At 67.7% G+C, this 57671-nt stretch carries 41 protein-coding genes and 3 pseudogenes (1 of these 44 running past the window's edge); 24 read left to right on the top strand and 20 right to left on the bottom strand.

Annotation, left to right across the window (positions count from 1 at the left end; genetic code table 11):
* Both ABT057_RS43480 and ABT057_RS43475 read right to left on the bottom strand, forming a co-directional pair.
* Positions 1–1067: the 5' portion of a GMC family oxidoreductase gene (locus ABT057_RS43480; RefSeq protein WP_352349864.1), read on the bottom strand. The gene continues 490 nt to the left of window position 1, outside the view; the window shows 1067 of its 1557 coding nt (coding positions 1–1067); it begins with the start codon at positions 1065–1067; the stop codon falls past the left edge of the window.
* An 82-nt stretch (positions 1068–1149) separates the two neighbouring features.
* Positions 1150–2250, bottom strand: coding sequence for an NAD(P)-dependent alcohol dehydrogenase (locus tag ABT057_RS43475; protein ID WP_352349862.1), 1101 nt, complete (start codon positions 2248–2250; stop codon positions 1150–1152).
* A gap of 111 nt (positions 2251–2361) precedes the next feature.
* Here ABT057_RS43475 and ABT057_RS43470 point away from each other — a divergent pair, with 111 nt between their 5' ends.
* Positions 2362–2880, top strand: coding sequence for a MarR family winged helix-turn-helix transcriptional regulator (locus ABT057_RS43470; protein ID WP_352349860.1), 519 nt, complete (start codon positions 2362–2364; stop codon positions 2878–2880).
* A gap of 67 nt (positions 2881–2947) precedes the next feature.
* The gene (locus ABT057_RS43465; protein WP_352349858.1) at positions 2948–3559 is read left to right on the top strand and encodes a helix-turn-helix domain-containing protein; all 612 of its coding nucleotides are present in this window, start codon (positions 2948–2950) and stop codon (positions 3557–3559) included.
* A 69-nt stretch (positions 3560–3628) separates the two neighbouring features.
* Here ABT057_RS43465 and ABT057_RS43460 read toward each other — a convergent pair whose 3' ends face one another.
* Together ABT057_RS43460 and ABT057_RS43455 are read right to left on the bottom strand one after the other, a co-directional pair.
* Positions 3629–4951 (bottom strand): MFS transporter, encoded by a 1323-nt coding sequence (locus tag ABT057_RS43460; RefSeq protein WP_352349856.1) that lies wholly within the window; start codon positions 4949–4951, stop codon positions 3629–3631.
* A 437-nt stretch (positions 4952–5388) separates the two neighbouring features.
* Positions 5389–6210 (bottom strand): IclR family transcriptional regulator, encoded by an 822-nt coding sequence (locus ABT057_RS43455; protein WP_352349854.1) that lies wholly within the window; start codon positions 6208–6210, stop codon positions 5389–5391.
* 240 nt (positions 6211–6450) lie between these two features.
* Here ABT057_RS43455 and ABT057_RS43450 point away from each other — a divergent pair, with 240 nt between their 5' ends.
* From ABT057_RS43450 to ABT057_RS43410, 9 genes are all read left to right on the top strand, one after another.
* On the top strand, positions 6451–6726 hold the full coding sequence (locus ABT057_RS43450) for a hypothetical protein (protein WP_352349852.1): 276 nt from the start codon (positions 6451–6453) through the stop codon (positions 6724–6726).
* Positions 6723–8057 carry an aromatic ring-hydroxylating dioxygenase subunit alpha gene (locus ABT057_RS43445; protein WP_352349850.1) on the top strand — a complete coding sequence of 445 codons (1335 nt, stop codon included), beginning with the start codon at positions 6723–6725 and terminating at the stop codon, positions 8055–8057. The genes ABT057_RS43450 and ABT057_RS43445 overlap by 4 nt, the downstream gene beginning before the upstream one ends.
* Entirely contained in the window at positions 8057–8404 is a 348-nt protein-coding gene (locus ABT057_RS43440) for a bifunctional 3-phenylpropionate/cinnamic acid dioxygenase ferredoxin subunit (RefSeq protein WP_352349848.1), read from the top strand. Before ABT057_RS43445 ends, ABT057_RS43440 begins: the two co-directional genes overlap by 1 nt.
* Positions 8401–9621, top strand: a complete 1221-nt coding sequence (locus ABT057_RS43435; protein WP_352349846.1) for an NAD(P)/FAD-dependent oxidoreductase — start codon at positions 8401–8403, stop codon at positions 9619–9621. The genes ABT057_RS43440 and ABT057_RS43435 overlap by 4 nt, the downstream gene beginning before the upstream one ends.
* Before the next feature lie 96 nt (positions 9622–9717).
* On the top strand, positions 9718–10302 hold the full coding sequence (locus tag ABT057_RS43430; protein ID WP_352349844.1) for a 3-phenylpropionate/cinnamic acid dioxygenase subunit beta: 585 nt from the start codon (positions 9718–9720) through the stop codon (positions 10300–10302).
* Positions 10303–10328: 26 nt separating this feature from the next.
* Complete coding sequence (locus ABT057_RS43425) at positions 10329–11195, top strand: alpha/beta fold hydrolase (RefSeq protein ID WP_352349842.1); 867 nt, start codon at positions 10329–10331, stop codon at positions 11193–11195.
* A gap of 2 nt (positions 11196–11197) precedes the next feature.
* Positions 11198–12037, top strand: a complete 840-nt coding sequence (hcaB, locus tag ABT057_RS43420) for a 3-(cis-5,6-dihydroxycyclohexa-1,3-dien-1-yl)propanoate dehydrogenase (RefSeq protein ID WP_352349840.1) — start codon at positions 11198–11200, stop codon at positions 12035–12037.
* A 63-nt stretch (positions 12038–12100) separates the two neighbouring features.
* Positions 12101–13681, top strand: coding sequence for an acyl-CoA synthetase (locus ABT057_RS43415; RefSeq protein WP_352349838.1), 1581 nt, complete (start codon positions 12101–12103; stop codon positions 13679–13681).
* Positions 13678–14169 carry a GNAT family N-acetyltransferase gene (locus tag ABT057_RS43410; protein ID WP_352349836.1) on the top strand — a complete coding sequence of 164 codons (492 nt, stop codon included), beginning with the start codon at positions 13678–13680 and terminating at the stop codon, positions 14167–14169. Before ABT057_RS43415 ends, ABT057_RS43410 begins: the two co-directional genes overlap by 4 nt.
* Positions 14170–14184: 15 nt before the next feature.
* On the opposite strand, the gene ABT057_RS43405 is transcribed toward ABT057_RS43410, so the two are convergent.
* Complete coding sequence (locus tag ABT057_RS43405) at positions 14185–15852, bottom strand: sigma-54-dependent Fis family transcriptional regulator (RefSeq protein ID WP_352349834.1); 1668 nt, start codon at positions 15850–15852, stop codon at positions 14185–14187.
* Positions 15853–15974: 122 nt separating this feature from the next.
* On the opposite strand from ABT057_RS43405, the gene ABT057_RS43400 reads away from it, so the two are divergent.
* From ABT057_RS43400 to ABT057_RS43365, 8 genes and pseudogenes are all read left to right on the top strand, one after another.
* On the top strand, positions 15975–16967 hold the full coding sequence (locus ABT057_RS43400; RefSeq protein ID WP_352349832.1) for a zinc-binding dehydrogenase: 993 nt from the start codon (positions 15975–15977) through the stop codon (positions 16965–16967).
* A 9-nt stretch (positions 16968–16976) separates the two neighbouring features.
* Positions 16977–17915, top strand: a complete 939-nt coding sequence (locus tag ABT057_RS43395; RefSeq protein ID WP_352349830.1) for a 3-carboxyethylcatechol 2,3-dioxygenase — start codon at positions 16977–16979, stop codon at positions 17913–17915.
* A gap of 2 nt (positions 17916–17917) precedes the next feature.
* Complete coding sequence (locus ABT057_RS43390; protein ID WP_352349828.1) at positions 17918–18754, top strand: 2-keto-4-pentenoate hydratase; 837 nt, start codon at positions 17918–17920, stop codon at positions 18752–18754.
* On the top strand, positions 18751–19707 hold the full coding sequence (locus ABT057_RS43385; protein ID WP_352349826.1) for an acetaldehyde dehydrogenase (acetylating): 957 nt from the start codon (positions 18751–18753) through the stop codon (positions 19705–19707). Before ABT057_RS43390 ends, ABT057_RS43385 begins: the two co-directional genes overlap by 4 nt.
* Entirely contained in the window at positions 19704–20750 is a 1047-nt protein-coding gene (gene dmpG, locus ABT057_RS43380) for a 4-hydroxy-2-oxovalerate aldolase (RefSeq protein ID WP_352349824.1), read from the top strand. Before ABT057_RS43385 ends, dmpG begins: the two co-directional genes overlap by 4 nt.
* A gap of 242 nt (positions 20751–20992) precedes the next feature.
* Positions 20993–21268 (top strand): annotated as a pseudogene (locus ABT057_RS43375) (ISAzo13 family transposase); the annotation flags it as partial.
* 304 nt (positions 21269–21572) lie between these two features.
* Entirely contained in the window at positions 21573–22808 is a 1236-nt protein-coding gene (locus tag ABT057_RS43370) for a DUF4238 domain-containing protein (protein ID WP_352349822.1), read from the top strand.
* Positions 22809–22886: 78 nt separating this feature from the next.
* Positions 22887–23018: pseudogene (locus ABT057_RS43365) on the top strand (IS110 family transposase); the annotation flags it as partial.
* 2 nt (positions 23019–23020) lie between these two features.
* On the opposite strand, the gene ABT057_RS43360 reads toward ABT057_RS43365, so the two are convergent.
* Both ABT057_RS43360 and ABT057_RS43355 read right to left on the bottom strand, forming a co-directional pair.
* Entirely contained in the window at positions 23021–26617 is a 3597-nt protein-coding gene (locus ABT057_RS43360) for an AAA family ATPase (RefSeq protein ID WP_352349820.1), read from the bottom strand.
* 365 nt (positions 26618–26982) lie between these two features.
* Positions 26983–27720 carry an SAVMC3_10250 family protein gene (locus ABT057_RS43355; RefSeq protein WP_351915339.1) on the bottom strand — a complete coding sequence of 246 codons (738 nt, stop codon included), beginning with the start codon at positions 27718–27720 and terminating at the stop codon, positions 26983–26985.
* A gap of 172 nt (positions 27721–27892) precedes the next feature.
* On the opposite strand from ABT057_RS43355, the gene ABT057_RS43350 reads away from it, so the two are divergent.
* Both ABT057_RS43350 and ABT057_RS43345 read left to right on the top strand, forming a co-directional pair.
* Positions 27893–29686, top strand: a complete 1794-nt coding sequence (locus tag ABT057_RS43350) for a hypothetical protein (RefSeq protein WP_352349818.1) — start codon at positions 27893–27895, stop codon at positions 29684–29686.
* Positions 29687–29730: 44 nt separating this feature from the next.
* Positions 29731–30900: a serine/threonine-protein kinase gene (locus tag ABT057_RS43345; protein ID WP_352349816.1), complete on the top strand. Its 1170-nt coding sequence runs from the start codon at positions 29731–29733 to the stop codon at positions 30898–30900.
* 254 nt (positions 30901–31154) lie between these two features.
* On the opposite strand, the gene ABT057_RS43340 is transcribed toward ABT057_RS43345, so the two are convergent.
* Together ABT057_RS43340 and ABT057_RS43335 are read right to left on the bottom strand one after the other, a co-directional pair.
* Positions 31155–33146: a serine/threonine-protein kinase gene (locus ABT057_RS43340; protein WP_352349886.1), complete on the bottom strand. Its 1992-nt coding sequence runs from the start codon at positions 33144–33146 to the stop codon at positions 31155–31157.
* 404 nt (positions 33147–33550) lie between these two features.
* The gene (locus ABT057_RS43335) at positions 33551–35068 is read right to left on the bottom strand and encodes a hypothetical protein (protein WP_352349814.1); all 1518 of its coding nucleotides are present in this window, start codon (positions 35066–35068) and stop codon (positions 33551–33553) included.
* 354 nt (positions 35069–35422) lie between these two features.
* Here ABT057_RS43335 and ABT057_RS43330 point away from each other — a divergent pair, with 354 nt between their 5' ends.
* From ABT057_RS43330 to ABT057_RS43320, 3 genes are all read left to right on the top strand, one after another.
* Positions 35423–37804: an ATP-binding protein gene (locus ABT057_RS43330; protein ID WP_352349812.1), complete on the top strand. Its 2382-nt coding sequence runs from the start codon at positions 35423–35425 to the stop codon at positions 37802–37804.
* Between the two features lie 203 nt (positions 37805–38007).
* Positions 38008–38232 carry a hypothetical protein gene (locus tag ABT057_RS43325; RefSeq protein ID WP_352349810.1) on the top strand — a complete coding sequence of 75 codons (225 nt, stop codon included), beginning with the start codon at positions 38008–38010 and terminating at the stop codon, positions 38230–38232.
* Positions 38233–38581: 349 nt separating this feature from the next.
* The gene (locus tag ABT057_RS43320; RefSeq protein WP_352349808.1) at positions 38582–39670 is read left to right on the top strand and encodes a hypothetical protein; all 1089 of its coding nucleotides are present in this window, start codon (positions 38582–38584) and stop codon (positions 39668–39670) included.
* A gap of 345 nt (positions 39671–40015) precedes the next feature.
* Here the strand turns inward: ABT057_RS43320 and ABT057_RS43315 are convergent, their stop codons facing one another.
* The 11 genes and pseudogenes from ABT057_RS43315 to ABT057_RS43265 all read right to left on the bottom strand — a co-directional run.
* The gene (locus ABT057_RS43315; RefSeq protein WP_352349806.1) at positions 40016–45199 is read right to left on the bottom strand and encodes an NACHT domain-containing protein; all 5184 of its coding nucleotides are present in this window, start codon (positions 45197–45199) and stop codon (positions 40016–40018) included.
* Between the two features lie 187 nt (positions 45200–45386).
* Positions 45387–46760 carry an AlbA family DNA-binding domain-containing protein gene (locus ABT057_RS43310; RefSeq protein WP_352349804.1) on the bottom strand — a complete coding sequence of 458 codons (1374 nt, stop codon included), beginning with the start codon at positions 46758–46760 and terminating at the stop codon, positions 45387–45389.
* 293 nt (positions 46761–47053) lie between these two features.
* Positions 47054–47452 carry a hypothetical protein gene (locus ABT057_RS43305; protein ID WP_352349802.1) on the bottom strand — a complete coding sequence of 133 codons (399 nt, stop codon included), beginning with the start codon at positions 47450–47452 and terminating at the stop codon, positions 47054–47056.
* Positions 47449–48303: an IS5 family transposase gene (locus tag ABT057_RS43300; protein WP_352349800.1), complete on the bottom strand. Its 855-nt coding sequence runs from the start codon at positions 48301–48303 to the stop codon at positions 47449–47451. The genes ABT057_RS43305 and ABT057_RS43300 overlap by 4 nt, the downstream gene beginning before the upstream one ends.
* A gap of 142 nt (positions 48304–48445) precedes the next feature.
* Complete coding sequence (locus tag ABT057_RS43295) at positions 48446–48742, bottom strand: hypothetical protein (RefSeq protein WP_352349798.1); 297 nt, start codon at positions 48740–48742, stop codon at positions 48446–48448.
* Between the two features lie 126 nt (positions 48743–48868).
* Positions 48869–49144 carry a hypothetical protein gene (locus tag ABT057_RS43290; RefSeq protein ID WP_352349796.1) on the bottom strand — a complete coding sequence of 92 codons (276 nt, stop codon included), beginning with the start codon at positions 49142–49144 and terminating at the stop codon, positions 48869–48871.
* A gap of 575 nt (positions 49145–49719) precedes the next feature.
* Positions 49720–50436: a ParA family protein gene (locus ABT057_RS43285; protein ID WP_352349794.1), complete on the bottom strand. Its 717-nt coding sequence runs from the start codon at positions 50434–50436 to the stop codon at positions 49720–49722.
* Between the two features lie 178 nt (positions 50437–50614).
* Positions 50615–51145, bottom strand: coding sequence for a helix-turn-helix domain-containing protein (locus ABT057_RS43280; protein ID WP_352349792.1), 531 nt, complete (start codon positions 51143–51145; stop codon positions 50615–50617).
* A gap of 41 nt (positions 51146–51186) precedes the next feature.
* Complete coding sequence (locus tag ABT057_RS43275) at positions 51187–52662, bottom strand: helix-turn-helix domain-containing protein (protein ID WP_352349790.1); 1476 nt, start codon at positions 52660–52662, stop codon at positions 51187–51189.
* A gap of 831 nt (positions 52663–53493) precedes the next feature.
* Positions 53494–54720 (bottom strand): ricin-type beta-trefoil lectin domain protein, encoded by a 1227-nt coding sequence (locus ABT057_RS43270; protein ID WP_352349788.1) that lies wholly within the window; start codon positions 54718–54720, stop codon positions 53494–53496.
* 83 nt (positions 54721–54803) lie between these two features.
* Positions 54804–57671 (bottom strand): annotated as a pseudogene (locus tag ABT057_RS43265) (hypothetical protein); the annotation flags it as partial.

The following is a 57671-nucleotide window of genomic DNA, read 5'->3' as shown; positions in this document are numbered from 1 at the left end:
AACAGCACCGGCGCTGCGTGGAACTGCACGTCGGGAGCAGAGAGGTCGTCCCTTGTGCGGAAGAAGCCGCCGGCCTCGCCGATGTTGGAGGTCAGGGGACCCTGCCCCTCGCCCTGCAACAGGGCCGCGTTCTCCGGGCTCGCCGCGCTGATCAGCGACTCGGCGGCGGTACGGAAGTTGAGCATGGTCATGTAGTGGTCCTGGAGACACTGGCCCACGGGCAGGTCCCGTACCACGTCGATCCCGAAGGCCGACAGCTCGGCGGCGGGTCCGATGCCGGACAGCATCAGCAGCTTCGGGGACTCGTAGGCGCCCGCGGACAGGATCACCTCGCGGTCGGCGCGGACCACCTCGACCGCACCGTTCCGGCCGATCTCCACGCCCGTCGCCCGGCCGTCCTCGATCACCACGCGGCGGGCCTGCGCCGAGGTCAGCACGGTGAGGTTCGGCCGTTCCAGAGCGGGGTGCAGATAGGCGACGGCCGTGCTGCACCGCATGCCGTCGCGCTGGGTCAGCTGATACCGCCCGACCCCGAACTGCGACTCGCCGTTGAAGTCCTCGTTGCGCTTGTGCCCGGCCTGCTCGGCGGCCTGGAGGAAGGCCGTGACCAGCGGATGGTTGGATCGGCTGTCGCTGACGGTCAGCGGCCCGCCCACTCCGTGGAACTCGTCCTCGCCGCGCTGGTTGTCCTCGGCCCGCCGGAAGTACGGCAGCACATCGTCGTAGGACCAGCCCGTTGCCCCGGCCGCCGCCCAGCCGTCGTAGTCGGCGCGGTTGCCCCGGATGTAGATCATCGCGTTGATCGAACTGCAGCCGCCGAGCACCTTGCCCCGGGGGAGGTAGGCACGGCGGTCGAAGATGCCCGGCTCCGGTTCGGAGTCGAGGTCCCAGTCGAGGTCGCTCTTGAAGGTCTGGGGGAACGCGGCCGGGATGTGGATCTCCTGGGCCGTGTCGGGGCCGCCCGCCTCGATCAGGGCCACCCTGACGCCGGGGTCCTCCGACAGCCGTGCGGCCAGCACACAGCCGGCCGACCCGGCCCCGACGATGACGTAGTCGTACGTACTCATTGGATCTCCTTTGATCTATGAGGACGCGGACCGGGCGAATGCGGTGTTCGCCGTCCGCGGTGGAGCCGTGCCGAACTACTGCTCAGCCGAAGGTGAGGACGGGCTTGAGGGTCGTGCCCTTCTCGGAGTCCTCGACGGCCTGGTTGATGTCCTCGAAGGCGTACGTCTTGATGAGCTTGTCGAAGGGGAAGCGGCCCTGCTGGTACAGGTCGACGAGCTTCGGGATGAACACCTGCGGGACGCTGTCGCCCTCGACGATGCCGCGCAGGCTGCGGCCGAACAGGAGCGCGGACATGTCGATGGAGGCCTCGGTGCCGGGTGCCGCGGCGCCGATCAGGCCGCAGGTGCCGCCCTGGTTGAGGGCGTCGACGGCCTGGCGCAGCACGGCCGGGACCGCTGTGGTCTCCAGGCTGTAGTCCACGCCCAGGCCGCCGGTGAGGTCGCGCAGACGTTCGACCGTGTCTCCCTCGGCACCGTTGATGACGTGGGTGGCGCCGACCTCCTTCGCCAGCTGAAGCCGCTGCTCGTTGAGGTCGACGGCGACGATGGTGGTGCAACCCGCGACGACGGCGGCCATGACGGCGCTGAGGCCGACCGAGCCGGCACCGAACACCGCGATGCTGCTGCCGGCCGGCGGACGGAGGGTGTTGAGGACGCCACCGGCGCCGGTCTGGACCCCGCAGCCGAGCGGGCCGAGCAGTTCCAGCGGAGCGCCCGGGTCCACCTTCACCACGTTGCCCTCGTTGGCGAGTGCGTGGGTGGCGAACGCCGACTGGCCGAAGAAGACGCCGTGCACGTCACCGGAGTCCCGGTGCAGGGGCGTACTGCCGTCGGTGCGGGTGCCCGCGAAGTTGCGGGCGAAGAACCGGTCGCAGTACGCGGTCCGTCCCTGGACGCACATACGGCACCGGCCGCAGGAGTTGAAGGTCAGGACGACGTGATCGCCGGGGGCGACGGAGGTGACGCCGTCGCCGACCGTCTCCACGACGCCCGCGCCCTCGTGGCCGAGCACGGCGGGCAGCGGCACCGGGTACCACTGGTCCCGGACGATCAGGTCGGTGTGGCACACGCCCGAACTGACCAGCCTCACGACGACCTCTCCGGGCCGTGGGTCGTCGAGTTCGAGCGGCGCGAGGGTGAAAGGGGCGCCCTTGGCCTCGGTCAGTGCGGCTGTGATGTGCATGGTGCGGCTCCTATGCGGTAAGTCCCTGACCGGCAACGTAGGGCCGCGCGCACGTGGCGAACTGTTCAATTCCTGGACATCAGGAGGGGCATCTGACGCCGCGTGCCATTCGTGTACGAACAGTTCGTGTACGGCGATATATCTGGCAGAATCGGGCCACACCCCGTTCATCGCAGGGAGCCAGTCATCACCGAGCAGGACCGTCCGCAGCCGCTGCTGGAGTCGCCGCTCCACCTGCTCCGACGTGCGCTGCAAAGCTATGCGGCGCAGTGGAACAGCGTCGTGGGCGATGTGACCCCGCCGCAGTACGCCGTGCTGCTCACCATCCACGAGCGGCCCGGCATCGACCAGTCCCGGCTCGGCGAGATCACCGGGATCGACTTCGCGACGCTGGCTCCCCTGGTGCATCGGTTGGAGCAGCGCGGGGTGCTGGACCGCCAGGTCGATCCCGCCAACCGTCGTCGCAAGCTGCTCACCCTCACCGAGGCGGGTGTGCGGTCCGTGGAGCGGATCCGGCCGCTGAGCGAATCCGTGGACGAGCATGTTTTCTCAGGGATTCCCGCCGACATGCGGGCCACGTTCGTCGAGGCCCTGCAGCGGATCAGTGCCGCGGAACGGCCCGGCGCGTGAGGGGCCGGCGATTGTCGCTTTCCGGGCCTCTGTGATCGTCAGGGCAACGGCCACATAGAGTGGTGGCGTGTCCTCAGGAAACACCGTGGTGGCGCGCAATGTGCGCCTTCTCAGAGAGCAGCGGGGGCTGTCCCTGGCCGAGTTGGCCCGCCAGGCGCGGCTGGCCAAGCAGACGCTGTCGAATTTGGAGCAGGGGACGGGCAATCCCACCGTCGACACGCTGTTCTCCATCGCGTCCGCCCTCGGCGTGCCCGTGACGCGGCTGGTCGCCGAACGGGAACAGGTGATGGCCGTGCAACGGGCCGACGAGGTGGTCTGGCAGCAGCACGAAGGGTACGAGTCCCGGTCGCTGGACCACGTGTACGGCTCCGGTGTCATCGAGAACTACCTGGTGCGCATCGGACGTGATCCACGGAGTCCGTACAAGTCGTCGGAGCCGCATCCGGTGGGCACTCTGGAGCACCTGTACGTCATCAGCGGCCGGGTGCGGGTGGGACCCGTCGACAGTCTGGTGGAGCTGTCGGCCGGGGACTTCGTGCGGTACCCGGGTGACAGGCCGCATGTCTACGAGTCACTCGACGGCGAGAGTCTGGTCCACATCGTGGTGAGCGTGCCGCGCGTGCAGCCCGGTACCGGCGGCGTCAATCTCGCGCGAACCCACGGCGGAGACCCGGACTGAGTCTCGTGGACCGTGGGGTGGTCCCGGCGGTCGCTCCGGCTAGGCGACGCGACCGCCGGAGGTGGCGGATCAGTTGTCGAACTCACCGTCCCGGGTCTCGGGCAGAGCCAGGACACACATCAGGCTGACCAGGCAGAGCCCGCCCGCGTAGAGGCCCAGCACGAGCGGCGACTCCCAGTGGCTGTTCAGCCAGGTCGCGATCAGCGGGGCGAACCCGCCGCCGAGTGTGTTGGCGAGGATGAACGTGGCAGAGGCGCCTGTATAGCGCAGCCGGGCCGGGAACAGCTCCGGCAGGAACGCCGCGATCGGCGCGAACATGAACATGAACAGGGCCAGACCGACCGTGTACGCCCCCGTGATGACAAGGCCGTCACGGGTCTCCAGCGCGCCGAACATGGGCAGCGCCCACACCACACATCCGATGGCGCCGCCCAGAATCACCGGCCGCCTGCCCACCCGGTCGGCCAGCCGGGCGGCCGGGACCGTGACGGCCATGGCGGCGACAGACCCGATGCTCGTGGCGGTCAGCATCGTGCTCTGGGGAATACCGAGGGCTTTGGGCCCGTAGGAGAGGCTGTACACGATCGTCAGGTAGTAGACGGCCGACCCGCCGATCCCCGCACCGACGCCGAGCAGCAGCCGGCCCGGGTACTCCTTGATCAGAGTGCCGAGAGGGAATCGGGACACGGTACGCGTCTCGGGTCCGCGTTCCGCGAACACCGGCGACTCGGTCACCCTCGTACGGATCCAGAGACCGATGACGATCAGCACCGTGCTGAGCAGGAAGGGCACCCGCCACGCACCGGCCGCGAACCCGTCCCGGCCGGCGATCGAGAGGGTCGGCAGGATCACGGCGCTGGACAGCAGAAAGCCCGCCAACGGGCCCACCTGGGGGATCGAGGCGAACATCGCTCTGCGTCCCGGGGGCGCGTGCTCGGCGGCCAGCAGTACCGCTCCACCCCATTCACCGCCCATGCTGACGCCCTGCAGAAGGCGCAGCGTCACCAACAGGACAGGGGCGAGGAGCCCGGCGGTCTCGTATGTCGGAAGCAGTCCGACCCCCACCGTTGCGACACCCATCAGGACGAGGGAGAGGACCAGGGCCCGCTTGCGGCCCAGTCGGTCGCCGATGGTCCCGAACAGCATCACCCCCACGGGGCGGGCGAGGAACGCGGCCGCGAAGGTCAGGAACGCGGCGAGGGTCTGGACCGTGGTGCTGCCGGACGGGAAGAAGGCCGGACCGAGGACCAGCGCGGCGGCGGTGCCGTACACCGCGAAGTCGTAGTACTCGACCGTGGTGCCGATGAGGCTGGCGACGGCGACCCGCGACACCGTGGTGGTGTCGCCCGGGGCGTTGGCGGGGGGTGCGAGCGGTTTGACGGAATCGGACATGGTGCGGCTCACCTTCCGTTGACCTGCGGCGGAGGATTCTGGTGATCCAGGCCACAGGGGGGACTTGGTGCGCAGAAAGGTGACGGCTCCGTCAAGGCCGTGCACGCGATCGTGCCGTCCCCCGGCACGCCGGAATCTGCCGAGTGCCGCGAATCGACGTCCACGGGTCACCGCCGACGGAGTCGACGTGACGCGGGCTCAAGGCGAGGGCGGGAGCTGAGTTCCGAGGGTGGGCTGTGCCGCCCGGCGGCACGCGTGCTCGGTCTTCCGCGGTGGAACCGCGAGGGTGGCAGGGCCCGTCGCTCGGACAGATCCCGCCCGGTGCGGAGACGCCGACGGCGGTGCAGCGGTCGGATCGGACCGGGCTCGAACCCGCCCGATCCCGGCCGAAGGCGTCCCCGGTACCGCACATATGCCGGGGACGCCGCTCCAGGCTGTCAGGCCGCGGGGAGGCTGTTGTACTCGGGCATTGCCGCTTGGCGTGTCCGGGTGGTGGTGACCGCGCGGGATGCCTCATAGGCCACGCGGCGGAGGGCCGACGCGTAGCGGGCGGGGGCGAAGCGGTGGTCGGAGCCCGCGACGGAGAGGGCCGCCACCGGGCGTCCACCCGGCCCCATGATCGGCACGGCGATGCAGGTGAGGCCCAGGGCGGCCTCCTGCCGGTCGTACGCGATGCCCTCCTGGCGGATGCGGCGGAGTTCGGCGCGGAAGGCATCGGGCTCGGCGAGGGTGTACTCGGTCAGGGCCTGCAGTCCGGTCGCCACGGCCGCTTCGGCGGCGTCGTGATCGAAGGCGAGCAGGGCCTTGCCGACGCCCGTGCAGTACGCGGGCAGGCGGGCGCCGATCCGGGAGGGCGAGCGGGCGGCGCGGTGACCGTGGATCTTGTTGACGTACACGATGTCCGTGTCGTGCAGGACTGCCAGGTGCACGGTCTCGTGGGTCAGCTCGTACAGATCCGCGAGATACGGCAGCAGGCGTTCCCGCAGGATCAGCGGGGTCGGGCCGTAGACCCGGGTGCCGATGTCGAAGAGCTCGGCACCCAACCTGTAGTTGCTTCCGACTCGTTCGACGAGGTCGTTGCGCTGCAGGATGCCGAGCAGCCGGAAGGCGGTCGACTTGGTGAGCCGGGTCCGGCGGGCCAGCTCGCTGACGCCGACCTCGCCGTCGAGCTCGGCGAGCGACTTGAGGAGAACGAGTGCCTTGTCGACAGCGGTCTGCTGTTCGGCAGTGGACTCGGAACGAGGGGACTGGAGGGGCATGGCGGGCTCCGGAGATCTTCCAGGTGGCCATTAAAATGGACACGTGTCCAATGTAGAGGACCGTTTCGGTGTTGTAAACGACGCGTAGCTGTGCCAGCTATCACGGGCCGGACAGCCGCTTCATGCCCCGCCCACTGGACGTGCCGCCGTGTCGTGGCGACGGCATCCCGCTTCGGGTCGCGTGCCACATCACGGCACGCGGCCTGGGCCGATCGTCCGGCGGCCACGTCTCCTAGGGGCATGCAGCGACACGACGTCCCGGTCCCGACCGCCGCCTTCGCGGCCCCGGCGCCCCCGGATGCGGGGCCCGAGAGGCTCACCGCGTGGTTCCGGCACGCCCTGGGCGGCGCTGCCATCCGTGAACCACGGTCGGAGACGGCCACCGCGCAGACGGGAGCCGAGACCGGCGTCGGCTCCCGCGACCGTGCGGCCGACGGGCCCTCGGGCGGCAGCCGGTCGGAGCCGACGGCGACCGCCCTTCACCACCCGACCCGCCCCCAGGAGGCCCAGCGATGACATCCACACCCGTCCGTCCGTCGGACCGCCTGGCCCGAGTCGGTGAGCCGTCCGTCGACGTCGGCGCGCACTTCGATCTCGACCGAGGTCTGGTCGACCGGACCATCTTCAGCGACTCCGCCCTCTACCGGCAGGAGCTGCGCCGCGTCTTCGCGCCGAGCTGGCTGTTCCTCGCGCACGAGAGCCAGTTCAGCAAGCCCGGCGACTTCTTCACCACGTACATGGGTGAGGACCCGGTCATCGTCGCCCTCGGCCGCGACCGCAAACTGCGCGCGTTCCTGAACGCCTGCCGCCACCGCGGCATGCGGGTCTGCCGGGCCGACGCGGGCGCCACGAAGGCGTTCACATGCAGCTACCACGGCTGGTCGTACGACATGTCCGGCAAACTGGTCAACGTACCCAACGGCGAGGACTACCCGGACCACTTCGAGCAGGACCAGTGGGGCCTCATCGAGGTCGCCCAGCTCGACACGTACAAGGGGCTCGTCTTCGCGACCTGGAACCCCGGGGCGCCGCCGCTCCCCGAGGCGCTGGGCGGTCTGACCTGGTACCTGGACGCCATGCTCGACCGCGACCCGGAGGGGACGGAGGTCGTGGGCGGCGTGCACAAGTGGGTTCTCGAGGGCAACTGGAAGCTCGCCGCCGAGCAGTTCGCCTCCGACTGGTACCACGTCAACATCTCGCACGCCTCCGCGCTGATGGTGATGTCGCCGACCGGCAAGGGACCGAAGGCCGAGGTCGTGCAGACACCCGGCCGCCAGTACACCGACCCCCTCGGTCACGGCCACGGCTTCCCGACCCACCCCAAGAGCCGCTTCGACGACCGGGTCGTGCACGACTGGTACGACTACGACGCGCTGCGCGAACGCCTCGGCGACACCCGGGTCGAGGGGCCGATGACCACCGGCCACGGCACCGCCTTTCCCAACTTCTCCTACCTCCCGGTCAACGGCTCCATCCGGGTCTGGCACCCCAAGGGACCGGACAAGATGGAGGTCTGGGCCTGGACCATCGTCGACAAGTCGATGCCCGACGAGGTGAAGAACGCCCAACGCCTGTACAACCTGCGGACGTTCGGACCGACCGGCATCTTCGAGCAGGACGACGGCGAGAACTGGAGCGAGTGCCAGGCCACCGCCCACGGTTTCGTGGCCGGCTCCATGACCCTCAACTACCAGATGGGTCTTGGTATTCAGGCCGAGGACGGCATCCATCCCGGCACCACCGGCCGCCTCTACAGCGACGGCGCCGCCCGTGGCTTCTACACCCGCTGGCGCGACCTGATGAACACGCCCGCCTGGCACGAGAAGTCCAGCGAGAAGGACGCATGATGAGCACGACAAGCACCGGTATCCGAGTGGCGGACCTCGGCGACATCGAGGACGGCGAAGCGCTGAAGGTGCCCGCCGAGACCACCGGCCACGGCGACACCATCGCCGTCTTCCATGACGGCGGCACCTACTACGCCCTCGACGACACCTGCTCCCACGGTCAGGCCTCCCTCTCCGAGGGTTGGATCGAGGACGGCGAGGTCGAGTGCCCGCTGCACAGCGCCCGCTTCTGCCTGAAGTCCGGCGAGCCGCAGTGCATGCCCGCCACCGCCGCCGTCCGCACCCATCGCGTCGAGGTCCGGGACGGCGCCGTCTGGCTGCACCCCGGTCAGGAGGCCGGAGCATGACCTCTCCCCGGCGCATCGCCGTCGTCGGCGCGGGCCTGGCCGCCGTCTCCACCTGCGACGCCCTGCGCGCCCAGGGATACGACGGAGAGCTCGTCCTGTGCTCCGCCGAGCACGGGCTGCCGTACGACCGGCCGCCGCTCAGCAAGGACGTGCTGCTGGGCAAGGCCCGGCGCCCCGACATCCTGCTGCGACCCGAGAAGTGGTACGAGGACGCGCGCGTCGACCTGCGCGAGGGCGCGGCCGTACGGGCGATCCGTCCGCACGAGGGCGGTCTTGAGCTGGCGGGCGGCCAGGCGGTCGCCGCCGACCGGATCGTCCTGGCGACCGGCGGCACACCGCGTGCGCTGCCGGTGCCCGGCGGCGACGACCCGGCGGTACATGTGCTGCGCACCTGGGAGGACGCCGAACGCCTGCGGGAACGGCTGCTGCCCGGCGCCCGGGTGACCGTGATCGGCGCCGGACTGATCGGCGCCGAGACCGCGGCCGTGGCCCACGCCCTGGGCTGCCGGGTCACCCTGATCGACCCCGTGCCCGTTCCACTGGCCGCGGTGGTCGGCGACGACATCGCGAGCGCGCTGCACCTCAGGCACTCCGCGGAAGGCATCGGGGTGATCACCGCGGGCGTCGAGCGTGTGGAACGCCGCCCCGGCGGCCTTGGCGTCCTCGTGCACCTGAACGGACACGCCGGTCCGGTGGCCGCCGACACGGTGGTCGCCGGCATCGGCATCCGCCCGGCCACCGCGCTCGCCGAGGCCGCCGGCCTGCACGTGGACAACGGAATCGTCGTCCAGCCCGGCCAGCGCACCTCCCACCCGAACGTCCTCGCCGTCGGCGACGTGGCCCGCCTGGACGGCCACCGCGTCCGGCACGAGCACTGGGAGGCCGCGCAGCACGACGGCGAGGCCGCCGCCCACGGCATCGTCGGCCGCCCGGCCCCGGAGCCGGGCGCCACCTGGTTCTGGTCCGACCGGCACGGCTCCCGCCTCGAAGCGGTCGGCACCATGGCCGACGCCGAGCGCATCGTCCTGCGGGGTGCACCGGACGACGGCTCCTTCACCGTCTTCGGCCTGCGCGGCGACACACTGGTCGCCGCGGCCGCTGTCGACCGAGCCCGCGAGATCAAGGCCGCCCGGCGGCTCATCGACCGCGGTGTCACGGTCGACCCCGTACAACTCGGCGACGAGAACGCCGACTTGCGCACGCTCCTCAAGCGCTGACCGGCGCTGTGCCGCCCGTTGGCACACTCGCTCCCCGAACCACCCTCACCGCGCTGGAATGACAGCACCCGGCGCGGCCCGCAGGAGGACCCACCGATGAGTATTCATCCCCCGGAGGCGGCAGCCGCCGAGACCCCGCCCCGCACGCCCGACGGCGACGGAACGCTCGACGACGACATCCGGCTCCACTTCGAGGTACAGCGCCTGTACACGGTCGAGGCGCACCTGCTCGACCAGCACCGTTACGCCGACTGGCTGGAGCTGTTCGCCGAGGACCTGCACTACTGGGCGCCGGTGCGGACCAACCGGCTGCGACGGCAGCAGGCCCTGGCGGACGGCTCACCGGGCGAGGTGGCGATCTTCGACGAGAACAAGGCGAGCCTGGCCTGGCGGATCCGCCGCTTCGACTCCGGCATGGCGTGGGCCGAGGACCCGCCGTCCCGCACCCGGCACCTGATCACCAACGTCCTGGTCCGGCCGGGCGACGAGCCCGGCGAGTACATCGCCGAGTCGGCCTTCCTCTGCTACCGCAACCGCCTGGAGCGCGAGGTCGACCTCTATGCCGGCGGGCGCACCGACGTACTGCGCCGCACCGAGGATGGCGATCTGCTGATCGCCCGCCGCACGATCCTGCTGGACCAGAACGTCCTGCTCGCCAAGAACATCAGCACCTTCCTGTGATGACCATGAACGACCGGAGACCTCTCGTGAGCACTGCACAGACTGAAGAGCCGAAGCTCGTCGAGCACACCGTGCAGACGACGCTCGGGCCGATCGCGGTCAGCGAGGCAGGCGAAGGCCCGGTGCTGGTGATGCTGCACGGCGGCGGCCCCGGCGCCAGCGCGGTGGCCAACTACCACCAGAACCTGGCCGCCCTCACCCCGCACTTCCGCGTCGTCCTGCCCGACCAGCCCGGCTTCGGCAGCAGCTATCGCCCCACCGAGGCGGACCTGGACGAGCGCAGCATCACGCAGATCACGGTTGACGCGCTGCTCCAGACCCTGGACGCCCTCGGCATCGACCGCTTCCACCTGCTCGGCAACAGCCTCGGCGGCGCCGCGGCCATCGCCACCGCGCTCGAAGCCCCCGAGCGGGTCGAGAAGCTGGTGCTCATGGCGCCCGGTGGCGGCTGGCTGCCCTTCGGCCCCACCCCGACCGAGGGCCAGAAGGCGATGTTCCGCTACTACAACGGCGAAGGCGCGACGGTGAAGAAGATGCGGGACTTCATCCGCGTCATGACCGCCGAGCCGAAGCGCTGGGAGGACACCGTCCAGGCCCGCTACGAGGCCTCCCTCGACGAGTCCCACATCGCCTTCTACCACGCCTACAACGCGGCCTTCGCCAAGCGTCACGGCATGGACCCGCTGTGGCAGCGCGTCCACAAGATCAAGGCACCCACGCTTCTCCTCTGGGGCCGCGACGACCGCACCATCACTCTCGACGGGGCCCAGCTCATGCTCAAGCAGATCCGCGACGTCCAGTTGCACGTCTTCGGTGGCTGCGGCCACTGGGTGCAGCTGGAGCGGCAGGCCGAGTTCGAGCGCCTGGTCACCGACTTCCTCAAGGAGCACTGAACATGGGCTGGCTGGAGGGCGACGTCGCCCTGATCACCGGCGGCGGCTCCGGCATCGGCCGCGCGGTCGCCCTGCGCTACCTCGCCGAGGGCGCGTACGTCGCCGTCATGGGCCGCACCGCCGAGCAGCTGGCGGAGGTGGTCAGCGCCGCCGGAGAGCTGGGCGACCGTGTACTGCCCGTCACAGGCGATGTACGCAGCCCCGACGACCTGCACCGGGCTGTCGACACGACCGTCGCGGAATTTGGCAAACTGGACATCCTGGTCCCCAACGCCGGCATCTGGGACTATCACCGCAGTGTCACCCGGCTCGACGGCAAGGAGCTGTCCGAGGCCTTCGACGAGATCTTCGGCATCAACGTCAAGGGTTACGTCCTGGCTGTGGAGGCCGCCTGGCAGGAGCTGGTCGCCACCCGCGGGAGCATCGTGATGACCCTGTCCAACGCGTCCTTCCACACCGACGGCGGTGGCTCCCTCTACACCGCCAGCAAGCACGCGTGCCTCGGTCTCCTCCGCCAGTTCGCCTACGAGCTGGCGCCCAAGGTCCGCGTCAACGGCGTCGCCGTCGGCGGCATGCGCACCCAGCTGCGTGGCCCCCAGAGCCTGGGCCTGCAGAACCGCACCCTGGCCGCCTCCTTCGCCAGGAACGAGGCGTCCGGCACCGAGCAGCCCCCGCTCATCCCGCTCTACGACTCCAGCGTCGAGCCGGAGGACTTCACCGGCCCGTACGTGCTCCTCGCCTCCCGCGCCAACAGCGGCACCGTCACCGGCGCGGTGATCCCCGCCGACGGCGGCATCGCCGTACGCGGCTTCCGCAACCCCGCCGGCGGCACCGCCCTCTGACCGGGCCGCCCCTCCCACCCTCCCCGCCCGCCTCGTCCGACAGCCATCGAAGGAGCCGACGCCATGGCCGCCGTCGACATCAGCCCCGCAGCCGCGGTGTACCGCAGAGCTCAGTACGCTCCTACCACCACCGCCGTGATCTACGAGGGCCGCGAGACCTCCTCCGCACGGCTCGGCCGTACGGTGGCCGCCCTCGCCGCCGGACTGGCCGAGCACGGTCTGCGCCGCGGCGACCGCATCGCCTACCTGGGCTTCAACAGCCTCGCCTTCTTCGAGACCCTGCTCGCGGCGACCCACCTTGGCGCGGTGTTCGTCCCGGTCAACTTCCGCCTCGCCGCCGACGAGGTACGGCACATCCTGACCGACTGCGGCGCCCACACCCTGGTCGTCGAGGAAGGCCACCGAGAGCTGGCCGAGTCGATCCTGACCGAGCTGCCCACCCGGCGCCACGTGCTGGTCGACACCGACCCGGCCTGCCCCACCGCTGCCGCACCCGCCGCCGTATGGACCCCCCTGTCCGAACTGCTCGTCCGCGGCGGCACACCACGGGACCCCGTCCCCGCCTACGACGACGACCTCGCGGTGCTGATGTACACCTCCGGCACCACCGGGCGGCCCAAGGGCGTCACGCTCACCCACGGCAACCTCTGGTGGAACGCCACCAACGTGGACAGCGTCGTGGACACCCGGCCCGACGACGTGAACCTCGCCGTCGCCCCGCTCTTCCACATCGGCGGCCTCAACGCCCTCACCCTGCGCACCCTGCTGCGAGGCGGCACCGTGGTGCTGCGCCGCGGGTTCGATCCGGCGCAGTGCCTGGAGGACCTGGTCCGGCATCGCGTCAACTCGTTTTTCGCCGTCCCCGCCATGTTCTCCGCGCTGGCCAGGGTGCCCGGCTTCGCCGACGCCGACCTGAGCGCGCTCCGCGCCCCGATCGTCGCGGGCGCCCCCGTACCGCCCCAGCTGATCAGGGACTACGCCGCACGGGGCGTCCTGCTCCAGCAGGCCTGGGGGCTGACCGAGACCTCGCCCTTCGCCACCTACCTCCCGGCCGCGCTGACCGAGGAGAAGGCCGGCTCGGCGGGGGCGCCGATGCCGTACACCGAGATCTGTCTGACCCATCCCGGCACCGGCGCGAAGATCCACGACGCCGAGACCCGCGGCGAGATCTGCGTCCGCGGCCCCAACGTCACCCCCGGCTACTGGAACAACCCCGAGGCGACCGGTGCCGCCTTCGACGACGCCGGCTGGTTCCACACCGGCGACATCGCGCACCGCGACAAGGACGGCTTCTACTACATCGTCGACCGGCTGAAAGACATGATCATCAGCGGTGGTGAGAACGTCTACCCGGCCGAGGTGGAGCGCGTCCTCATCGAACACCCGGATGTCGTGGAGGCCGCGGTCATCGGCGTCCCCGATGCCAAGTGGGGCGAGACCGTCCTGGCCGTGCTCACCTGCGAGGCCGGTACCGCGCTCACCGTGAAGGAGGTCCGCGAGTTCACCGGCCGGCACCTCGCCCGCTACAAGCTCCCCACCCAGGTCGTGCTCGTCGAGCAGCTGCCGCGCAACGCCAGTGGCAAGCTCGCCAAGGTCGAACTGCGCCGCCTGGTCGAGGCCGAGCAGAACACCGGGACGGCGTGAGCGCCGCGATGGCCGCCGTCGATCCGGTACCGGCACCCCCCGAGCCCGAGCTCGGGGGCGGCTGGACCATGCGTCCGCTCACCGACAGGCCCGCCGTCGCCTACGCCGTCACCGGCGTCGACGGCGGGTCGCCGATCCTGTTGCGCCTTCGCCGGGTCCTGCGCGATCCGGTGCGGGCCTGCTACCCCTTCGGCGCCCACGACCTCGTCGTGGGTGTCGTGCCGCCGGAAGGCGACCCGGCCGGGCGGACCATGACCGCCCGGCTCCTTCGCGTGCTCGTCCCGGCGCTCTTCGCCGCCGATCCGCACTGCCGCCGTCTCGTCGCGGCCCCGGACGAAGGCGACACGGTCACCCAGGCGGTCCTTGAGGCGGGCGGCTTCCATCAGGTCGCGGCGGCGGATCTGCCCGGTGGCAGCGTGATGCTGCTCGCGGCCGAGCGACCCGAGGTCGCCGGTCTCTCCACGGCTCTGGACGACATGCCCCACTGACCCCCGACACCGGGGTCACGCGGTGATGCGAAGGACACGGATACGGCTGTACAGCGTCGTCCGGCTGATGCCCAGCCGCTTCGCGGCGTGCACCTTGTTGCCCTGGCACTCGCGCAGAGCGGCGACGATCGCGTCGTGCTCGGCCCGCTCCAGCGGTGTCATGACCCGCAGGCGGGGACTGGTCCGGTAGTCCGCGGGAAGGTCCTGGAGCGTGACATCGCCGGCCGACCGGCTCTCGACGACCGCCCGTACGACCGTGTGCAGCTCCCGCAGGTTGCCGGGCCACGGGTGGCCGGCCAGCACCCCCAGCACGGCGGACGTGAAACGCAGCCGGTCGTCGGCGCCCAGGTCACGGAGCATCGCCCGCACCAGCTCCGGCAGCTCCGCGGAGCGGTCGCGCAGCGGCGGCAGATCGATCCGGCTGGAGCAGCCCGAGACGAGCACGGCATGGCGTCCGGCCAGTCCGGAGACCGGGGCACCGGTCAGGATGATCCACGGATCACACGGGTCACACCGGTCCATGAGCCGTCGTAGGCGAACGCAGCAGGACTCGGGCAACAGATGGACGTCCTCGACCACCAGCACGCGGGCTCCGCCCTGCGCGGCCTGCTCCAGCGTGGACAGCCAAGGTTCCTCCCCTCGGGCCGCCACGTCCGACGCGTCGAGGGTCACGATGCCGGTCGGGTCGACGCCCGCGAGTGACCGCGCAGTCGTCGAACGCCCGGTGCCGGGCGGGCCACCGACGTACGTGGGTGTCCCCGGCACAGGTTCGGACGGCCGAGCGACCTGCCGAGGCACGACGGCCCGTTCCTCCTGATCCGGGAACTCGAAGAGCACGCCCTCAGCGCGGGGGGAGACGACCTGGACCCGGACGGACAAGGTCCGCCCCGAGGACAGCTGCACCGAGCGGACCGGACAGGGCTCATCAGACCTGCCGGGGCGGCGTCCGAGACCGGTCGCCAGCTCCCGAAGCCGCAGGTGGTCGATCGGGTCGAGCAGTTCGGTGGCCGCGGTGTTCGCCAGCACCACGCCTTCGCCGATCACCAGCACCGGCCGGTTCCGCCGGGCCGCCGCCTGGAACGCGGACAGCATCCGCTGCTCCGTACGGCGGGCCGTGCGCAGCAGATTCTCCTCGATGTCCCGTGCCGCCCGGGCGATGAAGGGGCCGAGGAGCGGGGAGTCGTCGCGGGCCAGGCACGTGATGTCGAGGACACCTTCGAGCCGGTGGGTCACCGGGTGGATGATGGGCTGGCCGTAGCAGCTCAGCTGCTTGAACGGCTCGATGTAGTGCTCCTCGCCGTGGACGGCGAAGCCCTGCCGCAGTTCGTGTGCGGTGGCGATGGCGTTCGTGCCCGTCGTCTCCTCCAGGAACAGCCCGCCTGGCACTCCGCCCAGTCCTTCGAGGCGCCTGCGCAGGGTCCCGGCTCCCACGGGGACGTTCACGATCCGCGCGTCCCGGTCGGCGAGCAGGACGCAGAAGTCCATGTCACCGAGTTGCTCGGCGACCTCCGCGAGCACGGGCTCGGCGGCCATGACAAGACGGCTGCGCCGGTCGGCCGCGTCCGGGTCCACGGGGATGTCCGGCGTCGAAGTGGTGAGCCCGCTCATCGCGGAGCGCCGCCAGGACAGTGCGATCTCCGGCCGCACGGAAAAGGAGTTCGTGGCCATTGTCGGCTGCACCATCGACTACCTCACTCTCATCCCGGCAGCATGGTGCTCCGCCGATACCCCGCCCACCAGGTACGCGTGCTGCACCGTGGCACACGGGCTGGGGCGCGAAGCCGGTGCCGGGCGAATGTGGCTCCATGCTTGCTGCAATCGCCGAATCCCAGAGCGCCGCGGACCCGCTGTCCGGCCTGGTGCTCCGCGACGTCCCCGAACCGCACCCGCGGCCCGGCTGGTCGCGGGTCCGGGTCGTGGCCTCCTCGCTGAACATGCACGACCTGTGGACCCTGCGGGGCGTCGGGCACCCTCCGGAGCGCCTGCCGATCATCCTCGGCTGCGACGCGGCCGGATACGACGAGGACGGCAACGCGGTCATCGTCCACCCGGTCCTCGGGGACCCGGACGCGGGCCGGGGCGACGAGACCCTCGACCCGAACCGGGCCCTGCTCTCCGAGCAGCACGACGGGGCCTTCGCCGAGTACCTGACCGTGCCGACCCGCAACCTGGTCCCCAAGCCGGACTGGCTGTCGTTCGACGAGGCCGCCTGCCTGCCCGTCGCCTGGACCACCGCATACCGCATGCTGTTCACCCAGGCCGGGATCACCGCTGGCGACCGCGTGCTGGTGCAGGGCGCGGGCGGCGGGGTCGCCTCCGCCGCGATCCGCCTCGCGGTGGCCGCGGGCGCCGTCGTGTACGCCACCAGCCGCAGCGAGTCCAAGCGCGCCGAGGCCCTCGCCTGGGGCGCCCGTGCCGCCGTGGCCAGCGGTGAGCGGCTGCCCGAACGGGTCGACGTGGTCATCGAGACGGTCGGCGAGGCGACCTGGTCGCACTCGCTGAAGTCGCTGCGACCCGGTGGCACCGTCGTGATCGCCGGAGCCACGAGCGGCACCAACCCGCCCGCCGACCTCGGCCGTGTCTTCTACCTCCAGCAGCGCATCCTCGGCTCCACCGGCTGCACCCGCGCCGAGCTGGTCGCGATGCTCCGGATGATGGAGGCGACCGGTGTCCGCCCGGTGATCGACCGGACGCTGCCGCTCGCGGACATCCACAAGGGCTTCCAGCTCATGATCGACGGCGGGCTGACCGGGAAGCTCGTCGTCCACCCGCCGGCCCCTCAGCAGCAGAAGGACTAGGGAATGTCCATGACCGCAGCAGCCGTCGGGCTGTCCCACTCGCCCCTCATCGGCAAGAACGACCCCGCACCCGAGGTCCTCGCCCGTGTCGACGAGGCGGTCGAGACCGCCAAGGCCTTCATCCGCGACTTCGACCCCGAACTGGTCGTGCTGTACGCGCCCGACCACTACAACGGGTTCTTCTACAAGGAGATGCCTCCGTTCTGCCTGGCCACCGAGGCACACGCGGTGGGCGACTTCGGTTCCCAGGCCGGACCGCTCTCGGTCGACACCGCGGCGGCGAAGTCCCTGGCCCAGGGCGTGCTCGACCGTGGCGTCGACCTCACCATCTCGGCCCGGATGACCGTCGACCACGGCTTCGCACAGCCGCTGGAGGTCCTCTTCGGCGGCATCGACCGGGTGCCGGTCGTCCCCGTCTTCGTCAACGGCGTGGCCACACCGCTCGGCCCGGTCGCCCGGATCAGGGCCCTGGGCACGGCGCTGGGCGAGGCGGCCGCGGAACTGGACAAGCGGGTCCTCTTCCTCGCCTCCGGAGGCCTCTCCCACGACCCACCCGTCCCGGTGCTCGACGGCGCACCGCCCCGCGTGGCCGACGCCCTGATCGAGGGCCTGCCCCCGACCCCCGAGCAGCGGGCCAAGGGCGAGCAGCGCGTGGTCCAGGCCGGCCGTGACTACGTCGCCGGCTCGACCGCGATGGTCCCGATCAACCCCTCCTGGGACAACCGCCTCCTCGACCACCTCGCCCACGGCGAGCTGACGGAGTTCGACTCCTGGACCGTCGAGGGCATGGCCAAGGAGGGCGGCGGCTCCGCCCACGAGGTCCGCACCTGGATCGCCGCGTACGCCTCCCTGGCGGCCACCGGCCCGTACGAGATGACGTCCCGCTTCTACGAGGCGATCCCCGCGTGGATCGCCGGGTTCGCGGTGACCACGGCACGGGGGCGGTGACCATGGGACACGCATCAGATGACGGCCGGGCAATCGGCCTGGCCGCCGCACGGCTCACCGAGGCACAGCAACAGGGACGGCCGGTGGCCCCCGTACGGGACCTGCTCGGCACCCAGGACATCGAGGCCGCCTATGCCGTGCAGCGGGAACTCACCCGCCGCCGACTGGCGGACGGCGCGTTGGTCGTGGGCCGCAAGATCGGCCTGACCGCTCCTGCGGTGCAGGCCCAACTGGGCGTCGACCAGCCCGACTTCGGGGTGCTCTTCGCCGACATGGACGTCTCGGCCCTGGCCGAGGTCCCCTCGTACCGGCTGCTGCAGCCCAAGGCGGAGGCCGAGATCGCCTTCGTGCTCGGACAGGACCTCGCCGACGGCGACCTGGACCTGCCGCAGGTGCGGGCGGCCGTGGACCACGCGGTCGCCGCGCTGGAGATCGTCGACAGCCGCATCGCCGACTGGGACATCACCATCACCGACACGGTCGCCGACAACGCCTCCAGCGGACTGTTCGCCCTCGCCGAACACTGCCTCACCCTCGACGAGTTCGAGCCGCGCGACACCCCCATGCGCCTGTACGCCGACGGGGTTCTGGTCTCCGAGGGCATCGGCGCCGCCTGCCTCGGCGACCCGCTCAACGCGCTCGTCTGGCTGGCCCGTACAGCACGTGCTTACGGCGAGCCGCTCCGTGCCGGCCAGGTCGTGCTGTCCGGCGCGCTCGGGCCGATGGTCCCGGCGCCACCCGGCACGACGATCCGAGCCGAGATCGGACCGCTCGGCGAGGTCACTGCGGCCTTCTCCGAAAAGGCAGCCTTCTCAGACTCAGAAAAGAGCGACGCATGACGAAGACGAAGGTGGCCATCATCGGGTCCGGCAACATCGGCACCGATCTGATGATCAAGATTCTCCGCCTGTCGGACACCCTTGAGGTCGGTGCCATGGTCGGCATCGACCCGGCGTCCGACGGGCTCGCCCGGGCCGCCCGCCTCAAGGTCCCCACCACCCACGAGGGCGTCGACGGCCTGATCGCGATGCCGGACTTCGACGACATTGAAATCGTCTTCGACGCCACGTCGGCCAAGGCGCACCTCGCCAACGCCCACAAACTGGGGCCGTACGGCAAGAAGCTGATCGACCTCACACCCGCTGCCATCGGCCCGTTCGTCGTGCCACCGGTCAACCTCGACCAGCACCTCGACGCGGGCGCCGACAACCTCAACATGGTCACGTGCGGCGGTCAGGCCACCATTCCCATGGTCGCGGCCATCTCGTCGGTGACCCCGGTCCACTACGCGGAGATCGTCGCTTCGATCGCCTCCAAGTCGGCAGGCCCCGGCACCCGCGCCAACATCGACGAGTTCACCGAGACCACCTCCCATGCCATCGAGGCGGTCGGTGGCGCGGCCCGCGGCAAGGCGATCATCGTCCTCAACCCGGCCGAACCGCCGCTGATCATGCGGGACACCGTGTTCTGCCTCATCGGCGACGCCGACCGGGACGCTGTACGCGAGTCGGTCGCGGCCATGGCCGAGCAGGTGGCCGCGTACGTGCCGGGCTACCGGCTCAAGCAGCAGGTGCAGTTCACCCCCGTGGACGACTCGGAACCGGTGCACACCCTGGTCCCGGAGGGCGCAGGGCCGGTGACCACCCGGGTCTCGGTGTTCCTCGAAGTGGAGGGCGCCGCCCACTACTTGCCCGCCTACGCCGGCAACCTCGACATCATGACCTCGGCCGCCCTTCGGGTCGCCGAGTCGATCGCCCGGCGCAACGCCGTACCCGCGGAGGCCACCCGATGACGACGACTCACGTCGACCGCAAGCTGTACATCCAGGACGTCACCCTCCGGGACGGCATGCACGCCATCCGGCACCGTATCGATCCAGCCGACGTGGGCCGGATCGTCGCCGCCCTCGACGCGGCCGGCGTCGACGCCATCGAGGTCGCCCACGGCGACGGCCTCGCGGGCGGCTCCCTCAACTACGGCCCGGGCAGCCACACCGACTGGCAGTGGATCGAGGCAGCAGCCGAGAACACCACCAACTCGGTGCTCACCACCCTCCTCCTCCCCGGCATCGGCACCATCGCCGAACTCGAACGCGCCCACGCCCTCGGCGTCCGCTCGGTACGCGTCGCCACCCACTGCACCGAGGCCGACATCTCCGCCCAACACATCGCCAAGGCGCGCGAGTTGGGCATGGACGTCTCCGGCTTCCTGATGATGAGCCACATGGCCCCGGCCACCGAACTCGCCGCCCAGGCCAAGCTCATGGAGTCCTACGGCGCCCACTGCGTATACGTCACCGACTCCGGCGGCCGCCTGACCATGGACGGCATGCGCGAACGCGTCCGCGCCTACCGGGATGTCCTCGACGAGTCCACCGAGATCGGCGTCCACGCCCACGAGAACCTCTCCCTCTCGGTCGCCAACAGCGTCGTCGCGGTGGAGGAGGGCGTCACGCGCGTCGACGCGTCCCTCGCCGGCCAGGGAGCGGGCGCCGGCAACTGCCCCATCGAGGCCTTCATCGCGGTGGCCAACCTTCAGGACTGGAAGCACGGCTGCGACCTGCTCGCCCTCCAGGACGCCGCCGACGACCTGGTCCGCCCGCTGCGCGACCGCCCGGTACAGGTCGACCGCGAGACCCTGACCCTCGGCTACGCGGGCGTCTACTCCTCCTTCCTCCGGCACGCCGAGACTGCCTCCGCACGCTATGGCGTCGACGCGCGCGCCCTATTGATGGAGGTGGGCCGCCGCGGACTGGTCGGCGGGCAGGAGGACATGATCGTGGATATCGCGCTCGACCTGATGTCGGAGGAGCGGGCACCCGCCGCTGCGAGCTGAGCACTCCTGCAGTGCGGTCATGGGGCGAGTACGACGACGGTCTCCACCACGCGGCCGAGCGGTCGCCGCATGCCCAACCTCGCTCGGGTCTTGTACAGATGACCTTGGCCACGGGCGTCGTCTGCCGGAACACGGCCTCGTGCAGCACGTCAGGGCTCGCAGAGAATCAACGTGTTGCTTCGCTTGATCCGGCTCGTTGGTCTGCTACGGGTGTTTCCGATGAGGTTCGTGGTCAACTCGCAGTGAAGTTCGGGGTGTTGTTCCTGCATCTGGGTGGGCGGCAACGGCGGCTGATGATGGGGGCCGAGGCCCGGATCCTGGGTCACGGCGCTATCTGGGCGGTCGCGCGGGCGGCCCAGGTCAGCGAGACGACACTCCGCAAGGGTGTGGACGAGTCGGAGGCCGGCGAGGAGCCTCTGAGGCGGGTACGCAGGCCCGGTGGTGGTCGGAAGAAGGTCGTGGACCTTGATCCGGGTCTGCGGCCCGCGCTGCCGGCACTGGTGGAACCTGACGAACGTGAGCTGTACTGAGATTTGTGGACAGTCCGTCGACTCCACCCAACTCGGGACAGTCCGCGGACTCTACGAAACTCGGGGCAGCTCATGGCCCAGCCAACCGTTACACCAGCCTCGCCCTCCTGCGTCACCGCGCCGGGGACGCGGTGGAGGTCCGCACCGCCGGCTCAAATCCGGGATCGGAGGTCTCCCCGATCGCGCGCAGCTGCTCGCCGAGCGGGGGCTGAGCGCCGACAACGAAAACCCGTCGCCTCAGAGGTCGTCGCCGCGGTCGACGTCGTGGTTTGACCCTCGGCTGCGGTGACGCGTGCGCTCTACTGCCAGCGTGGCGCTTTGTGGACTGGGACCTGCCCAACATGTCCGGGCTGGACATGGAGAGCGCGCGGTCGGTGTGCACGGCTCTGGCTGGACGCGCGGACGCCCTCGCCCAAGAGCTGCTCGGTGCCCAGGTCACGGACACCAAGGGCCAAAATCGCTGACGGATGCCGAGCGGTGTGCTGTTCACTGGCCGCAGAGCATCGAATTGCAGGGAGGGACAGCGGTGGGCAAAGCGTCCGCAGGGAAGAAGGCAGCCAAGACGGGCGGAACGCGGGACCACACCGTTCCCCAGATGTACTTGCGGCACTTCGCCGAACACCGAGCACGTCGGCAGTACGAACTGCGCGTACGGCGCCTCGACGACCCCGACAAGGCATTCCCGGCGATGACGACCGCGATCGGCGCCGAACGCGGCTTCTACTGGGGGACGACCATCGACGGCGTGCCCCATCACGCGTGCGAGGAGCTGTTCACCGCTCTGGAGGGCAATGCCGAGGCCGTCCTCAAGGTGATCCTCGACGACAAGGACTGGGCCCTGACACCGAACTGGCCGCTCACGCCCGAGCAACGCGGCGCTCTTTCCTGGTGGATGGCCGCGCAGATCCTTCGCACGACGCGCCAGCGCAAGCGCCTCGCCCATACTCAGCCGCCGTCCGCGGAGGAGGCGGATGTCCCTGACAACATCGCCTGGATCACCACGAACAACCCCCACCTTCGCTACATCGTCGAGAACATCGCCATCCTGGCGCTCGTGCTGTACAACCGCCCCTGGGGGCTGGGCTTCAGCGACATGTGTCTGCTTACCAGCGACGTCCCCGTGGTCGTATGGAACCGTCCCGACGCGGACGATCAGGTTCTCGCCGTGGCCCAGAGCGACATCATGCTGCCCCTGGACCCGCACCGGCTCCTGTTCCTTCCCAGCCCGGCCGAGCAGTTGACCGACCCGCGCAAGCACACGGACCACCTCCTGCACATCGAGGGTGCCGTCGGCATGGCCCTGGTTGAAGTCGCCTATGACGTGGCGGACCAGTTCGTCATCCACCATCCCCGCCACGACCCGTGGCTGCACTGGAAGCCGAACAGCCCTCGCCAGCCGAGGCCTTGGGCCGGAGAAGAGCACTCGGCCCCGCAGTACGCGCTTCAGTACCCGGTGTTCCCGCCGGACCGGAACATCGAGCGACGCTGGACGATTGAGCATCCGCCGCCCCGCGCAGCGGCTTCGTGACCGGACTCGGTCCCGTCAGGGGCGTGCGTCCGTGGTCCCAGCGCGGACACGTCCAACAGCTCCTGACCATGCCCGAGGGCGCCGATCGGTGCCCTGCTGATCGAGGTCGAGAGGGACATGGGCTGCGCGGTGGCCTGCCTGTCGGGTCTGACGATGTGGAGGATCGCTGATCTCTATCCCGGCGAGGCCAAGACCGATGCCCGGGACGCCTGTCAGGACTTCCATGGCACCAGGCCTGCGGCGAGCAGATGGCGGGCTGTCGTGAGGTTGAGACGGCTATAGAACGCTTGGCGGCTGGCGAACGCTTCGTTCTGCTGAGCCGGATTGTTGAGGTCGAAGCCGAAACCGTACAGCACCAGGACTCGCCGGTGTCTGTCTGCGGCGTCAAGCCACTTCTGTTGTGGCCGGATGCGTGCGCGGGCACGTAGGATTCCGGCCGAGTCCTTGAGGGTGAGTTGGCCTCGGCGGCGGCGCAGTTGCCAGCCGGCCGGGGTGGGAACGGTGAAGGCTTCGGGGACCACCAGTCGGAAGCCAGAGCTGCAGATTCGATGGACCTGCAGTTCCAGGCTGAGGCTGTTGGCCGTGCCGATGGCCAGCATGTGTGTGGGCTCCATGATGGCCAGAGCAAGGCTCCTGTGCTTGCCGACTGCGCCAGCGGTTGGAAGAGCATCGTGGCCGAGGACGTCAAAGGGCGACTCGGAGCTCAGAGCCAGCCGGATGGAAACATCGGATCGTTCCAGGGCGCGGGCCAGATTGGGATGGCGTTGCCATCCCGGCGGCAGCGCCTGCAGCAGTTCCTCGCCATGCAGTTGGAGGTTTTCGTGCACAGTTGTGCTTGCGATGTGACGCAGTCGGCCAATGAGACGGTGGAGAAGATCCTCCCAGGGCATTTCCTCGTTTGTCTCTTTGTCGAGTGGGTGGGCTCCGAGCTCATGCATTAGTGTTTCGAAGGTTGAAGTGTCGTTGCGGCTCGCTGCTGCCACGGCTTTGAGCAGCGTGTACCGGGTGCGTTCGACGAGCGGCACTTGCTTGCTGAGGGCATCCACGTCGATCTCGCTGACTATGCGGTTCAGCAGGGCTGCCGCGGCTTCGTCTCCCGCCACAACCCAGGCGAGCGCGCAGGTCAGACCTACGTTGTGCACGAGCATCTGTTCCGCGAAGCGATGCAAGGAGCGAGGCCGGGTGCGGGCAAGGAAGCTTTCGAACTCCGTCTCGGCCTCTTGCCAGCGCCTCTGAGCACTCAGGGCTTCGATCAGGATCCGCTGCACTTCCGCGGAATTGCCGGTCCAGTCGTCCCCGTACGATGCCAGCGCCTCCCGCGCGGCGCGTTCTGCTGCCTCGGTTTCCCCTGCCTCGATGAGGCGCCCGACAGTCCGTGCCTGTGCCATCTCCGCGACGGTGGAAGGCGTGGGGAGCGTGCCGCTCAGAGTGGTGAAGGCGCGGTACAGATGTACTAGACGCTCGTTGCTCGCATGCCGCCGAAGTAGCTCCTCCAGAATCGCTGCAGCTTCGGCTGTGAGGACGGCAGCGGCGTTCCGCGCAGATTCTTCCTGGCGGATGTGTTCGATGTATGCGAGCACAGGGGTAAGCAGCCGAAGCGCCTCGTCGGCTTCTCCGGGCAGCTCCGCGATTTGGTGAGCGTGGGCCAACTGAATCCGTGTCTGCGCCTGAAGGACCTCATTCGGCTCCTCGATCTCATCGAGCCAGGCCAGCTCAAGCGCCAGCAGCTCTATGGCTTCGCGGACCTCTCCCTGGAGCTTCTTGAATCCTGCAAGGTTCCCGAGCAGTACGGCCGTGTGGTTGTCCTTCACATCCCTGCGGCGGGCGTGCGCCGCGAGGGCAGCCGCGTGCTGAGCCAATTCCCAGCTTCGGTCGGCATGTGAAATCTCCATGGAGATGTACAGCCACCGGTCGGTGTGAAAGGCGCATCGGGAGAGTGCTTCTTTGCTGCCAGGCGCCTTTTCATAGTACTGGCGGAGAATTTCTTGGAGAACGGCATTCATCGAGACCGTGTCGTCGATGCCGACAGGTGACTTGGTGGACAGCGGCGCTAGAGGCTCTGTGTAGCGGACGAACGAGACCTTTACCAGGGCGCGGAAGATCTCTCGGAGTGGCACGTTGCTTTCGTCGACGGCCGTAGACAACGGAGTCGTCGGGACGTCCTCCGGGGAGAAGAAGGCGCTGACGGCGGCCAGATGGATGGGGATGCGCTGCGGGGCGAAGTTCGTCAGGTAGCCGAGGACTTCTCGTACTTGCCGGGACAGCTGTTGGTCGCCCGCCAGAAGACGGATCAGTCGGGCCAGGCTCAAGTCCACTGCGGCGACCAGGGTGCGCGGGTAGCCGTGCGGTATGGAGAAGCGGTCGTCTAGTGCCCGTGACAGCAGTGCATGGCGGTATTGGTCGATCCTGTTGACGGGGATGGCGCAGCTCTTGAGGTAGCCGCAGGCCAGTTCGATCGCAAGCGGCCACCCATCGAGGGCCTCTGCCAGTGTGGCCAGACCTTGCCGGTGGCGTTCCGCGTCACTGTCCGTCAAAGCAAGTCGACGTGTCATCAGTTCACAGGCCTGGTCGGTGCTCATCCTGTCAACCGATACTCGGTGCCTTGCCCACGTCCATCCGGCGTTGTCGATGGACGTGATCAGTACGTCCCCGCGGCCGAGTCGGGGGATCCAGGGAGACACGATGTCGGCGAAGGCATCGTCGAGCACGATCAGCCAACGCCCGGGTAAGGAGCTGAGTAGCTCGTGCACCTGCTCTCGGAGGTGGTCCGCGCTGCGTGCAGACTGAGCGTCGAGCTGCCCGTGCAGGTGACCGCAAAGGCGTCGGAACGATGCCGTCAGGGATTCGGTCGTGGAGGCGTCGGCCCAGAAGATGAGGTCGTACGTGTCCGCGTGCTCGGCGACGTACGCCGCCGCTGTGCTGGACTTGCCGATGCCCGACAAGCCGGTGACCACGCAGCTCCGAACATCGCCCGGTGCGCTATCTGCTGGAGTCAATGCGTCTGCGACCTTTGCGAGGAGCGCTGGACGGACGATGTCAGGTACGGGTGTCACAGGTCCATAGACCGCGGCCCAGTCCTTACGGCCCAGCGCGCGGATCAAGACGTCGTCTTCCACCAGGACCGCATTTGTGAAGTCTGAGATACTCCAGAATGCCTCCTGCGAGGTGGCCGCACGGCGCAGGACTTCGGCCGTGAGGTATCCCAGAATCAAGCCGGCCGACCTCTCGCCCAGGCCAGCTCGATGCTGCGTACGCCGCTGCCGCAGCTGATCGTGGAGATCACGGCGCAGGACGGCCTCCTCCCGGCTGTCGAAGACGATCCGGCTCCGGCCCAGGCGCTCAACCTCTTCGGCAGACAGTGCCTGTAAGCGTGCTATAGCTCGGGGAGCGTGGCCGAGTAACTGGGCCACGGAGACACGGAGTTCTTCCGGCTTCTGACTCCGGCCGGCAAGGGTTGCAGCGAGCAGGCGGCATTTGGCGTCCGGCACCGCGGTCGTAATCAGCTCGTAGGCTTTAGCGTCTGATTTGGTGACCATCGCGGCCAGCACTGCAAAGGCCTCGGGCGCACTGCTCCGTCGGCCAGGAGCCGCGCTCTTCACTTGCGCGGCGACCAGGCATTCGCCCTGCCGGTCGACCAAGTCAAAGTCGACGACGTCAACAGCAGGTGCCGTGTTCTCGGGGGCCGGGCCCTCGATTCTGCATCCATCGACGTCGGGACGGCCCCAGGCTGCCAACAGAGCTTCCAACGTACGCAGGTATTGATACTGGAAGCCGCGCGCGGCCACTCGGCCACCATCTAAGTTGCTCACCAGCCATGCCCCCTTCAGCGCGGTGAACGCTCTCCGAGCGTAGTCAGCATGTCTGACAATCGGGGCGGCAGCATTCCAGCTGTTGCCTCAGGGGCAAGGCTGCATTGCAGTCCGCCACCGGGCAGGGGCTGGCCTTGCTGCGGATCTGGCGTACGACCTCGATGTGGTGGCCCCAGCCGTGAACGTGGTTCTCGCCGGTGTGTCCGCCGACCGCGTCGATGGCGCGGGCGAGGTGAGCGCGCATGCCCCACTTCGCCACCCGCCGTGCGGCGATTGGCCGAAGCCCTTCAGGGCCCTCAGCGCTAGGGGTTCCGGGGTGTGGGCCCGTACGACACGCGGCGGTTGTTCTCCGGGGAGGTGGCAATCTAATCAGTCATGGCTGCCGCGTACTCCACGATGAGTGGGCTCGCCACTACGCACCGAGCATTGTCCTGGGTGTTCGGAAGGACCCCGGTGACACGCGCGTAACCGGTCATCAAAGCGGATGTGTTGATGATGACCTCCTCGTCATCCAGGGCACGCAACAGCTCCTGCACCCCCCGACCGTGCAGATTGTCAGCCGGCTGCGATGCGTCCTGATCCGCCAGCCCAGGGTTGCGGTGTCTGGTGAGTGCCTTGACGACCTGACCGGCCCTGGTGACGAATGCATCTCCCAAGCTAGAGGCGGAGTTCCCCACCTCCAACACGGGACCGTCCACCGGCATTGGGGTCCAGCTCCGCAAATGCCGCGCCGAGCCGTGCATCAGCAAGCGACAGCTCTTGGTAGAGGCGAGATCTGGGCCTCCTTCGTGTACGGGATCCAGGAACAGCACGAGATCCTCATGAGCACCACTGAGCGTCACGCAGCGAAGCGGCAGCTCAAATTGAATCCACTGCCCCGGGCGCAACTCCTTCTTCGCGTACCAATCGGCTACAAGCTCCACATGGTTGTACACCTGACGCAGGTGCCGCAGCTGGCCGTGCTGTCCATCCGGGGCTGGCGCGTCCATGTCGACACCTCCGAACGGCGTGGTGACGCGAAGTGCACCAGCTCGCGGGAGGCGCCGAGGCTCGGGCAAGAACTGCCGCAGTTTGCCCTCCGACAAATAGACGATCTCGCGCAAGAGCTTCCCCCGTCAGTGTGCTGGCCGCGTGACACCTCATCCTGCCATCCCGCACTGACAACGGACGAAGGTGCGCAACCCCCCCGCAATCATGGCCAGTTGGCTGTCACGGATGCGTGCTGGCTCGATACTGAGGATGCGCACACTACGCAACGAAGACCTCGGGGGACTCATGGAAGACCGGTTCGAAGCGGACGCGGCGCTCGATCGACTCCGGGAGCGGGTGGAGGGCATAGGGGAAGGGCAAGCACGGCACGCGGGACAGCTGGATGGGTTCGAGGAGAGTCTCCATGGCGTGCGAGCACATGTTGTCCGGCTCAGCAGCGAGCTCACTGAAGTGCGCCAGGAGGTTGAGGGACTGGAGAACGCGGTCACCGACACACGCCAGACCCTCGACAGCTTTATCGAACAGTACGGCCGCGACCGAGAGGTGGCCAAAGCCCAGGCTGAACTGTCCCGTCTGACAACCGAGTGGCACGCGGAATTCGCACAACGCAAACAAATGCGCGCCCTGGCCCGCGGACTCGTTCACACCCTCACCGCACACGCCATCAACAAAGGGGTGGTCAACACAGCCACGGTGAGGGCTTGCACAGAGGAACGGATGCTACTCGAACCGACGTACTGGCTGGCGCCGGCCGCCATGGCGGTCGCAGCCAAGTACCGCGACGAGGCAGAGAGGGGTGAAAGTGCCCGCGCACACGCACTCATGCTGGACGCGGCCAAAACTAACCTGTTCTTCTCACTTACCTATTCCCGCCTCGGAGACGAGGATCAAGCGGCTGGCTGGATGGACCTCTACCTCCAGTCACTCGATCCGGACGGACTTAGCCAGGACTTCTTCGTTGTTCTGGACGCCATCGCGAGTAAGGAACTGGGAGACGCGGCTCTCGGATACACCCAGTTGGCCATGGCGCGATGGAACCAGAACAGCCGTCAAGCCTCAGCCGCCCCCTACGCAGCAGCTGACCCAATTGATGGCGACCGGTGGAAAGCACGGCTGCAGAGTCTGCGCCGACGAATACCCAAAGGTCAGTACAAGGAACTGCGCCAAGTGTGCGGAGAGCAGTGGGAAGCGCTCAAGGATGGCTGGGAACTCGCCACCGTGCCCGACGGAACCCTGGCTTATCTCAGGCGGCTGTTCCCGGATGGGCCGGACGGAGTCGACTGGCCCGTCAGCGCTGGCCACTACGCGGAGAATGCCCTTGAGCGACTAATCAACCAACTCGAGCCCGATGAGGCCGAAATGCGGGAGAAGATGCGGCGACTTGAGCGCATCATCGAGCACGGAGGAGACCTCAAAGCAGCCGCCGAAGCGTACGAGCTGTCCCTCGGCCCGGACGCGGAGCCAGTGACCTTCATGTCGCTCCTCGACCAAGCCGTTTTCGAACCGGCGGCAGCACGGCTCAGTCCGCCCGCCCGTCGTATGGCTCTTCGTGCCATCTGGCCAAGCCTTGAGATAGCCGCCGACCAAGTCGTGGCTGACTCCCGACAGCACCTTCCACATCGCATCACCTTGCGCATAGCTAACTGGACATGCGCTGTTCCGACGCACCCGCAGCCGATGGTCGCGGCGGGCCCGCTCGTCGATGACCTCGCTGCGCGCATCGAGCAGCAGACCCAAGAGCAGGCGGACGCTGTGGTGCGCAGATGGCCGCGCGTCTGCGGCACTCTGACGATCGGGGCCCTTGCCGGAGGGCTCGGCGTGCCGTTCACCGAGGGCGCTTGGCGGGGTATTTTCCTCCTGGTCAACCTCGTGATGATCGGATGGGCGGCATGGGAAATCTATGGGGTTCCGGTACGCAAAAAGCATGTGCGCGAGCAAGGAGACCAACTCCGCCATGAGGCTGTCACCACGCTCGCCAAGGCCCTAGAGCAGCGCGACAGATTCTTTGAGGAATGGCATGCGTCTATGGCGAGACTTACAGACCTCAACGGATGGGGCGGCAATAAGAAGCGGGACTGACTACGGCTGCAGCCGTATTGGTGAGCGAACGGAAGGAGTAGCTGGTGCACGGCTCCCAATTGATCGGTGACCGATACAGGAAGATGACTGGTCCAGCCAGTGGCGCCATGGCGGATGTGTGGACGGTCGAGGACACTAAGCTCGGGCGCACTGTGGCCCTCAAGTTCCTCGCCCGGCGCCGCCTCACGCAACAGGGAGCCCTCACGGAATTCGTCGCGTCAACAGTGAGAATGTTTGAACGCGAAGGCCTGGCTATGGCGCGGATCAACCATCCCCACGTCGCACACATCTACGATACTGGCGAACATGAAGGCGAGCTCTACATAGTCATGGAGTATGTAGAGGGCAGACCGCTCGCTGAGCTCCTCAAGACCGGGACGATTCGCACACTTGAGCCAACCGTGCGATGGACCCGCCAAATCTGCGAAGGCCTCGAGGCTGCACACAAGGCTAAGGTGCTCCACCGTGACATCAAGCCCGACAACATCATGATCACGCAGGACGGTGACGTGAAGATCGTGGACTTCGGTCTGGCGTTTCTCGCCGACGTCACCCAAACTCACACGAGCGCGGGCACTCCGTTGTACAAGGCGCCGGAGCGATGGAACGGTGAGCCGGGAAGCCAACGGAGTGACTTGTACTCCGTGGGCTGTGTCCTCTATGAAATGTTGACGGGGCGCCCACCGTTCGGCAGCCCTGCGGACGACGTCATGACCATAGGCAGGATGCACCAGGACGACAGGCCGGCACCCCCGAGCGCTCACCGCCCGGGCGTTCCTCCTCAGCTTGACGCCGTTGTGCAGGCGCTGCTGGCCAAGGACCCGGCGCGTCGCCCGAAGAGCGCTCAAGCAGTCGCCGATGCGGTGCGAGACATCCAGCATGTCCTGGACTCGATGGACTTGGGGGAAAGCGCCGGGGAAGAGGACTTGCCCGAATTGCTCGGCGGCAGTGCTGGATTTTCTGAAGCCATCCGGGCGCTTGACCGCCGCATCTCCGATTTGGATCGCCGGTTCGGGCCGAGTGACCAGGCGGTGATCGACGCACGAGATAAGCATGCGGAACTCACCGGCCAATCAGGCGACGTGCGAGGGGCTGCAGCTCTCTACAACCGACTTGGCCTTGACTGCCAAGCCTTCTTCGGACCCTACGATGTGAGAGCGCTGAATGCTTTTGAGGGCGTCGCGCGATGGATTGCGAGAGCGGGCAATAGGTGAGGGAGCCCAGCTTGCGGCTGCATGGTCGGCCCGTGCCTGGATCCTTCTCACAACGGCTGCGGCAGGGGTGACGGACCGTGCCGCCTGTGCCCAAGGTCTCCTGCAGGAGTTGATTACCTCTGCTGCTCACGACGTCTCAGCCTGGGGCGATCTCAGATTGGGCGGGTATCTCTGGATGTCGAAGACAGCACGGCACGATTGAGCTGTCCCCGGTCGATGACCGCAGGAGTGAGGTGTAGTGCGGGCTGGAGGCGTCAGGGGCTGTTTTCGGTGGGTAGGCAGTTGCCGGAGGTGAAGAGCTGGGGCCATGAGCTGTTTCCCTGGTAGGCGGCGATGGCCCAGTGGGTGTAATCCCAGTGCTTGTTGGAGTTGTACTCGGCCAGCAGCCTGGGGCAGGCGGTCTTGGTGACGACGTCCTGGAAGTGAGTTTGCTGTGCGCGGCCGGCCAGGGCGCCCGACCCGTCCTGGGCCCAGACATACATCACCTTTTGGACGGGGTCGAAGCCGAGGGTGATGGCGTCGTCGCGGTCGAAGGGCTCCAGGCCGTATCCCTCGGCAACGCGTGTGTTCCAGGCAGCTGTGATCGCTTTGACCGTGCCGCCGGCGATGCGGATCTCGTCCTTGTCGCTGCTGGGTATCTGGGCGGTGACGATGCCTTCGTCTGTACCCTGGCGCCGTCCGGCTTCCTCGGCGTAGCAGCCGTCGGTGGCCTCGCCGAAGCCGAGGATGGTGGCCTCGTCCTGGCCGTCGTAGTCCTTCCAGTAGGCGGAGAACCGGCCGTACGGCCAGCTGGTTGGTGCGTCCTTGAGTTGGTGGGCCAGGGTGATGCAGGCGGCCATCTCGCCGGCCCGGCGGAAGACCTCTTTGTAATCGTCGGTCAGGGTGGAGATGGGACCGCCGGTCACCATTACGGTCTGCGCCTGACGGTTGAACGTCACCGTGGGCGTCATGAAGGACATGTCCTTGGTGGCAAGTATGGCCGTCATCCGATCACGGATCGCCGCTGCGGCGTTGACTTCCGCCGTGCCGGCAGCGTTCCGGCTGGCGCTCCACTCGCCGGGGACGGGCTGGGTTTCGTCGTCCGCGCGGGTGAAAGCGGGATTGGCCACGCCGGCCAGCGGGTCGGTGGGGACGGGAATCGTGCGCGGGTCGGATGCCGCCTGGCCGGTTACGTCGGTGCCGGGCACGGTTGAGGGCGTCGAGCTGGCTGTGGTGCCGGGATCGCGATCTTTCGTGGCCGCCGCCGAGGGGGCGTTCTCGGAAGCGCTGGTCTCAGGACTCTCGTCGTGTCGGAAGGCCATGACTCCGCCCACGCTGGCGCCGACGACGGCTGCCGTGACCAGGACCGCTGCTAGGGCTCGGTGCCGGGAGGATTTCTCAGGGGCGGCGGGCAGGGGCCATGGGAACTCCTCCGGGGTGGGCACGGACCACTGTGCTGTGACCAACTCCCCGATCAGCGTGGAGGCGCTGCCTGCTTCGGCCGCAGTGTGGTTGTCGAGTATCTGGGTGGACTGGGCGGCCAGCAGCCGTGCGCAGGCCACGGCTGCCTCGGCGGCGTCCGGACGCTTGGCGGGATCCTTGGCAAGGGCCCGTTCCACGATCTCCTTTAGCGCCTCGGGGATCCCGTCCAGGTCCGGTTCGCCCGAGGTGACGCGGTAGGCCACCGCTTCGGGAGCGCCGCTGCCGAAGGGAAGGCGGCCGGTCGCCGCATAGGCGACGAGCGCGCCCCAGGCGAACAGGTCGCCCTCCGCTGCGGTGACGCCGCTGTGGTAATGCTCGGGGCTGATCCAGCCGGGGGTGCCGGTCAGGATGCCGGTCCGGGTGACGCTGGTGCCGTCGGCGGCGTGCGCGATGCCGAAGTCCAGCATGCGGGGCCCGGCCGGGGTCAGCAGCACGTTCTGCGGTTTGACGTCCCGGTGTACGACACCTGCGGCATGGATCGCGGCGAGGGCCTGCGCAGTGCCGGTGGCGAAGGCGTACAGGGTGCCGCCGGTCAGTGGGCCGTGAGCGATCAGGTGCTGGGCGAGGGTGGGGCCTGGGGCGTAGGTGGTTGCCAGCCAGGGGGCTTCGGCATCGGGGTCCGCTGCGAGGAGCGGCAGCAGAAACGGGCCCTGGACGCGGGCGGATAGCCGAACCTCTCGGCGGAAGCGGGCCCGGAATTCAGGGTCGTCGGCCTGAACGGGATGGATCACCTTCACCGCTACGCGTTCCCCGCTGTCGGTGAGCGCGGCGTACACGGTTCCCATTCCGCCCGCACCGAGCCGGCCGACCACGCGGTAAGGGCCGACACGAGAAGGGTCACCGGGGCGAGCGGGCTGGAACCGCCCGCCGGAACCAGCTGCGCGCACAGGTTGTCCGATCGATCAGCGTGGGGAGGCGTGTGAGGCTGGATGCTATCTCGCCTGCATCACTGCCAGTTGAAGTTCGTCCGACGCTACGAGCAGATACCACCGGAGACGAACGGGCCGCGTGCACTGGCCACAGCCGCCGTGTGGACGGTCTCCTGCACTACTGGCAGGCACGACGTGAGCGTCTCCACGCCCATCACCCAATCCTGCAGCAGTCCTGATCGTCCCCCGGCCAACGTGCATCAGACCCAGACAACGTGCTCATTGCGATGGTGTACGGCGGCACCTTCTGCCGACCGGGCTCACACGTTGTTGTCCTGTTGCGCCCGGGCGTACTCGAGGGCGGCCCGCGGGAGTTCGGTGCCGTACCTGTGGGATTGGTTGAGTAGCTTGGTCAGGCTGCGGGGGGCTTGGCTCCAGCGGTCGGCCAGACTCACTTCCGCGCCGGGGTCGTCCAAGAGCTGAGAGATGACCAAGGCGGTTTCCGTGGGCTGGTCTCCTCCGCCCGGCCCCCACCACAGGTGGTCCCCGGGGGTGCACGGCCCGGGGTAGATCCGGCCGTCCGCGGTCTGTATCCACACGGTGTCTTCCAGGATCACGGATCTGAGCTGGGCGTCCCGGTCCGGCAGCCGCAACGGGGCAAGGAAGACCCATGCGCCTTGGCGGGAGGACCCCTTGCGGACAACGGGGATGCCCGTTGCGGGGTCGGTGTAGAAGGTCACGTCCTGAGCGTCATCGGCGAGGACCGCGTGCAGTGCGGTGGGGGCGCACGGCGCCAGTTGCTGCGCCCATCGGCGAGTAGCGGGTCCGCGGGCGCTCACCTCGGTGTGCGGGCCAAACGGCAGGAGGCTCGGGTCGCAGTACATTCCGATCTCCAGGGGTTCATAGGCTTCGAAGAGCTGACTGGAGGCGATGGTGCGCCAGCCCGCGGCAAGCACGTCACGGTCACTGGTGCGGGGCAGCGGGTAGCCCTCGGTGCGGTGTCGGGCGGCGATGAAGAGCGGGTCGCCGTGCGGGTGCGCACCGTGCTCACCGAAGATGCGTATCTCGCTGTTGAGACTGCTGATGCGCTGATTGCGCAGCGAGTTGGCCAGATCCGTGAGTGCTGTCTGGGCAGCGTCGTCAGGCCACCAGAAGGAGGCCGCCTTGCGCAAGGTGGACTCCCGCTCGTCGGGCAGGACCTCGGCGATGGTCACGGTTACACCCGGCGTCCACTGGCTGATCACGTCGGAGCGCCGCAGCTCACTGGGCCACCAGGGCAGTGGGTGTCCGACGAGTCTGGTGACCAGGCCCCACTGGGCTTCGTATTCCAGGGGCGGCTGCGCTGTGTCGGCCGCGATCAGAGCCGGTCCGGAGAATCCGATGTCACAGTACAGAGCGCACACGGTGATCACGCCCTGGGAGCCAGCGTCCTCGGCCAGTTCTTCGGCCATGGCGGATGCTGCGCCTCTGCGGGTGGTGTGGAGGATACGCACGACACCGAGATCCGTTTCCCAGTCCGTGGCCGGCCCCTGCGAGGTGGGCTGGAATCCGATCCATGTGCCGGGGGCTACGGCCCGTGTTTCCAGGGCCGGGTCAAGCAGTTTCGCGCCCCGCTCGCGAAACCGGCTGGAGCTGGCGGCCCAGACATAGACCGAGCCGCCATCCCACCTCCAGTGGGCCTCCTTGCCGAGCGCGCGGTCGAGCTGTCCGAGGTGTTCCCGGGACCCGCGAGGAAAGTCTTCGCCTCCCTCCAGCAGGTGCTCCAGTTCACCCTTGGCCAGCTGAAGGAGTCTCTCCACATCGTGTCTGCGAAGGAATGCGGTGCGCCGCCCGGCCAAGATGCCCTCTCCTTGGTGCAGTTGCCTTACAGATAGAGCCGTGGAGACGGCATGCCGACCGCGTAGGGCGGCCTCCTCGGCGGCAGGTGCTGCTGTTGAAAGCATGGTGCATGCTCGCCGGGCGTGCCCGCCGCGGGGCTCTGAGCGGAGCGCATCCATGTAACACCGAAATCGCCGCATGCTACCGGCGACATTGCGTCAACTTGTCATGTTTCAGGACTCGTTGGAAGGCGCCGATCCTACGATGCTGGCTCGTTCCTGAAGCGCCGCAAGAGGCGTGAGGCGTCAAGCACCCGGTAGTTTCCCCTGGTTCTAGGACCGCGGGATTCGATTGCTGCGCAGAGGAAGGCATGGATGCCCAGCGGAATCTGGCACCTGGAGCCCCGACGGATCCGCCCCTGGTACGAGCGCGCCGTGTCGGCGTCGATCGAGCATCCGGAGATCCGGGCGTACCTGGACCTGGACCGGCCGCAGGTCACTGAGGAACACCTGCGGCGGGCCTTCGACCAGCCCCGGATCATCTCCGAGGTTCTGCGGGCGAGTCCCGTCTACTCCGATGTGCGCAGGCGGACGGCCCGTGCGGACGACTTTCGCCGACGGTTTCTGGCCGTGCATGAGCGCTGCCGTGCCACGCCCTTCTTGTCACTTGTGCTTCTGGTGGCCCTCGCATATTGGATGGCCGACGCAGCCATCGGGGTGCCATGGTGGGTGGGGGGAGTGGTCCTCATCTGGCCGGTTGGGTACTGCGGCGTCCGGGAGTTCCGGGAATCGGACAACCGGAGCAACTTCGTTGCGCAGATGCAGACAGCCGCGTATGGCGTGGTGTGGGCCGTCTGCGCGGTCGACACCGAGACGCGCCTGGCTTGGTGGGCGCTCGTCAAGCTGAAGCGGACGATGGACCCGATCATGCGGCGCGAGATGACCGCGCTGCTCGGGCCGGATCACGAGTCCCTGCTCGTGGCCCGCAGCCATGACGGTCTCATCGACGCTGGCAACCCCCGCTACTGGATATCGACACCGGTCGAGCTCGCGCTACAGCGCAAGCTCGACCAGATGAGCGGCGGGGCGATCGCGATCTGCGGCCCGCGGGGCGTCGGCAAGAGCACACTGCTGAATAAGGCCTGCCAGGGGCTGCTCGGCCGGTGGCCCGAACCGCACTTCCACACCATCGTCCAGACGCCGGCCAACTACCGGCCCGAGGAATTCCTACTCTCCCTGTTCCAGGCGGTGTGCCGCGACTACCTCGCACTGTACGGCCGCCGGCCACGCACCCCGTTCTTGTTCCGCTCACGGGCGCGCGCTGTGCACGGGCCCCGCCGCCTTTACCACTCGGCGCGCCGGTGGGCGCAACTTCTGTCCGGGATCGGCCTGGTGGTCCTGGCGATCCAGAAGGAAGTCCGCGATCTCGCCGACAGCGTCTACCAATCCGCCCATCCCGCCGCCACGGGCTGGGCAGCGAACCTGCGGGACTGGGCGCTGGCCGCGTGGCACGGGCACCCCTCGGTCACCCGCCTGGTACTGATCGCGGTGGGAGCGCTCCTGGTATGGCGTGCGGATCCAAAGAGTTGGCTCACCGGGCGGCCGGTGAGGCGCCTCGTGCACGACTGCCACAACTACCTGAGTCTCTTGCAGCACATCCAGTCCGTCAGCGCCTCAACCTCGCTCGGCGCCTCGGGCCGTGCGCTCACCCTGGGGATCGGCCGCACCAGCGGCAGCAGCTCGCGCACCTTCACTTACCCGGAGTTGGTCTGGGAGTTCCGCAGCCTGCTGTCACGCATCAGCGCCATCGAGCGCAAAGACAACTGGAAGGTCTTCATCGGCATCGACGAACTCGACCGTCTGGGCTCGAGCGAGCAGGCACGTGCGTTCCTCGCCGAGATCAAAGCCATTTTCGACGTACCGCGCGTATATTTCGTCCTGTCGGTGTCGGAAGACATCGGTGCGGCCTTCATCCGCCGCGGACTGCCTACCCGCGACGTCACCGACAGCTCCCTGGAAGACGTCCTGGTCATCGAGGCGCGCACCCTGGAGGAGTCCAGAGCGTTGCTGCAGATGCGGGTCCCCGGCTTCACCGATCCCTTCGTCGCCCTCGTCCACGCACTGTCCGGCGGGCTCCCGCGCGACCTCATCCGCTACACCCGCAAGGTGACAGAGACCCACCGGCGCACCAGACAGCCCGGATTGGCGGCACTAGCCCGTGACGTGCTGTGGGAGGAGGCCGCGCAGGCACTGTCCGGGTTTCGCGCGCTGTTGGCCCACCACGACGACTCCGCCGCCTCCGCGCAGACCGTGCACGACCTGCACACCCTGATAACCCTGATCCGCGGGGCCGACTCCACCCACGCCAACCCCGAACTCGAGCAGCGCATCCTACAGCTGGCCCACGCAGTGCACCCTCCCCACGCCGAAGGCACCGATTCCGTCGGCGAATCCGCCCAGCGCTGGGAGGAGTTCTCCTGCTATCTCTACTTCATCGGCACCTTGCTCGAGGTATTCGCGCGACGCAACTTCGCTGCCCGTAAAGCCGCCTATACCGGCCCCGGGAAGGCCTCCGCCGACCTTCAGCGACTCGCCGAAGCTCGCTTGGAGATGACCGTATCCCCGCACAGCGCCCGCAAGATCCTGGAAAAATTCCGCGCGCACTGGGCGCTGCGCCCCGCCACCCTGCCACGGATCGTGCAGCAGCCCGGTCCGGGCACTGACCGCAGCCGAGATGCTGTGCGGGGCCGTTCCTGACGGCGAATCTACTGAAAGACCTTTCAGGACTCGACGGTTCATTGAGGATCCGGCGGGCGTTGGTCTACTGAGGTCTGATGCGTGATGTCGCTGGGTCGACGCCTTGAACTGCGAAGAGGAGGACCCGTCCCGCGGGATCATGCGAAGATCGCCAGTGGCACCTGGTTGAACTGTCGGTCGCCGAGGGCTTTCCCGACAACAACATGCCGGGCGGACCCGACATCGAAGTCCTGGCCAATAGTGCCCGCTGCTCGTTCGCCGGGGGCGGCACCGTGACGCTGGCGGGACAGCGCCTGAACTACGGCTGCGACAACGGCGGTTACCTGTACAGCTACCCAAACAAGTCGGCCGCCGTGTGGACCATCTCCTACGCCGCCCCCGGCAGTGGGGCCAGCGTCTCCACGCCGATCACCACCGTCTACGAGTAGCACGCTGTTGGCCACGCCGTTAGTAAGCTGATCCTGCTCCGGTGACCATCCGCGACCGCTCCGCAAGCTCTAAATCAGACCCAAAGCTCGGCGACCGCCGACACGAAGCGTACTTCACGATGTAATTGGCTATACCTGTTCGTGGGCTCACGTTGTCACGAGAAGCGAGGGGGTACTCGTGGATCTTTGGGCTGACTTCACCACCGCCCGCCAAAGACGACTACAGGCCGAATCCGAAGCGGAGGGTGCGCGCCTCGTATATGTCTGGGCCAGTAGAATAGTTGACCTGAACTATGGTGAACTATGCCAAGTGCGTGAGCAGGCACTGGAGGCCCGAAGGGGCCTCGCGATGCCTATCTGGAGCATTGAGCGTCGACAGATCATCATCGGTGCCATACTTATAGGTGTGTGCTTCGCTATCTTGGCAGGTCAACTTTGGCTATTCAACGCGAAGCCTCCGGGGGAAATTCCAAAGAACCTGATTCCACGCCCTCCTCATGGTGGCCTGCAAGTATCCGTCGTTGAGCAGGCACTGTTCCTCTTCATCGCGCTGTGCCTCGCCCATCTGATAGTGCGGCCGAGGATAGTGTTGGGGTTCTATCGAAGGTTGATTTCTCCTGATTCCTCGCAAAATCCAGTGGTCACATACGCCTATATTCTGCATGTCGCCGCAGTGCTGGTCGGTACTCCGTGGATGCTCTTAACTATCACCCGCGCCCCGCATCCTTGGGCTGCGGGATGGATAATCTTTTTCAGCGTGAATATTGCTGTTGTAATAGTGGCGAGGCCGATCGAGAGATCCCTCTATATAATTGTGTTCGGAATTTGCCGCCCTCCCTGGCAACGACCTCACGACATAGTTATCTGGTACCTCTTCATATGCACCGTCAGTCTCGATGAGAGCATATCCACATGGGTGGACGACGTTCGCTCAAACCGTCAAATTCTCGCTTACGCCGCAAGAGCCGTTGAGCGCGATCGCCTTCCACTGCGTGTTGCCGATAGGTTCGAGTTCGCGCTACGCCGCGAGATCCGTAGTGACCAACTTCGCATTGCCGCCACGATTCGCGCTCACGGTGTCGCCCTGGCCTCGGTCCGAAACCAGGCCGCCTATCAGCACATATGCGATTCCATGCGAGCGGGACTGCTCGCTGCGGTGGATCATAATTGGGAAACCTTGCTTGCGACAGCGCCCGAAGTGACGGTAGGCACGCGGCTGTTCAGATACTTACGTCGACTCGCGCCAAGCTTGGGTCTGATCCTGTTCGCGGTCGGTATTCCCTTCCTGCCCGGAGTCGATCCTCCCCTCGGTAATAGTCTTCGGCTCTTATTGTTCAGCACCGCACTTCTTGCGCTCATGCCAATCGGAGACGCGGCATCAACAACGATCAAGGACGCCCTAGGCAAGGCGCTCGCCCCCACGAGTAAAGAGCGATGAAGGCACTTCCTGGTCGTTCGGTCGTGACGCTCCGAGACCGCTCCACAAGATCCGGGCCAGAGCCCAAAAGAAGACGCCCTAGCCAAACCGGGCGGGTCGCGAGAGGGCTTGCGCGACCTTGGGGTCGTGCTCGCCCGAAGCGCCGAGTGGAGGTGTAGAAACGCTTGAGGCGATGGGAGCGTCCCCTGGGATGACCAGGCTAGATGGATGGCCTGCCCACTCGCGGCTTTTCCACGGGCGTCGTTTGCGGGTGCCGATTCGGGTCCGGTCATTGGCATCGCAGGCTCGGCCGTTTGAATCACTTCCGTATGCAGAGCCACTGCCCGCGGGATTTCCGGGAGGCCATCAGTGTGCTGCGAGGTCGAGCACGGCTAGGCAGAGTGGACCCTCGTGGTAGGTGAAGGGGTTGTGCACCACGGTGTCGGGTGATGCGGATGCGAGGATGCGGGCGGTTGTTGCCCTCTCTGTCTGCGGCAAGGCGCCCGCTTCACGAAGTACCACGGCAAAGAGGTATCTGCGTTGCAACGGTTGCAACTCCGGGTGTGCATCAGCAATCGGGTCCCAGGGAGCCGCCATTATGGGACTGGCATCACGAATTTCTGCAGGATTGCTGAGAGCACCTTTGAATGCCTCGATAGCTTCCGGGTCCACGCGGAGCCGCCGCATCAGTGGTCTGGTGAACATGGGTAGGTGCTCACCTGAGATGCCCAAACGGAATCGAGTGTGAGCGCGGATCGCAAGGGCTGGCAGATCCTGCGGCGGGGCTGTGCCAAACGCGATAGCCAATGAACTGCCCCATTCGCGGGGTTCGCGAGATTCGGGATCTGTTGTGAACCATGTTTCCAGGTCCCGGAGGGCGAAAATGGACAAGCTGTCAGACGGAAAGAGCTGTGAGTGGGCTGCTAGCCCGTCACTCACATCAACACGTTCTGACCGGGTGACGATCGACTCTTCGGTAAGGACTGCCTTGAACACCTCATCGGACACGGTCCAGCTGTCGCGGTCCAGCACAGAGTCGAGTAGGTGCTCAGATTGCCCGATCTTGGTCACGACCGCGCGCAGGACTCCTTCGTCGCCCCTGTTCTCCTCTTTGGCCCACAAGAGGAAATGCTCATCTTGACGCAGCGTAGCGTCACTGTCTGCCTCGTGGCGCAGCATCTCGACGATGGCGGGATAGCGGGTAGCAACTGTTGCGAGTGCTGAGATGACGTGTCGCCGCTGCTCGCATGCCGTTCGCTGACGACTATCGGACTTTCCGTTCAGTCGTTCGTAGATTTTTTCGCCGAAGTGGGCGCACAGCTGTTCCCAGTTCTCGGCGACTAGGTCCACAAGAATCTGATCCACGTCACCGCCGTAGAGAACATCGAGGGTGACGCCGGGCGCACCGGAGTGCCCAATGGTTTCCCTGATGCCGTCAATCAGCGTGGGGTCACCGAGCATTAGCATGCCGATCCATGCCAGTTGACGGCGCTCTTCGAGTTGGGGGCCGTAGGCGCACAGCTCGTCCCTGATCTCATCGCGTAGCCATTCCATCTCGGACGTCAGCGTGTCGGAGCCTGCCAGGTCATTGTGAGCCTGCTGGTGACGCTTGATCACTTGGACGAGCCCGATGAACGCCGTACGGCGGACCTCGCTGTCCGGCTCGTTCTTCCATTCCGCCATGACGTGGATGAGTTCGGCAGCGGACAGTGAGCTGCGCGCAAGTTCGAACACCAGGACTTCGCGCAGTTCTGCATTGATGTGCTTGAGCAAGGAGAGCGTCTTGTCGAGGATCTGGAGGGACGGGGCGTCGCTCCTGTTGCAGTAGGCCCTGAGAATGGCGACAGGAATGGTGTCCGCGATTCCCGAGCTGATGGGTCTTGTGTCGTGGATGAGCTTGTCGGCGAACTCCTGCACGGCTGGCTGATCAGGCCAGGCGTTGATGACCGCAGGGACGTGCCACATCAAGGGGTGAGGGCTCACTGCTGTGCACGAGGCTGCCAGTTCGGCTGGATCGTAGCTCGCAAGCACCGCCCGTGCGGCTTCAGCCTCCGCATCTTCGTCTTGGACGGCGTGTTCGAACTTCTTCCAGGCTTTGGCTACTGCCTCGGCTACGACAACGTGCTCCTCGGACCAGTCACCTGTGGTCGGCTGGCGCAGCAGGGACACCAGGACGGCGAAGCCCTCCTGAGGACCGAGCACGTCTACGGCTACGCCGGCCATGGGTGCCGCTTGATCGAAGTCGCCCCGGAGCCTGGTGGTGAGGGCAGTGCGAACCTGCTCGTCGTCTCCGTAGCGCTCGACCAGTGTGCTGGCCGCGGCGTAGGGCCGGTGGGCGTCCAGACCACGCAACAGCACGGTTTGAGCGTCGGCGGGTGGAAGCACGGTGGCCAGACTGGCCACACGGTAAGGCGTCACACTCCCCAATTCGGTGTCCACGTACGGGCGGAGAGCTTCAGCGAATCCCGGGTCGTCGCGCCACTGCTGGGGAATCATTCCGGCGTCGTACAAGATCAGCCCGTGCTCTTCCGGGGCGGAAAACTGTGCGGCCACCCAGGCCTTGAAGCGGCTGTCATCGGCGAAGGCGCTGCAAGCCAGGAACCACGCAAGACCACGGTTGCCGCCATTGCGTCCGTTCGTCTTCAAGGTTGTCAGCGCGAACTCGGCTGCCTGTGCATTCCCGGTCGCTGCGATCTTGACGAGGTCCGCCGCAGGCCACGGAGCTGAGTGAAGGTCTTCTCTGTACAGCAGGGACAGCAGCCAGTCTCGCTCCACTGGCCGGTACAGCGCGGCGTCACCTGACGTGGTGCCGCGCTGCAGGGAGTGCAGAGCGACCAGTCGGAGCGGCTTGGATGGCTGATGCCGCGCCCAGTCGACCAGGCGTGTGGTCTCGGGCGCGTCGGGCCAGCCGTCGCCGAGGGCGAGGAGGGCAGCGGCCTGGGTCGCCGAGGACGGTCCGGTTTCGGTGAACGCCAGCAGCTGGTCCAACACGTGACGCTGGCCGCTGAATCGGTGTGCGATGGCTGCTGCCGCGTTGACCTTCACGTGGTCGTCTGGGTGTCGAATGCCCCAGAGGAGGTATTCGGCCGCACTGGCGTCGTCGATGCCGAGATCGCGCAGCGCCCACATGGTCGGCGACGGATCGGGACGGGGCGCCGTGAGCCACCGTTTCATGACCGGAAGCAGGTGCGTGCGTGTCCCATGGTTCGCAAGCGCGCCGGCGAGCGCGGTGATGAGGTTCGCGCGATGACGTAGAGAGGGATGGACCTCTACCCGTTCGACGAGCTGTTTGATGTAACTGGTCTGCGCTTTCGGGGTGAGTTTGACGCCGGCGGAGAGCGCCTCGGCGAGCATCTCGTACCCGTCGATGTCCGTCCATCGTTGGTCGCTTGTGTTGAGGGCCGCAGCCAGCAGTGGTTGCGTTGTATGAGAGCTGACCTGCGCGGTCAGCAGCGCCAGGAGTACGTCGCGCCAGGCCGGATCTTGTACGGACCGCTGTACGACCGTGATCTGCTCTTCGGCGGGGCGCGTGGCCAGGTATTGGCCGGCCAGATGGTCGAGTACCACGCGGTGCAGGAAGCCGAAGGAGCCGGCGCCGTGCGAAACGATCAGTCCGAACTCGTCTTCCGCCATGGCAAGGACTGCATCGGCGATTCTGCGGGCCTCGGGCAGCTGATAGCCGAGGACTTCGTCGTCGGTCATCGACTCGACGATGAGCCTGCGCATCTCATTCTTGGTGACAGTGCCGGCGGGGTCCTTGATACGGAGGCGATAGGCCACGGCGGCGAACAGCGTGTTCACCTCGGTACTCGGCAACGCAGCTCCCCGCGCGTGTGAAGCGCGCTGTCGCATCTGCGGATGCTTTTCGATGAGAAGTTCGACGAGTCGGGCGTAGATCTTGAACCGTTGGCGTGGGAGAGGCTCGCCCTGCCACGTCGTGGCCAGCAGCGTGAGGAAGAGGGGGGATCTGGAGAGTTCGGCGAGTTCCGGGATGACTTCAAGTTGGTCGAGGAACGCCTCGACTCCGGCTCTCCACACGGGAGTGAAGCCTGCTGCGTCTTCCGGTTGTGCGGCTGGCCCGAGGACCCCGGCTGCGATCGTCTGGCGCTGCTGGTTTGTCAGAGGTGTGATCTCGGCTCGTGCCCACGGACGCAGCCAGTTGAGCCGGTCGACCGCGTACGGGCGTGTGGAGAGGATGGCTGAGGCCGTCGTTCGGCCGAGGAACGCTTCGAGGATTCCGAGGGCGTGTTCGGCTGTGCTGACGTCGCTCCACTCGTCGATGCCGTCGACGAGCAGTAGCAGGCGATCGTCCCGCAGCGCGCGCTCGACCAGCGGCCATAGACGGGAGGCGCTCTGCGATTTCAGCCAGGCTTCGGCAGCCGAGACGAGCGAGTTTTCCGTCGATTCTTCGAGGTGGCAGCACAGGAACCCGAACGGCAGCCAGATGGGCAGGTCTGTGCCGTGTCGTCTCTGCAGCGCGAGAGACTGCGGCTGGGCCGAGAGAAGGTCTGCTGTGATGAATCGCAGCAGGCTGGACTTTCCCGCTCCCGGACGGCCGATGAGTAGCCGGTACTTGCCGCTGGCCAGCCACTCGTCGGCAGCCACGGTGCCGACGGTGGCTGGTCCTGTCTGGTCGCTGTGTCTGAGCAATTGGTGGGCGGATCTGAACGACTGCCGATGGGCGCTGAGCCGCGAGGAAAGGTGGGTATGGCCGTTGGCGGGGTTCTCTGCCACACGTTGCTCTTCGACGGCAGACTCAGGCTGCTCGGCGTCGATGAGGTCGGGCCGTTGACGGCTTGGATCGACGTCCAGGATGACGAAGGGGCTGTCTCGCTCCGCGTTTTCGACTGGGTGGACTCCGCCTTGGGCGGAGAAGACGGCGTGGTAGAGGTCCCGCAACTCTGCGCGAAGTTCTCTGATGTCCTGGTGAGGCAGGTTGTGCGCAAGGCGTTGGGCTGCGTCCGGGCCGCAGAAGCGCTCCACCCAGGGGCGGCCGAAGAAGTCATCGACGATGCGAGGCTGGTCCTTGAGCAGACTGGAGACCTCCTGCGCACCCCACGGAACGAAGGTGATCTTGAGTTTGGCCAGCCGTTCGGTCTGCTTGCGGATCGCAGTGTCCAGCTTGGTGTCCTGCAGATCGAATGAGGTGGCGAAGTGGAACATCGCCGTCTTGTCCGCCCATTCGCCCGTCAGGAGGTCGTCGACGGCCTTCCCAATCTTGCCCGCGGTCAGCGTCCTGACCCGCCGGGATTGCAGAGTGATGTAGTCCCGGCCACCGGATTCACCCTCAGCCAGGTCGAGCGGAAGCCGAGCGTAGGCATCGATCCCGGCTTGGGCTTGGCCCGGGACACCGAAGAGTTTGGCGTACTGGACCGGCCGCACAGTGTGAAGCAGCCTGAGGAACAGACGCTCGGCGTCGGGCCAGTGCAGATCGCCAATGGGCAGCACCTGCGCCCTGGTGTCGATAGGCGGCGCCGGCAGCGGACCCGTGGGGGCAGACCACAGAAGCGCTTCGGTATGGTCTCCGACACCTGCCTCGTTGGTCGCCATCATATCCGTCCTTCGCTGCTACAGGCCTCGGTTCCCGTTGCCAGATTATGATCTCGTAGATCTGTGGTGGGCACTGCCCGTAGGCCACGATCCACTCGTCTTCATGACCCGCAGAGTGACCGGCGCAGCCACCTGGAACTGATGCGGAACCTGGCCCGGGGTCAAGCGCTATCCAGGAACCGAACGCTTACACGACCGGGATGCCGCGTGTGTGCGCCCAGGAGGTGATGGCGTCGCGCAGTTCGATGTGCCAGGCAGAGGCGCGGATCTCACCGGCCTGGGTAAGGGGGTGTGCCTCCGGAATGCCGAAGGTGTGGAAGATCTGGTCGGCGAGCGGTGACGAGGCCTGGACGAGTCCGACTCGTGCGTCTGCGAGGTCGTCGATGAGGGCCGTGATATCAGCCTGGGCGTAGACAGCGGTGCGCGTACCTTGTGGAAAGGGTGCGGGGGACGCCACGGTCATCGGGTAGGCGCGCTCGCGTGGCGTCCGTCCGACTACAGGCTCTGGGGGCGTGTAGGGGTGGGAGTACATTTCATCCACGAAGTCGACTTCAATGGCTGCTGTTCCGGTAGTGCCGCACCGGTCGCGTGCATGGCTGGCCAGGAAAGCCAGGGCCGACATCAGCCGGTGGACGAGCAGGCCTGCCTCGACAAAACGCACCCGCTCATCGACATCCTCATCCCGGTCAACCCATGTTTCGATGGGCTGGGCCCAGATGCCCGATCCATCGTCGTAGAGCTGCGCGAGGTCGCTGCGGGAGTGTGCTCGCGGAGAATCCAGAACCAGCTTATGAGCCCCTACGCTGACCTGCTGGAACAGCCGTTTGTCCAGGCCCAGGAGGGGCTGAGTGGCCTGAAGAGCCTGCTTGTAGTCGGTGAATGACTCCTGATTGATCCGCATCCTGCCTGGCACATCCGGGACGAGCGTGACGAGAAGATGAGGCTTGTCGCGTTTGCGTTCAGCGGTCACCAGGTCTTGCTCGATATCCCGCATCCGTTGCCTTCGGTCGGCCGCGGCGGAAAAGCGTTGGTGGTATGCGCTCGCGACGTACGTCTCGGTGAGCCAGTCGGTCTTGGTACCGGCACGGCGCGGATACCGCAGCGTTGTGGTGGAGGGCTTCGTCGGGGCGATCGTGATGGCATGCGGTGCTTGCGAGCTTGGTGGAATGGCAATGAGGAGGAGGCCGTGGCCGGGATTGGCCGGGTTCTCCTTGCGAAGTGGTTCCCACCGGATGGGGGGCGCAGTAGTCGAGGCGATGCGCTGCTGAAGGTCACGCAGATGCTGGTCCCCCAGGTCGACGTCGAAGGCCCGGGACGGGACGCCGCCGTGCTCGACCATGCCGATGACGACCACGCCGCCGAGGTGGTTGGCGAAGGAGGCGACGTCTTTGGCCAGCTCCTCGCGGCTCTTGGGGTCTGTAGAGTAATGCTGCTGCTTGTAGTCAAGGTCCTCTGCTTCGGCCGCTTCCTGCTTGCCGATTAGGCCGACGATCTCGGCGTAGTTAACGCTGTCGAGGGCACCGCCGAACAGTTCTTCAAGTCGGCGTGAACGAAAGGCCATGCAGGCACTGTAGAGCGGCGGCGCGAGCATCCTTCCCAAGCTTCACGATCAACATCGGCGAAGCCTTTCAAGCCGGTGATGCGTTTGCTCGGTAGCCTGCCTTGCCCGTGACTGTCGACGTCGTTGTGGGTCCGCCGCGTGCGCAAAGTCTGCCGGTTCGCGTCCCTACTGACCGTCGACCGCGACGGCCCAGCCTTGGAACACCTGGTGACGTCGGCGGTCGCGGGAGCAAGAGATGCCCCGCCGGTCCGAAAGGGCGGCGGGGGTGTCGACCGATGGCCTTTCAGTGGACGTTAAGTCCGTTTCTGGTAGCGACCTCGTCCGGGTTGGGTGAGGAAGCCTTGGCGGACGAGTCGTCCGAGACGAGCACGGGTGACGTTGACCGATGCCTCGTCGGTGGGCATGCCGAGGAGTTCGTGCAGCTCACGGGCTCGGAATTCCTGGTCGGGGTGCTGGTTGAAGGCGTTCACGATGGCCTGGTAGGCGGTGTTCGTCTCGGGCGGTGCGGGTTCCCCTCCAGCCGGTGCGAGTTCGGCGATGACCTTCCTGGTGATAGCCAGCTCCGCGAGTCGCGCTTCGGTCTCGGCCAGGGCGGCGGTCAACTGCTCGATCTGGTCGCGTAGTTCACCGGCCCGGGCCGCGCTCTCGTCGTGCTGGACCTGGAGGCTGTCCAGGAGCTCGATGACGTTCACGCGGCCAGTTCGAGGGTGTCGCGCCAGGCCGGGCTCGGTGTGGTGAGGCGGCGGGTCATGTTCGCGATCGAGGCCCAGTAGACCCGCGAGGCGGACGTGTCGGGCCGGTGGTCGTACTCGCGGGCCAGCCTGCGGTGCAGCATCAACGTGCCGTTGACCTGCTCCACGATCCACCTCTTCGGTTGCGGGACGAAGCCTTTGCCCTGGTCGGCCGGGTTGCGGCGGACGACCTCGACGTCGATGTCCAACAACGCGCCATGGATGAGGACTTCGTCCTTGAAGCCCTGGTCCACCAGGGCCTTCTCCAGACGCATCCCGCACCGCTCGGCAGCCTGATCGAGCAGGGCGGTGCCGGCCGTGTTGTCGTGGGCGGATGCGGCCAGCACCACGACGCCGATGATCAGCCCCAGCACGTCGACAGCCAGTCCCCGCTTGCGGCCCGACACCTTCTTGTTGGCGTCCAGTCCCGTCGTGGTCTTCGGGACACCCGCGGCCGCGCGCACGGACTGGGTATCGAGGATCACGAGGGACGGGTCCTCTAATCGCCGGGCCTTCTCCCGTACCTGGCAGCGCAGGAGTTCGGAGATCCGCTGGTCAAGGCCGTCCTGGCGCCACAGGCCGAAGTAGTAGAACACCGCCGACCAGGCTGGCAGGTCATGGGGCAGGTAGCGCCACTGGCAGCCCGTCCGGTTCTGGTAGAAGATCGCGTTCACGACCTCCCGCAGATCGCAGGACCCGGGATCTCCGGTCGCTGACCGTGCCACCCGGTCCTGTTTCCAGGCCGTGATCATCGGCTCGATCAACGCCCACTGCTCGTCCGCTAAGTCGCTGGGGTACGGCTCTCGCTCCATGCCCGCATCTCAGCATGCACATGCCCAGCGGATGGCCTGCCCGACGATCAGTACCTCGATCGAGCGATCACGAACCGAGGAAGATCGGACTTAACGTCCACTCAGTAAGAGTCGATTGTCCAGCCTGCTCATGATGTGTCTGTCACGGTGGCTTGGCGTCCGGCGGGTAGCCCTTGGCGCGTAGGAAAGCATCAAGAGCAAGCGCGACGATGTCGCCGTGCTGCACACCATGGTCCGCGTGGTACCGGCGGATGCGTCGCTGTAGTTGGAGAGCGTCGGGGACGGCGTAGTTGATCTGCCCACGACTCGTATGGCGGCCACTGATGACCTCCAATGTGTCGGGATGCGGCGCCAACGGGTCGTCGGTCAGGTCGGATTGCGCGTCGAGCACGTCGGCCAGTTCACGCAGCTGACGGGCGTGGAGTGAGAGATCGGGCATGGGTGACTCCGGTCAGGTCCACTAGTCGACTAGCTAGCCGCCTAGTCGACTAGTGGAATAGTCAGTGGGACGGGTGTCCGCGAACGAAACATGGGTTCGCGGACACCCTGGGAGATGAACGTGGTGTCAGAAGCCGCGGGCGGTGAGCCACTCGTCGAGTGCGACGGAGACGATGTCGCCGATGGGTAGGTGGTCGAGTTCGTTGTCGAGCGCGAAGCGCTTGATGCGCTTCTTCAGTTTCAGCGCGGCGGGGACCGAGGAGTCGAGGCTCTCGCGCGTGATGATGCGCTGGTTGAGGATCACCGCCGTCTCGGGGATGTCCTTGGGGCGGCCGGGGCCGTGAGCCCACGGCGTTCCCGCGCTGGGCGCTGCCTCGGGTCGCCGGTACTGTTCCTGCTGCATCCCCGGCTCCTCGGTCCTTACCGGGAACGCGGTACCGCCTGCGACCGGAGGGACGGCAGGGCGAACTGCCACCTCGGCGGCGGGGGGCGCGCCAGCAGTCGTGGACGCGGCGGGAGACGGAACATGCTGTGGAGCAGGTGCGGCCGGTTGCGTGGCATGGACTGCAGGTGCTCCAGGCACGGCAGCTGGGACCGCAGGCGTCACCTGCTGCCTACCGGGCCCTGCCTCGGGGGCGGCAGCGTCCAGGCCGACCGGCTGACTGGCGGTCGGCTCCGGCACGGAGCCGCTCGGCGCCTGGGCAGTCGGCTGGGCGTAGACCTGTGTCACTTCGGGCACGGCCTCGGTTCGGTCCCGTGCCGAGGCCTCTGTGGGAGTGACGCGAGGTGCGGGTTGAGCCTGCGGCGCGCTGGCAGAGAGATGTCCATCGTCCCGGGTGACGGCCTGTTCGGCGGCGAACTGCTCGGGCGTGAGTTCGGCGGCCGGGGGAGGGGGCGGTGGGGTCGTCTTCTTTGCCCCGCCCAGGGCGCGACCGCCGGTGCGGCGGGCCGGGGGCTTCGGCCTGTCGTTCTTCTCGGTCATGCCTGGGTCAGCTCCTTCATCAGGTTGGCGTACTCGCTCAGTTCGGTGGGGATCTCGCCGAAGGCCTCCATGTAGTGCACCCAGGAGTGGATGGTGGTCTCGGCGAGCGGGAACGGCTCGTCGCGGTCCGGGCCGATGCCCTCGCCCTCGGCGGGTTCCAGCAGTTGCTCCTTCGCGCGGCCGGGCAGGCTGGTGCGGTCGTCGGCCTTGACCATGACCACGTGGGCGGTGACGCCCTGCTCGTTGCGGGCGGCGGCGCGTTCGGCCTCGTCGAAGGTGGCCACGAGCTTGCGGCGTTCGATCTTGGTGGGGGCGACCGGGACGAGCAGCAGGTTCGCCTCGGTGACGGCCTCGTGGAAGATGCGGGCGCTGCCGCCGCCGGCGTCGACGACGATCGCGCCGAACTCGGCCCGCTTGGCCCGGATGTACTCGGCGATGTCGTCGAACGGGTACCGCTCGACGACCAGGTTGGCGGGGATCTCGAAGCCGGCGGCCTGGGCGACCCTGAACCAGTCGTAGGCGGACTGGCTGGTGGCGTCCGCGTCCAGCAGCAGGGTGGGCAGGTCGAGGACGACGGCGTGGTAGAGGGCGATGAACCAGGCGGAGGTGGTCTTGCCGGTGCCGCCCTTGAGCATGCCGACGACGATGACGAAGGCGTCCCAGGCGCTGGCCGCAGTAGCGGCCAGGGTCTTGGTACGGGCGTTCTCACTCACGTGTGCTGATCTCCTGAATCGGGAAAGGTGCGTTGACTTGGGCGCGCCGGCGAGATTGTCGACGAGCGGGGGCGGTTGATTGCCGACGAAGGAGGAGCCCGAGCAGCGATGCATCCGGGATGACGCGCCATCGGTCCCCTGAACTGCCTGGCCCGGCTGGGGACGCCTTCGGGTCCGCTCAAGACTGCTCCTTCTTCCGGGTACGAGCCGGGCCGTGGTTGTGCTTGGGGCGCATGCGGGTGCCTGCTTGGCGCAGGAGCCGGTAGACGCTGCCGATGGAGTAGCTGCACTCTGCGGCGAGGTCTGGCACGGTGGCGCCGGCCTCGTACCGCGCCCGTAGGGATGCCGCGAGCTTCATGCGCCGTGCTGTATTGGCTGCGGAGCGGATGCGGAGTGCCTGCTGGGTGGTGCGGGGCGTGCCCCCGGCCTCGATCAGCAGCCGCCGCGCGGCACGTCGCGTCACGGACCCCGCCTCGGCCAACTCCGAGATTGTGGCGCCCTGTTGCTCGTAGAGTCGGCGCAGGTGAGCCGCGAGATTGCGGCGGGCTTGCCCGTCGCGCATCCTGCGCGTCTGCCACGAGGTGCGCATCACGGTCCCTGCCTCGCGCAGACGGTTGAGAACCGTCCCGTACGACAGGCCACTGCTCGCTACGAGTTCGTCGACCGTGGCACCGGCCTCGTACTGAGCGCGCAAGGCTTCCGGGGTCACAGGTTTCCCCTTGGTGGGAGAGGCCGGAGGGTGTTGTGGGGTCATGCGGCGGAGTTCCATTCCCTGAGCGCTTCGGTATGGGCGGCGGCCAGTTCGTCGTAACTGCGCTGGTCAGTAGGGGTGATGAGGATCAAGTGGCCGTCGGTGGCGACCCGCCAGTCGGGTGCGGCGCGGCCGGTGGCCGGGTCGAGGACCCGCCCATCGGAGGTGTGCCAGGCGGGCGGGATTTCGTCGGGACGTGGCGCGGGGATCAGGACCTGGTGGCCGTCGCGGACGATCACCACGGCCTTGCTGCGGTGCTCCGCGAGCCGGTCCAACGCCTCGCGGTACGCGGTGCGTTGGGCCGCGTGCAGGGCCTTGCGCTGGGCAGCGAGTCCCCTGGTGTCGTGCCGCTCTGCCACCGCGTCCCAGCCTTGTGCCAGCACGGCGTCGAGTCCGGGAACGGGAGCCGGGAGGCTGCTGCCGAGACCCTCCAGCGCACGCGGCGCGAGAGCCCAGGTCTCACCGGTGTGATGGGCAAGGCCGTGCTCGGCGAGGCGTCGCAGGGTCCGGTAGGTGGTGGCGCGAGAGACCGATGAGCTGCCGACGAGCTCGGTAACGGTCTGGTGGGGGCGCTGGTGCAGAGCGCTGATGATCATGAGGGCGGCGCTGCCCAGGCCGTGGTGGGCGAAGGCGTCGTGGCCCATCAGCCGGGCGAGGACGGTGGAGTCGATGTCGGCCGTCGTGGCCGTCTCAGGGGTGGTCCACTCCTCAAGTGCCGGGTCGGGGGGGTACTGAGTGGTCCGGAAACGAGACGGCAGCACGTTCAGGTACCAAGTGGAGCCCTCACGGCTGTGACCGACCCGCAGGCGGCGCAGCCAGCCCTGCGGCTTGAGGACGTTCTCGTAGACGGCCCGCAGGGTCGTCCGCGAGATGCCTGCCTCTTCGGCGGTCTGGCGTTCGCTGGCGTGGTGCAGGGGTCCGCCGGCGATCTCGGCGAAGTTCAGATGGGCCCGCAGGACCCGCAGCGCGGTGCGCCCTCGCTCCCCGCGCCAGGGCGTCGTCTCGATGCGGTCGCGCAGCGCGGCGAGAACCTCGTGCGCCTCGTGTCGAGAGCCCAGCGTCCTGCTGGTGCTGACCGCTTCCGAGGCTCTGGACCACACCCGGCGGATGTAGTGGAGCGCACGCGACTCGCCCGAGCGCAGCGCGATACTCCGGGCGTGCCGCCCGCCCTCATGATCCGGGTGCAGCAGGAGCTGTGTCAGCTGGTCGAAGGTGCCGCCGATACGGGCCACGTGGCAGGCGATGGCCGCGGTGATCCGGTGCCCGTGCTCGGCGGCGCCCTGGCGCTCCCCGCGCAGCACCACGGCCCGGCCGTCGGAGGCGATCCTGCTGTAACTACCGGCGGCGTAGCGGCCGGTGAGGTCCCCGAGGAGAACGAGATCGGAAACAACCGGAGGCAGGTGTGAGAGGCCCGAGGGGCCGGACGGGTGAGAGTGCCGCTGCTGGGGGTTCGTCGGGTGGGTGCTGTGTGGCACGGTGGGTCGTCTCGCAAAGACGTGGACGCCACCCAGGCCCGCTAAAACCACGGGTGGTGTCCGGGACCGACCTCCAATCGGTGCCGGCCAAGGCCTCCAGGACGGCCATCCTGGAGGCCTTCGCGCGTCTGGCCCCGAGTGGAGGCAGGCGTCCCCATCGCAGCTCGACCGGGGTGAGCCAGAGTCCCGTCAGAGTTGCCCACCCGTGATCCACACCGTCCAACTCGGGTCCCTCAAAGGGAAGTTGCAGAGGTCGCTGCCTCTGACTGCCTCTGAGCGACCCGGGTCGAACCGGGGTCGAATCAGAGTGTTTTCCTCTGACTGCCTCCGCTCGCCTCTGCAACCCGTCCTAGCAGGTCACAGCCTCATCGCCCCACATAAGTGCAGGTCAGAAAGATGCGCTAGCTGTACCACTGGTTCCTGGCGAAGGTGGTCGTGTGGGGCATGGGGTTCCCGTCCCTGTCGGCGGGGCGTCGTCGCCCCGCGTGCCGTGGTTGGAGCCAGCGTCCTGACGCCGGCGGTGGCTCCGCAAGGCGACTTCTGCCAGACGGAAGAGCTTCCGCAAAGATGCTGGTCAGACGCTGTTCTGTCAGGCCGTGGTCACCAGAGCAGAGGGCCGAGTGGTGGAGCTGTCCGCTTCACGCTTGAGGTGGCCGCAGAGGGCGACAGCGAGTGTGCCCATTCGCCACGTGGCGCTAATCGTCAGAATAGGTTCTTCGCAGCTGGTGGTGCGCGCCTTTCGTGATCACGGCCGGGGGGGATGCCTCCAGGCGGGACACCTGGTGGACGACGGCGGCTGGGCGGTCGTCCCGCATGGTCTTCACCGTGCTGTCAGCGTTTGCTCCACTTCTGGTTGTCCTGGCCGTTGCAGGTCCACAGCTGCAGCCGTGTGCCGTTGGCGGTCCCGTTGTCCTTCACGTCGACGCACTTGCCGATCGCCGTGTTGACCAGGTCGTGCGACGAGTTGACCTTGAACTTCTGGGCCCAGCCCCCGTTGCACTTGGCGAGCTGGATCACGGCCCCGTTGGCGGTCGAGGCCCATGCGATGTCCATGCACAGGCCCATGGAACGGGCGGTTCCGTCGGACCGGAAGTCCCACTTCTGCCAGTTGTTCCCGTTGCAGTCCCAGATCTCCAGCGGGGATCCGTCCTTGCCCTTGTCGCCCACGATGTCGACGCACCGGCCGCCGCTGGCATGGCTGTAGACCAGAACTCCGGCGGCCACCTGCGTGGTCGTGCTGCTGGAGGTGCCGGACTGCGCTGTGCCGCCACTGCTGGAGGACGAGGACGAGGTGGACGACGAGGACTTGGCGGGGGGCTTCGACGAGGTGCCGCTCGCCGCCTTGTCGTCTGTCGTCGAGGAGGAAGTGCCCGACGTGGAGTCCTCCTTCGTCGATCCGCTCCCGCCGGAGCCGGACGAGCCCCCGGCCGCGCCGGATCCCGACGCGTCCGACTGCTTGCCGTCCGCCGTATGCGCCTCTGGGGAGCCCGAGTTGGGCTTGCCCGCCACGGGAGTGGCCGACTCGAAGGCGCCGGGGGCGCCGTCGAAGGGATCCTTCAGGACGGAGTCCGCGGTGCTGCCGGAACCACCGGCCCGGACGCCGCCGCCGTCGTCGCGGGTGCTGATCAGGAAGGGGACGGACACCAGCAGGGCGCCCGCTATGGCGGCGGCCGCCAGGATGGTGCGCGGCGGCCGGCCGGGCTGCCCCTCCCGTGCGGCGTCCGCGCCGGAGCCGTCCCCGGAGGTGACGGTGGCCACCTCGGCGTCCGCCCCCTGGGCCTGGGCGGCGCCTTCGGCGGAGGCGGTGCCGTCCGCGCCTTCGGAACCGGGGGCGGCCTCGGCGGAGCCCGGCACCGCTTCCGCCTCCTCCGACTCCGACTCCGTTTCCGGCTTTGCGCTGCCGGCAGGTCTGCCGACCGGCTCACCACCCGGTTCGATGCCTGGCGCGGTGACCGCGGCGGCCGGCTCCGAGGTTCCGTCCGGCGTGGTGGCGGCCGCCGTGGCGGCCTCGCCCTCGGAACCCTGCGGGGACCCGGCTGTGTGCGGTGCGGTGGTCAAGACGTCCTCCTGGCGAAGCAGCTGTGGGGGTGGCGGGGTCCAGCGGTTCCCGTGGTGTGCTGGGGGGTCGCACGGGCCATGTCTCAGGTCTCCTGCGCGGGTTGAGGCGGCACGGGTTGAGGCGACACGGGTGGTGAGGGCGTCGAATACCGCACGCCGTCGAAGACGATCCGGATCGGTTCACCGGTTCCGTCCCCTTGGCTGTGCTCGACGCCGTCCTGGCCGACGATCACGACGTTCCGGCCGGAGGCCGCCGCCGTCAGTGCGGCCAGTGTCTCCGGATAGGAGCCGGGCGCGGCCCGGTTGACGAGCAGTCGGATCCGCTGCCCGATGTCCAACTGCGCCGCGGACACGGAGATCCGACCGCCCAGAAGGCTCGCCTCGGCCGCCTGGCCCGGTCCGAGGACGACGCCCAGTGCGTGCATCTCGTCCAGGTCGGCCGTGTCCGCACCGGTGGGCAGACCGGGGATCGGGGGCGCACCGTCGGCCTCGAGGGCCGAAATGCGTTCGGACAGCCAGCGGTTGAGGGCGTCACGGCCTTCGCCGTCCTGCGCGGGGGCGGACTGCGGGCTCACCTCCCGCAACAACGCTGCCGAGAACGACTCCTCGGGCGAAGGCGCAACGGTGTCAGCGGCCGTGACCTGAACGGTGTTGGCGGTAAGGCCTCTTGGCGGGTTGGGCCGGGAGCCCGGGTCGGGCCATCGGGCCGGTGTGCGCGCGAGGGATCCCGTCGGCATCTCGACCGACGAGGTGGTGCCCCGGAGGTCGTTCACGTCGGCCGCGAGCCCGGCCAGGCGTCCGGCGGCGACCTTCTGCGCGCGGGCCGCGGTGCGCTGCCGTTCGCGCGCGGAGTCGAGCAACTCCCGCAGTTCGTCGGCACGTCGGCCCGCCTCCTCCAGGGCCTTCTCCGCGGCGTACCTGCGTGCCCGAGCGGCCTTGGCCAGTTCGTTCTGCTGAGCCTCGTGCCCGGTCGGCTCCGTGCCGGGAGACTCATTGGTCTTGCGCAGCCGTTCGAGCGACCGCCGGGCCTGGCGGTCACGGAGCTCCTCGTTCCGGGTGGCCGACCCGCCGGACGACCCCTGGTCGGCCACGGGGGCCCGGGCCGACACGTCCTGGGAGGTGGCGGCGGTGACGGCCAGCTGGGGTGGGGTGTTGGTGCCGTGGTAGACGATGCGCGCGCCTTCGCCCAGCGCGAGGAACTCGTTCTCGTCCTCGCGCAGGAAGAGCGAGTGCTCCGACCAGGCCTCTCCATCGAAGGAGGCCCGGCTCTGGAGGTAGGTGCCGAACACATGGTGCAGCGGCACTTCCTGGGAGGTCACCCAGAAGGGGCCGAGCGTGGCCTTGTTCTCGTCGCCTTCCGCTTTCGTGGGGTCCTTGTACGGCCCCATGAGGCTGTACGACTCCGCCGGGCCGCGCTTCATGTGTACGGAGCTGCCCTCCGCAGGCATGGTCTCGTTGTTGTACTGAGCGAGCAGCTTTCGCTCTTCCAGACGGATCAGCTGGACGACCCCCCGCTGCGGGTCGACGTTCGGCATGCTCACCCGGTTCAACATCTCGTAGGTGAACGCGTGTTGAGCGGCCATGCTGCGGACGTACTCCGAGGAGAACATGGTCACCGGGAATTCCCTGCCCTGCTCGTTCTCCCACACGCCGCTGCGGACGAGGTTGCCCTCCCTGCTGAGGGTGGACATGTGATAGCCCTCGGCGGCCCGCGGGGGGCGGAAGTGACTGACCATCACCTTGAAGTACTGCGAACTGGGGTGGATGGAACCAGCTCCCTGACCGATCGCCCAGTCGGCAAGCCAGTAGCTGTCCCCGTCGTTCTCCTTCAGCCAGGAGTGGAACCGGGAGGACACTCCGTTCTCACCGCGCAGGGATCCGCCCACCTGGCGGTCCGCCGGCAGGGCGGGATCGGTGGGATCCGTGAGCGCCCACGGAACGCCGAGGCTGCTGTCCGGCTCCAGCCGTGCGGGAAGGTCGGCCAGCAGGTCGCTCTCCCCGAGGAGCATCTGCATCCGCAGGAACTCGGTGCGGTACTCCGGGAGCCATCCGTCCGTCTCCAGCAGGGCGTTCGTCTTCAGGAGACGCGCCGCGGCCTCCTTCTCCATCGGGGAGGCGTCGGCGTCGGCGACGACGCTCTCGGCGCGCTGCGCTATGAGCGTCAGGTACTGACCTGTCGCCACCATCCTCTGGTCGTAGGCGTTCACCCCCTCGTACGGATCCGTCCAGTCGGCGATTGCCCGGTTCTCCGGATAGAGCACGGGGAACGTCTTGCCGTCGCCCAAGGTGATCACGCCGAAGGCAGGCAGCTCGGGAGCGTTCGACCAGAGTGTCGCTGCGGTGAAGGGACCGGTCGGCAGGGAGTCGGGCGAGAGCGCGGCCGGCGGCGGAGACGTGCTCGGCTGGGTGTCTGCCTCGTCGTCTGGTGTGGGCTCCGGTGAGGGGGGCGTCTGGGCGGGCGTCTGTGCGGCGACGGGTGGTGGGGCGGTCCAGGTGAAGTGGGGGGTGGTGGATGTGGTGGCTGGGGTGGGCGCGGGTGCGTCCCAGTCGGATTCGTCGGAGTCGGCTGCGTTTGAGTCGTCGTCGGAGTCGTTGCGCTGGAGTCTGTTCGGCATCGCCCACATGCGGGCGGCGACGGTGTCGGTCTCCGGGCGATCGGTGTTGTCGTCGGCTGGGCCGAGGGGTTCGGAGACGGGGTCGACCCATTTGTGGGAGCGGGGGGTGGGGGTGGTGGCGTCGTGGGCCTGCCGCCAGCTTCCGTCGGCGGTTTGTAGGGGGGTGTCGCCGATGAGGGTGGCGAGGAGGTGGAGGTGGCGTTCGCGGAGGTGGCCTTGGGGGAGGGCGTCGGGTGCGGGTTGGTGGTAGTTGCCGAGGAGGCTGCCGGTGATGTCGGGGCGGTGGGGGGTGGTGTCGTCCTGGTATTCGTCGCGGAGGCCGAGTTGGTGGCCGAG

Source organism: Streptomyces sp. NPDC002588 (assembly GCF_040295925.1).
Lineage (GTDB): Bacteria > Actinomycetota > Actinomycetes > Streptomycetales > Streptomycetaceae > Streptomyces.
The sequence above is the reverse complement of the archived record's forward strand: the minus strand, read 5'-3'. Positions and strand labels throughout refer to the sequence as shown.

Bases quoted from the DNA above. Each gene is read 5' to 3' on its own strand.
- ABT057_RS43475 (WP_352349862.1), bottom strand. From the start codon at position 2,250: ATGCACATCACAGCCGCACTGACCGAGGCCAAGGGCGCCCCTTTCACC.
- ABT057_RS43460 (WP_352349856.1), bottom strand. From the start codon at position 4,951: ATGTCCGATTCCGTCAAACCGCTCGCACCCCCCGCCAACGCCCCGGGC.
- ABT057_RS43455 (WP_352349854.1), bottom strand. From the start codon at position 6,210: ATGCCCCTCCAGTCCCCTCGTTCCGAGTCCACTGCCGAACAGCAGACC.
- ABT057_RS43450 (WP_352349852.1), top strand. From the start codon at position 6,451: ATGCAGCGACACGACGTCCCGGTCCCGACCGCCGCCTTCGCGGCCCCG.
- ABT057_RS43445 (WP_352349850.1), top strand. From the start codon at position 6,723: ATGACATCCACACCCGTCCGTCCGTCGGACCGCCTGGCCCGAGTCGGT.
- ABT057_RS43440 (WP_352349848.1), top strand. From the start codon at position 8,057: ATGAGCACGACAAGCACCGGTATCCGAGTGGCGGACCTCGGCGACATC.
- ABT057_RS43435 (WP_352349846.1), top strand. From the start codon at position 8,401: ATGACCTCTCCCCGGCGCATCGCCGTCGTCGGCGCGGGCCTGGCCGCC.
- ABT057_RS43430 (WP_352349844.1), top strand. From the start codon at position 9,718: ATGAGTATTCATCCCCCGGAGGCGGCAGCCGCCGAGACCCCGCCCCGC.
- hcaB (WP_352349840.1), top strand. From the start codon at position 11,198: ATGGGCTGGCTGGAGGGCGACGTCGCCCTGATCACCGGCGGCGGCTCC.
- ABT057_RS43415 (WP_352349838.1), top strand. From the start codon at position 12,101: ATGGCCGCCGTCGACATCAGCCCCGCAGCCGCGGTGTACCGCAGAGCT.
- ABT057_RS43405 (WP_352349834.1), bottom strand. From the start codon at position 15,852: ATGGTGCAGCCGACAATGGCCACGAACTCCTTTTCCGTGCGGCCGGAG.
- ABT057_RS43400 (WP_352349832.1), top strand. From the start codon at position 15,975: ATGCTTGCTGCAATCGCCGAATCCCAGAGCGCCGCGGACCCGCTGTCC.
- ABT057_RS43395 (WP_352349830.1), top strand. From the start codon at position 16,977: ATGACCGCAGCAGCCGTCGGGCTGTCCCACTCGCCCCTCATCGGCAAG.
- ABT057_RS43390 (WP_352349828.1), top strand. From the start codon at position 17,918: ATGGGACACGCATCAGATGACGGCCGGGCAATCGGCCTGGCCGCCGCA.
- ABT057_RS43385 (WP_352349826.1), top strand. From the start codon at position 18,751: ATGACGAAGACGAAGGTGGCCATCATCGGGTCCGGCAACATCGGCACC.
- dmpG (WP_352349824.1), top strand. From the start codon at position 19,704: ATGACGACGACTCACGTCGACCGCAAGCTGTACATCCAGGACGTCACC.
- ABT057_RS43350 (WP_352349818.1), top strand. From the start codon at position 27,893: ATGGAAGACCGGTTCGAAGCGGACGCGGCGCTCGATCGACTCCGGGAG.
- ABT057_RS43340 (WP_352349886.1), bottom strand. From the start codon at position 33,146: ATGGGAACCGTGTACGCCGCGCTCACCGACAGCGGGGAACGCGTAGCG.
- ABT057_RS43330 (WP_352349812.1), top strand. From the start codon at position 35,423: ATGCCCAGCGGAATCTGGCACCTGGAGCCCCGACGGATCCGCCCCTGG.
- ABT057_RS43325 (WP_352349810.1), top strand. From the start codon at position 38,008: ATGCCGGGCGGACCCGACATCGAAGTCCTGGCCAATAGTGCCCGCTGC.
- ABT057_RS43320 (WP_352349808.1), top strand. From the start codon at position 38,582: ATGCCTATCTGGAGCATTGAGCGTCGACAGATCATCATCGGTGCCATA.
- ABT057_RS43315 (WP_352349806.1), bottom strand. From the start codon at position 45,199: ATGGCGACCAACGAGGCAGGTGTCGGAGACCATACCGAAGCGCTTCTG.
- ABT057_RS43310 (WP_352349804.1), bottom strand. From the start codon at position 46,760: ATGGCCTTTCGTTCACGCCGACTTGAAGAACTGTTCGGCGGTGCCCTC.
- ABT057_RS43300 (WP_352349800.1), bottom strand. From the start codon at position 48,303: ATGGAGCGAGAGCCGTACCCCAGCGACTTAGCGGACGAGCAGTGGGCG.
- ABT057_RS43295 (WP_352349798.1), bottom strand. From the start codon at position 48,742: ATGCCCGATCTCTCACTCCACGCCCGTCAGCTGCGTGAACTGGCCGAC.
- ABT057_RS43290 (WP_352349796.1), bottom strand. From the start codon at position 49,144: ATGCAGCAGGAACAGTACCGGCGACCCGAGGCAGCGCCCAGCGCGGGA.